The sequence below is a fragment of the Micromonospora sp. DT229 genome, from assembly GCF_049844505.1.
GTDB lineage: Bacteria > Actinomycetota > Actinomycetes > Mycobacteriales > Micromonosporaceae > Micromonospora.
In genome coordinates this window covers 50,677-106,157 of sequence record NZ_JBNCLD010000020.1, presented here as the reverse complement: position 1 = coordinate 106,157, position 55,481 = coordinate 50,677, and the positions used below count along the sequence as shown (strand labels likewise).

The 55,481-nt window shown below is 71.7% G+C and carries 53 protein-coding genes and 1 pseudogene (1 of these 54 running past the window's edge); 15 read left to right on the top strand and 39 right to left on the bottom strand.

What is annotated here, in order from left to right:
• From ACLQ2T_RS24990 to ACLQ2T_RS24980, 3 genes are all read right to left on the bottom strand, one after another.
• A protein-coding gene (locus tag ACLQ2T_RS24990) for a hypothetical protein (RefSeq protein WP_327024476.1) crosses the window boundary here: on the bottom strand, positions 1–248 show its 5' portion. The gene continues 43 nt to the left of window position 1, outside the view; the window shows 248 of its 291 coding nt (coding positions 1–248); the start codon lies at positions 246–248; the stop codon falls past the left edge of the window.
• Complete coding sequence (locus ACLQ2T_RS24985) at positions 245–604, bottom strand: hypothetical protein (RefSeq protein ID WP_425768794.1); 360 nt, start codon at positions 602–604, stop codon at positions 245–247. Before ACLQ2T_RS24985 ends, ACLQ2T_RS24990 begins: the two co-directional genes overlap by 4 nt.
• A 375-nt stretch (positions 605–979) precedes the next feature.
• Positions 980–1,519, bottom strand: coding sequence for a hypothetical protein (locus ACLQ2T_RS24980; protein WP_425768793.1), 540 nt, complete (start codon positions 1,517–1,519; stop codon positions 980–982).
• 114 nt (positions 1,520–1,633) lie between these two features.
• On the opposite strand from ACLQ2T_RS24980, the gene ACLQ2T_RS24975 reads away from it, so the two are divergent.
• Together ACLQ2T_RS24975 and ACLQ2T_RS24970 are read left to right on the top strand one after the other, a co-directional pair.
• Complete coding sequence (locus tag ACLQ2T_RS24975; protein ID WP_425768792.1) at positions 1,634–2,866, top strand: GNAT family N-acetyltransferase; 1,233 nt, start codon at positions 1,634–1,636, stop codon at positions 2,864–2,866.
• A gap of 188 nt (positions 2,867–3,054) precedes the next feature.
• On the top strand, positions 3,055–3,378 hold the full coding sequence (locus ACLQ2T_RS24970; protein ID WP_425768791.1) for a hypothetical protein: 324 nt from the start codon (positions 3,055–3,057) through the stop codon (positions 3,376–3,378).
• A 92-nt stretch (positions 3,379–3,470) separates the two neighbouring features.
• Here ACLQ2T_RS24970 and ACLQ2T_RS24965 read toward each other — a convergent pair whose 3' ends face one another.
• The 4 genes from ACLQ2T_RS24965 to ACLQ2T_RS24950 all read right to left on the bottom strand — a co-directional run bounded on the left by ACLQ2T_RS24965 (position 3,471) and on the right by ACLQ2T_RS24950 (position 6,637).
• Positions 3,471–3,938, bottom strand: a complete 468-nt coding sequence (locus tag ACLQ2T_RS24965; RefSeq protein ID WP_327024471.1) for a ribose-5-phosphate isomerase — start codon at positions 3,936–3,938, stop codon at positions 3,471–3,473.
• A 112-nt stretch (positions 3,939–4,050) separates the two neighbouring features.
• Positions 4,051–5,256 (bottom strand): DUF1015 family protein, encoded by a 1,206-nt coding sequence (locus ACLQ2T_RS24960; protein ID WP_425768790.1) that lies wholly within the window; start codon positions 5,254–5,256, stop codon positions 4,051–4,053.
• 113 nt (positions 5,257–5,369) lie between these two features.
• Positions 5,370–5,825: a hypothetical protein gene (locus ACLQ2T_RS24955; RefSeq protein WP_425768789.1), complete on the bottom strand. Its 456-nt coding sequence runs from the start codon at positions 5,823–5,825 to the stop codon at positions 5,370–5,372.
• A 188-nt stretch (positions 5,826–6,013) separates the two neighbouring features.
• Complete coding sequence (locus tag ACLQ2T_RS24950; protein WP_425768788.1) at positions 6,014–6,637, bottom strand: DsbA family protein; 624 nt, start codon at positions 6,635–6,637, stop codon at positions 6,014–6,016.
• Between the two features lie 216 nt (positions 6,638–6,853).
• Between ACLQ2T_RS24950 and pepN the strand changes: the two genes are divergently transcribed.
• Positions 6,854–9,403, top strand: coding sequence for an aminopeptidase N (gene pepN, locus ACLQ2T_RS24945; protein ID WP_425768815.1), 2,550 nt, complete (start codon positions 6,854–6,856; stop codon positions 9,401–9,403).
• Between the two features lie 120 nt (positions 9,404–9,523).
• Here pepN and ACLQ2T_RS24940 read toward each other — a convergent pair whose 3' ends face one another.
• From ACLQ2T_RS24940 to ACLQ2T_RS24880, 13 genes are all read right to left on the bottom strand, one after another.
• Positions 9,524–9,937 carry a DUF5130 family protein gene (locus ACLQ2T_RS24940; RefSeq protein WP_425768787.1) on the bottom strand — a complete coding sequence of 138 codons (414 nt, stop codon included), beginning with the start codon at positions 9,935–9,937 and terminating at the stop codon, positions 9,524–9,526.
• Positions 9,924–10,211, bottom strand: a complete 288-nt coding sequence (locus ACLQ2T_RS24935) for an aa3-type cytochrome oxidase subunit CtaJ (RefSeq protein ID WP_327027470.1) — start codon at positions 10,209–10,211, stop codon at positions 9,924–9,926. The genes ACLQ2T_RS24940 and ACLQ2T_RS24935 overlap by 14 nt, the downstream gene beginning before the upstream one ends.
• 284 nt (positions 10,212–10,495) lie before the next feature.
• Positions 10,496–11,518 (bottom strand): amidohydrolase family protein, encoded by a 1,023-nt coding sequence (locus ACLQ2T_RS24930; protein ID WP_425768786.1) that lies wholly within the window; start codon positions 11,516–11,518, stop codon positions 10,496–10,498.
• Positions 11,518–12,042, bottom strand: coding sequence for a 3-hydroxyanthranilate 3,4-dioxygenase (locus ACLQ2T_RS24925; protein WP_425768785.1), 525 nt, complete (start codon positions 12,040–12,042; stop codon positions 11,518–11,520). Before ACLQ2T_RS24925 ends, ACLQ2T_RS24930 begins: the two co-directional genes overlap by 1 nt.
• Complete coding sequence (locus tag ACLQ2T_RS24920) at positions 12,039–12,473, bottom strand: RidA family protein (protein WP_425768784.1); 435 nt, start codon at positions 12,471–12,473, stop codon at positions 12,039–12,041. Before ACLQ2T_RS24920 ends, ACLQ2T_RS24925 begins: the two co-directional genes overlap by 4 nt.
• A 141-nt stretch (positions 12,474–12,614) precedes the next feature.
• The gene (locus ACLQ2T_RS24915; RefSeq protein WP_425768783.1) at positions 12,615–13,388 is read right to left on the bottom strand and encodes a 2-keto-4-pentenoate hydratase; all 774 of its coding nucleotides are present in this window, start codon (positions 13,386–13,388) and stop codon (positions 12,615–12,617) included.
• Complete coding sequence (gene dmpG / locus ACLQ2T_RS24910) at positions 13,385–14,497, bottom strand: 4-hydroxy-2-oxovalerate aldolase (RefSeq protein ID WP_425768782.1); 1,113 nt, start codon at positions 14,495–14,497, stop codon at positions 13,385–13,387. The genes ACLQ2T_RS24915 and dmpG overlap by 4 nt, the downstream gene beginning before the upstream one ends.
• Positions 14,494–15,426, bottom strand: a complete 933-nt coding sequence (locus tag ACLQ2T_RS24905) for an acetaldehyde dehydrogenase (acetylating) (protein ID WP_425768781.1) — start codon at positions 15,424–15,426, stop codon at positions 14,494–14,496. The genes dmpG and ACLQ2T_RS24905 overlap by 4 nt, the downstream gene beginning before the upstream one ends.
• The gene (locus tag ACLQ2T_RS24900; protein ID WP_425768780.1) at positions 15,423–16,223 is read right to left on the bottom strand and encodes a 2-keto-4-pentenoate hydratase; all 801 of its coding nucleotides are present in this window, start codon (positions 16,221–16,223) and stop codon (positions 15,423–15,425) included. Before ACLQ2T_RS24900 ends, ACLQ2T_RS24905 begins: the two co-directional genes overlap by 4 nt.
• The gene (locus ACLQ2T_RS24895) at positions 16,220–17,701 is read right to left on the bottom strand and encodes a 2-hydroxymuconic semialdehyde dehydrogenase (protein ID WP_425768814.1); all 1,482 of its coding nucleotides are present in this window, start codon (positions 17,699–17,701) and stop codon (positions 16,220–16,222) included. Before ACLQ2T_RS24895 ends, ACLQ2T_RS24900 begins: the two co-directional genes overlap by 4 nt.
• A gap of 20 nt (positions 17,702–17,721) precedes the next feature.
• Positions 17,722–19,056 carry an FAD-dependent oxidoreductase gene (locus ACLQ2T_RS24890; protein WP_425768779.1) on the bottom strand — a complete coding sequence of 445 codons (1,335 nt, stop codon included), beginning with the start codon at positions 19,054–19,056 and terminating at the stop codon, positions 17,722–17,724.
• Positions 19,053–20,330 (bottom strand): kynureninase, encoded by a 1,278-nt coding sequence (gene kynU / locus ACLQ2T_RS24885; protein WP_425768813.1) that lies wholly within the window; start codon positions 20,328–20,330, stop codon positions 19,053–19,055. The genes ACLQ2T_RS24890 and kynU overlap by 4 nt, the downstream gene beginning before the upstream one ends.
• A 25-nt stretch (positions 20,331–20,355) precedes the next feature.
• The gene (locus ACLQ2T_RS24880; protein WP_425768778.1) at positions 20,356–21,255 is read right to left on the bottom strand and encodes a tryptophan 2,3-dioxygenase; all 900 of its coding nucleotides are present in this window, start codon (positions 21,253–21,255) and stop codon (positions 20,356–20,358) included.
• Positions 21,256–21,403: 148 nt separating this feature from the next.
• Here ACLQ2T_RS24880 and ACLQ2T_RS24875 point away from each other — a divergent pair, with 148 nt between their 5' ends.
• From ACLQ2T_RS24875 to ACLQ2T_RS24865, 3 genes are all read left to right on the top strand, one after another.
• Entirely contained in the window at positions 21,404–21,886 is a 483-nt protein-coding gene (locus ACLQ2T_RS24875; RefSeq protein WP_425768777.1) for an Lrp/AsnC family transcriptional regulator, read from the top strand.
• Between the two features lie 99 nt (positions 21,887–21,985).
• Complete coding sequence (locus ACLQ2T_RS24870) at positions 21,986–22,516, top strand: hypothetical protein (protein ID WP_425768776.1); 531 nt, start codon at positions 21,986–21,988, stop codon at positions 22,514–22,516.
• Positions 22,517–22,530: 14 nt separating this feature from the next.
• Entirely contained in the window at positions 22,531–23,364 is an 834-nt protein-coding gene (locus tag ACLQ2T_RS24865) for a class F sortase (protein ID WP_425768775.1), read from the top strand.
• 260 nt (positions 23,365–23,624) lie between these two features.
• Here the strand turns inward: ACLQ2T_RS24865 and ACLQ2T_RS24860 are convergent, their stop codons facing one another.
• Positions 23,625–24,158, bottom strand: a complete 534-nt coding sequence (locus tag ACLQ2T_RS24860) for an HNH endonuclease (protein WP_425768774.1) — start codon at positions 24,156–24,158, stop codon at positions 23,625–23,627.
• A 181-nt stretch (positions 24,159–24,339) separates the two neighbouring features.
• Here ACLQ2T_RS24860 and ACLQ2T_RS24855 point away from each other — a divergent pair, with 181 nt between their 5' ends.
• The 3 genes from ACLQ2T_RS24855 (at position 24,340) to ACLQ2T_RS24845 (ending at position 27,516) form a co-directional block, all read left to right on the top strand.
• Entirely contained in the window at positions 24,340–25,464 is a 1,125-nt protein-coding gene (locus tag ACLQ2T_RS24855; RefSeq protein WP_425768773.1) for a mechanosensitive ion channel family protein, read from the top strand.
• Between the two features lie 224 nt (positions 25,465–25,688).
• Positions 25,689–27,035, top strand: coding sequence for an MFS transporter (locus ACLQ2T_RS24850; RefSeq protein ID WP_425768812.1), 1,347 nt, complete (start codon positions 25,689–25,691; stop codon positions 27,033–27,035).
• 61 nt (positions 27,036–27,096) lie between these two features.
• Positions 27,097–27,516 carry a globin gene (locus tag ACLQ2T_RS24845; protein ID WP_425768772.1) on the top strand — a complete coding sequence of 140 codons (420 nt, stop codon included), beginning with the start codon at positions 27,097–27,099 and terminating at the stop codon, positions 27,514–27,516.
• Between the two features lie 106 nt (positions 27,517–27,622).
• Here ACLQ2T_RS24845 and ACLQ2T_RS24840 read toward each other — a convergent pair whose 3' ends face one another.
• The 4 genes from ACLQ2T_RS24840 to ettA all read right to left on the bottom strand — a co-directional run bounded on the left by ACLQ2T_RS24840 (position 27,623) and on the right by ettA (position 31,188).
• On the bottom strand, positions 27,623–28,207 hold the full coding sequence (locus ACLQ2T_RS24840; protein WP_425768771.1) for a YbjN domain-containing protein: 585 nt from the start codon (positions 28,205–28,207) through the stop codon (positions 27,623–27,625).
• Between the two features lie 131 nt (positions 28,208–28,338).
• On the bottom strand, positions 28,339–29,055 hold the full coding sequence (locus ACLQ2T_RS24835) for a hypothetical protein (protein ID WP_425768770.1): 717 nt from the start codon (positions 29,053–29,055) through the stop codon (positions 28,339–28,341).
• The gene (locus ACLQ2T_RS24830) at positions 29,052–29,495 is read right to left on the bottom strand and encodes an acyl-CoA thioesterase (RefSeq protein ID WP_425768769.1); all 444 of its coding nucleotides are present in this window, start codon (positions 29,493–29,495) and stop codon (positions 29,052–29,054) included. Before ACLQ2T_RS24830 ends, ACLQ2T_RS24835 begins: the two co-directional genes overlap by 4 nt.
• Positions 29,496–29,511: 16 nt before the next feature.
• Entirely contained in the window at positions 29,512–31,188 is a 1,677-nt protein-coding gene (gene ettA / locus ACLQ2T_RS24825) for an energy-dependent translational throttle protein EttA (RefSeq protein WP_425768768.1), read from the bottom strand.
• Between the two features lie 327 nt (positions 31,189–31,515).
• Between ettA and ACLQ2T_RS24820 the strand changes: the two genes are divergently transcribed.
• From ACLQ2T_RS24820 to ACLQ2T_RS24810, 3 genes are all read left to right on the top strand, one after another.
• Entirely contained in the window at positions 31,516–32,916 is a 1,401-nt protein-coding gene (locus tag ACLQ2T_RS24820; protein ID WP_119579773.1) for an alpha,alpha-trehalose-phosphate synthase (UDP-forming), read from the top strand.
• 41 nt (positions 32,917–32,957) lie between these two features.
• Positions 32,958–35,516: a trehalose-phosphatase gene (otsB, locus tag ACLQ2T_RS24815; RefSeq protein ID WP_425768811.1), complete on the top strand. Its 2,559-nt coding sequence runs from the start codon at positions 32,958–32,960 to the stop codon at positions 35,514–35,516.
• 894 nt (positions 35,517–36,410) lie between these two features.
• Positions 36,411–36,998, top strand: coding sequence for a hypothetical protein (locus ACLQ2T_RS24810; RefSeq protein ID WP_425768767.1), 588 nt, complete (start codon positions 36,411–36,413; stop codon positions 36,996–36,998).
• Positions 36,999–37,253: 255 nt separating this feature from the next.
• Here the strand turns inward: ACLQ2T_RS24810 and cobA are convergent, their stop codons facing one another.
• The 3 genes from cobA to cobC are packed head-to-tail and all read right to left on the bottom strand — an operon-like array spanning position 37,254 to position 40,740.
• A complete protein-coding gene (gene cobA / locus ACLQ2T_RS24805; protein WP_425768810.1) occupies positions 37,254–38,450 on the bottom strand; it encodes a uroporphyrinogen-III C-methyltransferase in 1,197 nt (398 codons plus the stop codon).
• 47 nt (positions 38,451–38,497) lie between these two features.
• The gene (locus ACLQ2T_RS24800; protein WP_425768809.1) at positions 38,498–39,670 is read right to left on the bottom strand and encodes a nicotinate-nucleotide--dimethylbenzimidazole phosphoribosyltransferase; all 1,173 of its coding nucleotides are present in this window, start codon (positions 39,668–39,670) and stop codon (positions 38,498–38,500) included.
• Positions 39,670–40,740, bottom strand: a complete 1,071-nt coding sequence (gene cobC / locus ACLQ2T_RS24795; protein WP_425768766.1) for an Rv2231c family pyridoxal phosphate-dependent protein CobC — start codon at positions 40,738–40,740, stop codon at positions 39,670–39,672. Before cobC ends, ACLQ2T_RS24800 begins: the two co-directional genes overlap by 1 nt.
• A gap of 121 nt (positions 40,741–40,861) precedes the next feature.
• On the opposite strand from cobC, the gene ACLQ2T_RS24790 reads away from it, so the two are divergent.
• Complete coding sequence (locus tag ACLQ2T_RS24790; protein ID WP_425768765.1) at positions 40,862–42,994, top strand: transglycosylase domain-containing protein; 2,133 nt, start codon at positions 40,862–40,864, stop codon at positions 42,992–42,994.
• On the opposite strand, the gene ACLQ2T_RS24785 is transcribed toward ACLQ2T_RS24790, so the two are convergent.
• The gene (locus ACLQ2T_RS24785) at positions 42,963–44,537 is read right to left on the bottom strand and encodes a cobyrinate a,c-diamide synthase (protein ID WP_425768764.1); all 1,575 of its coding nucleotides are present in this window, start codon (positions 44,535–44,537) and stop codon (positions 42,963–42,965) included. The genes ACLQ2T_RS24790 and ACLQ2T_RS24785 overlap by 32 nt on opposite strands.
• Before the next feature lie 199 nt (positions 44,538–44,736).
• Between ACLQ2T_RS24785 and ACLQ2T_RS24780 the strand changes: the two genes are divergently transcribed.
• The gene (locus ACLQ2T_RS24780; protein ID WP_425768763.1) at positions 44,737–45,546 is read left to right on the top strand and encodes an SURF1 family protein; all 810 of its coding nucleotides are present in this window, start codon (positions 44,737–44,739) and stop codon (positions 45,544–45,546) included.
• A 13-nt stretch (positions 45,547–45,559) separates the two neighbouring features.
• Here ACLQ2T_RS24780 and ACLQ2T_RS24775 read toward each other — a convergent pair whose 3' ends face one another.
• The 4 genes from ACLQ2T_RS24775 to ACLQ2T_RS24760 all read right to left on the bottom strand — a co-directional run bounded on the left by ACLQ2T_RS24775 (position 45,560) and on the right by ACLQ2T_RS24760 (position 49,599).
• Positions 45,560–47,140, bottom strand: a complete 1,581-nt coding sequence (locus ACLQ2T_RS24775; RefSeq protein ID WP_425768762.1) for an ATP-dependent DNA ligase — start codon at positions 47,138–47,140, stop codon at positions 45,560–45,562.
• A 126-nt stretch (positions 47,141–47,266) separates the two neighbouring features.
• Positions 47,267–47,473 carry a hypothetical protein gene (locus ACLQ2T_RS24770; RefSeq protein WP_327024436.1) on the bottom strand — a complete coding sequence of 69 codons (207 nt, stop codon included), beginning with the start codon at positions 47,471–47,473 and terminating at the stop codon, positions 47,267–47,269.
• A 62-nt stretch (positions 47,474–47,535) separates the two neighbouring features.
• A complete protein-coding gene (locus tag ACLQ2T_RS24765) occupies positions 47,536–48,906 on the bottom strand; it encodes a dipeptidase (protein WP_425768761.1) in 1,371 nt (456 codons plus the stop codon).
• A gap of 21 nt (positions 48,907–48,927) precedes the next feature.
• Positions 48,928–49,599 carry a uridine kinase family protein gene (locus ACLQ2T_RS24760; RefSeq protein ID WP_425768760.1) on the bottom strand — a complete coding sequence of 224 codons (672 nt, stop codon included), beginning with the start codon at positions 49,597–49,599 and terminating at the stop codon, positions 48,928–48,930.
• Between the two features lie 93 nt (positions 49,600–49,692).
• On the opposite strand from ACLQ2T_RS24760, the gene ACLQ2T_RS24755 reads away from it, so the two are divergent.
• The gene (locus tag ACLQ2T_RS24755; RefSeq protein ID WP_425768808.1) at positions 49,693–50,094 is read left to right on the top strand and encodes a rhodanese-like domain-containing protein; all 402 of its coding nucleotides are present in this window, start codon (positions 49,693–49,695) and stop codon (positions 50,092–50,094) included.
• On the opposite strand, the pseudogene ACLQ2T_RS24750 reads toward ACLQ2T_RS24755, so the two are convergent.
• The 6 genes and pseudogenes from ACLQ2T_RS24750 to ACLQ2T_RS24725 all read right to left on the bottom strand — a co-directional run.
• A pseudogene (locus ACLQ2T_RS24750) lies at positions 49,990–51,654 on the bottom strand (cobyric acid synthase); the annotation flags it as partial. The gene ACLQ2T_RS24755 and the pseudogene ACLQ2T_RS24750 sit on opposite strands and share 105 nt — an antisense overlap.
• Positions 51,651–52,646 (bottom strand): cobalamin biosynthesis protein, encoded by a 996-nt coding sequence (locus ACLQ2T_RS24745; RefSeq protein ID WP_425768759.1) that lies wholly within the window; start codon positions 52,644–52,646, stop codon positions 51,651–51,653. The gene ACLQ2T_RS24745 and the pseudogene ACLQ2T_RS24750, both read right to left, overlap by 4 nt.
• Positions 52,647–52,755: 109 nt before the next feature.
• Positions 52,756–52,941: a helix-turn-helix transcriptional regulator gene (locus tag ACLQ2T_RS24740; RefSeq protein ID WP_327024431.1), complete on the bottom strand. Its 186-nt coding sequence runs from the start codon at positions 52,939–52,941 to the stop codon at positions 52,756–52,758.
• A gap of 191 nt (positions 52,942–53,132) precedes the next feature.
• Entirely contained in the window at positions 53,133–53,861 is a 729-nt protein-coding gene (locus tag ACLQ2T_RS24735; RefSeq protein ID WP_425768758.1) for a single-stranded DNA-binding protein, read from the bottom strand.
• A gap of 21 nt (positions 53,862–53,882) precedes the next feature.
• On the bottom strand, positions 53,883–54,089 hold the full coding sequence (locus tag ACLQ2T_RS24730) for a hypothetical protein (protein ID WP_425768757.1): 207 nt from the start codon (positions 54,087–54,089) through the stop codon (positions 53,883–53,885).
• Between the two features lie 107 nt (positions 54,090–54,196).
• Positions 54,197–55,381 (bottom strand): hypothetical protein, encoded by a 1,185-nt coding sequence (locus tag ACLQ2T_RS24725; RefSeq protein ID WP_425768756.1) that lies wholly within the window; start codon positions 55,379–55,381, stop codon positions 54,197–54,199.
• Positions 55,382–55,481: the final 100 nt, after the last annotated feature.

The window sequence follows — 55,481 nt, the reverse complement described above, 5'->3', positions numbered from 1 at the left end:
CCGGAGGTGCGGGTCTTGGTGTAGACACCGGCGGTGATCGCGCCGTCCGGGGTGACCCAGACCTGCTGGTCGGCGTCGTAGTAGCCGAGCTCGGTCTCGGTCTCCGCCGGGGTGCCCGGCTCCCAGTTGGCGAAGAGGTAGCCGAAGGGCTGGCGGTCGTGGTCGGCGGGCAGCGGCTGGCTGAAGTCGTGCCCACTGGTCATCGACAGTGAGGTGCGCAGGGGGTTGCGGGTCAGGGTGGTCGTCACGGGTGATCTCCTTCTTCTCCGACTTTTTCGGCTGGCGGGTTGTCAGCCGAAGACAGCGGCTCGGTAAGGCCGATAATCCCGGGCACCTCAGCGGAAAATGACCAGGTCTGGTCACCCACGTCGTAGTGCCCGGCGTCAAGGATGAGATCGGATTCCAATTCGTCGTGGTCGGCGCGGTCGTAGAGGTATCCCAACGGTGCCAGGTGGTGCCTACGACGGCGTTCACGCAGTTCGACATCGACGGCCCGCACGACGAGACGGGTGCCGTCCAGCTCGGGGCGGTCCAGCCGAAGGACGGTGACCGGGACGCTGGTGCCCCCCGGAAATCCATCACCCTCGGTCTGCGCCCCGTTCACAGAGCCCATCCTTATGGACGCGCCGAGATTTGAGAAGACCTCAGTTCATGGAACTTTCACGGCGCGGGATGCTTGCGGCGACCGCATTCCGCCTGCTAGCGGCCCCATTTTCCGCTTACAGGAATAAGCGTCCGCTCGCGCGAAAGTACGGTGACGGCAGTAAATTTACCGGCAAGCCGGACAGAATCTCTCATGTCCGGACTGAGGCGGACCTGGCACCGCCCGTCTTCGCGGGGGATGAACCGGCTCCGGCCGGGTATGCAGCGGCCGTCCTGGTGGAGTGACGACCTTCCGGTCGCGATGCGCGACCGGCTCCGTCGGGCGGGTCGGCGTGACACGTCGACCCGCCCGACGACGCGACTCAGGTGCCGCGACTCAGGTGGTCAGCCAGTTCCAGGCGTCCATGATCCACTGGGTCTGCTGGAGGTAGGCGATGCCCAGGCCGGTCAGGAAGACCGCGGTGACCAGATGAGCGCCACGCGCGCTGCGCCGCACCCGGCCAAGCTGCCGCTCCAGCACCAGCCGGCCCAGCAGCCGGGTCAGCGCGAACAGGCCCGCCGCCACCAGCAGGCTCACCACGAAGATCAGAAAGGGCCCGGCCAGATCGCCACCGCCGGAGATCGCCCAGATCCCCCAGCACACGAAGGCGAACAGCAGGCCGGCCGTACTCCACTCGCCGCCCTTGCGTAGCTGGGCCACATGCCAGCTCAAGGGCCGGCGCGGCGCCGGCTCACCCGGCCAGCCGGTGCCGGTCGGCACCTGGTCCACCACCGGAAACGGTTCGGTACGCGGCGCGGTGGCACCGACTGAGGCCACCCCGCGTCGGTACGGGTCGCGCTGCGACGGAATGTCCGCACCGGCCTGCGGCGGCACCTCCACGGTCCGCTCCGCCCACGGCTGCGTCTTGTCGGCCATCTCGTCCCTCCCCCTCGGCCGGCGGTGAACTCGATCACCGTCCGGCCCTGCTTCGAGGGTAGCCAGCCCGCAAATAGGTCGCCGCACCCGTGCCCATCGGTTAGACACGAAGCCGTGACCAGCGACTCCCTGCCGATCAGCAGCGCCCGCCCGGAAGACTTCGACGAGATGGGGCGCCTCCTCAATCTCCTGTTCCATCACGGCCTCGAACCCGAGGCACATGAGACCGAGCGCATGATCTTCGAACCGGAACGTGCCCTGCTGGTACGCGACGGTCCCGAGGTGGTCGGCACCGCCGCCGCCTTCACCCGGGCGTTGGGGGTGCCCGGCGGCGAGGTGGCCGCCGCCCACGTCAGCATGGTCGGGGTGGCCCCCACCCACCGGCGGCGAGGCCTGCTCACCACGCTGATGCGCCGACAACTGACCGAGATCCACGAGGCCGGCCGGGAACCGGTGGCGGTGCTCTGGGCCAGCGAGGGCCGGATCTACCCCCGCTTCGGTTACGGCCTGGCGGCGCAGCGACTCCAGCTCAGCGGCAACACCCTTGAGCTGCGGCTACCGCCGCCGACCGCCGACGAGGGCCGACTGCGCCTGGACTCTCCGGTCGATCGCCTGCCTGACCTGAGCCGGGTGTACGACCGGGTACGCGCTACCCGGCCCGGTTGGTCCGCCCGCGACGACCGCTGGTGGCGCTACGTCCTGCTGGATCCGCAGGCCCAACGGGGCGGCGCCACGGAACGGCGGGTGGTGTTGCACGAGGGCCCCGAGGGCATCGACGGGTACGGCCTGTTCCGCACCAGGGCCGACTGGGACGGCACCGGCCCGAAGTGCCAGACCACGGTCGACGAGGTGGTGGCGACCAGTGTCGCCGGATACCGGGCGATCTGGCGGATGCTGCTCTCGATCGACCTGACCCGCCAGGTGACCTGTCTGCGGGCCGCCGTGGACGAGCCCCTGCTGCGGATGGTCGACGAACCACGCCGGCTCAGCCCGACTCTGGTCGACGCCCTGTGGGTACGCGTGGTGGATGTGCCGGGCGCCCTGTCCGCCCGGCGCTACGCCACCGACATCGACGTGGTGATCGAGGTGACCGACGACCTGCTGCCCGCCAATACCGGCCGGTGGCGGCTCAAGGGTGGCCCGACGGCGGCCAGTTGCGTACCGGTGACCGATCCGGCCGACCTGGCCTGCGACGTGAGCTGCCTGGGCGAGCTGTTCCTCGGCGGTGCCCGCCTGATCGCCCTGGCCGATGCCGGCCGGCTACGCGAACTGCGGCCCGGTGCCCTGGCCTCCGCCGATCCCGCCTTCGGTTGGCACCGCGCCCCCTCGGCCCTGGAGGTCTTCTGACCCTGCGCGCACCGACCGCCGGCCGGCTCGATTCCGGTCGGCGGTCGGCGGTCGGTGATGCAGCCATCTCGCGCCGCTGACGGTGAGTGAGGCCGGTGCGTCCGTATGTGCTTTCACTGTCAAACATCGAGGGTGCGATCCGCCGCGAGACCGTGATCGACAACCGTCATCCCAGGTAGGGTCGGGGGGTGGCGGACGAGGCACGACGGCGACGACGACACCGACACCAGGGCGCACCACCGCAGGCCACAGACACCAGCGCCGCAGCGACAACCGCAGGAGTGCACGACGGCGGGGAGCCGCCGCCCCGCGGACGACGCGGCGGGGCTGACGAAGGCGAACGAGGGCTACGCGGACTGGTCGGGTCCGGCTCCTCACAGGTGAGTGTGACCGCGGCCATGCGGGCCCGGGACGCGGCCCGCCCGACCGAGGAGGACCTGGCCACCGCCGAGGCCGAGATCGTCATCGTCCGTCGGAACTGGATCCCCCGCGACGAACTTCCCCGCCGCTGACCCGGGCCACACGGTCGATGCTCGCAGTTTCGCCGAAACGGCGGGGTACGCAGCCACGGGACACCGCCGTTTCGGCGTAACGGAGTTGATCGTCAGGGCAGGTCGGGCAGCTTGCGGGTCTGCTCGTACTCGGCGACCTGGGCGATGCGGCGGGCGTGCCGCTCGCTGCCGGAGAAGGCGGTGGTCAGGAACGCCTCGACGATCGCGGTGGCCTCGTCCAGAGTGTGCTGACGGGCCCCGACCGCGACCACGTTGGCGTCGTTGTGCTGCCGGCCCAACTGGGCGGTCTCGATACTCCAGGCCAGAGCCGCACGGACCCCGGCCACCTTGTTGGCGGCGATCTGTTCGCCGTTGCCGGAGCCACCGATGACCACACCCAGGCTGCCCGGGTCGGCCACCACCCGGGTGCCGGCGTGCAGACAGAAGGCCGGGTAGTCGTCGTCCGGGTCGAAGACGTGCGGGCCGACGTCGACCACCTCGTACCCCTGCTTGGCGAGATGGTTGGCCAGGTGCACCTTCAACTCGAAACCGGCGTGATCGGATCCCAGGTAGACGCGCATACCGGGCAGTCTGTCAGGCCCGCCGCACCGGGCACCGGCGGGGCGGTACCCAGGTGCGACTATGCCCCTTTCGGGTCGGTGCGAGCCTCACCCGGCACCGACCCGACAACCCTCACGCGGGGTCCGGCAACTCCGCGACCACCAGGCCGCCGCGCGCCTTCGGGGTGAACCAGGTGCTCTTGCGCGGCATCTTCTCCCGGGCCAGGTTCACCGCGACGAAGTCGTCCACGGTCACCGGCGCGATGAGGATGGCCAACTCGGCCCGGCCGGCCTCGACCTCACCGGCCAGCCAGCTGGCCGGGTAGTCGCCACCGACGTAGGTGATCCGCTTGTCCCCCGGGTCCAGCCCCAGGGCGTCGCGCAACAGCAGCCGCTCGACCAGGGCGTGGTCGAGGTTCTCCAACCGGCCGGCGCCGGTGTGCGGCAGGGTCACCTCGTACGCCTGGCCGGGCAGCTGAAGCACGACGGTGCCGCCGGTGGCCGGGACCTGTACCGGGCTCTCGACGGCGGCGACCTGCGCACCGGCGGCGGTCAACCGGTCGAGCAGCTCCTGCGGGGTGGTCGGCAGTTCGCTGACCAGACGGTTGTACGGCTGGATGGCCACCGAGGCGGGGGTGGTCACCACCGCCAGGAACCGGGGGAAACCGCCGGTCTGGGCGGCGAGGCTGCGGTGGTTGCCGTCGGCGACGACCAGGTCGCCGCCACCGGCCAGGGAGGTCAGCTCGTCCTGCTCCGGGCCCGGCCCGAGCAGCCAGATGGCGTGCGTACGCCCGGCCTGGTCCAGGTCGGTCGCGGCGGGCGCACCGGCCGCGTCGGTGGCCTTGGCCAGCGCGGCGTGCAGTTCGTCACCGCGCCCGGTCTGCAACAGCAGTACCGGCGAGAGCAGGTGCCCCAGCGCCTCGGCCAGGGCCACCCGCTCACGCACCTTGGCGATGAAGACGTCCTCGTTGCGGATGACCAGGCCCGGCTCGTCGGCCCGGGTGGAGATCTGATCGGTGTCGACCATGGCGAAGATGCCGTACGCCGGCTCCTCCCCGGGTGCGGTGATCCGGTACAGGACCACCACCTGCTCGGCGGGGGTGTAGCTGCCGTCGGCCTTCGCCTCGGCCAGCCGGGTCACCGCGTCCGGCAGAGCGTCGCCGAAGGACTTGCCGAGGCTGTCCGGAGCCCGGTGTGGCATCTCGATGCCGAGGGCGCTGTGCGGGTTCGCCTCGATGATCGCGGTGATCTCCGCGTCGTCGGCGAACTCGTCGTAGTTCTGCGCTCCGGTGCCGCCAGTGGTGATCCAAGCCCGGGTGATCGGGTGCACGACCGTCATGACCATGACGCTACCGTCGCCGCCTCCGGCCCCGCCGCCCGACCCACACCCTCGCCCACCAGGTGAAAGGAAGGGCCCCCGCTTAACGCCTGCGGTAGTGCAGGGGTCCCCTGTTAACAGTCCGGCTCCGCCGCCCGACGATGCCGGCCCGCGGGCGCCGGCACCACGGCGGGACGGCGTACCGGCCGGGGGCCCTGGTTGCGGATCTCCCGACCGGGCGGCGTCAGCCGGGAGGTGGCCGGAACCCGGGCCACCCCCACCACGGGGGTACGACCGAGCACCTCGGGGGCGTTCAGCGGACGCTGCTGCGGCGCCGGCCCGCCGAAGCGGTCGTACGGCGGGCCGGGCCACAGCTCGGCGAGGTCCTGTCGGGGAGCGACCCACTCGCGCCGCTCCCCGTCCCCGAAGGCCGGTCCGGCCTCGGCGAGGACCGGTCGGGGCGCCGGTCGGCTCTCCCGGTCCTGCCGGGGCACCGGCTGGCTGAGGTCCGCCACCGGGTGGATCGCCTCGTTGCCGGTCCTCTCCCGGCGAGTCCGACGGTCGGAGACCGGGGCACGGTGTTTGGCCATCTGGTGCCTCCACGAGTGGCGGCCGACGGGCACGGATGCGGCCCGCCGGCTCTCTGCGGACACCTGGTCAAACGACTCCACGAGGGCAGCGGTGACGCCGGGTACGGCGCCCGAGGCGACGCGGAGCTTGTGTTAACAAGGGACCCGGGCTATACCCGAGGCGTTAATAAGGGGCCCTTCCTTGCACCTCATTCGAAGATGGGGTCGAGGTCGCGGGTGCGCTTGAGTTCGAAGAAGCCGGGGGTGCCGGCCACCAGCAGTACCCCGTCCCAGAGCCGACCGGCGGCCTCCCCCTTGGGTGCCGGGGTGACCACCGGGCCGAAGAAGGCCACCTTCCGGCCCTCCGGTCCGGGTGCGTGGATGACCGGGGTGCCCACCTCGGTGCCGACCGGCCGCATCCCCTCCTCGTGGCTCTCCCGCAGGGCGGTGTCGAGCCCGCTGTCCTCGGCGGCCTCGGCCAGTTGGGGGTCCAGGCCGGCGTCGGTGAGGGCGGCGGCGAACAACTGGGGACCGACCTGCTCCTTGCCGAGGTGGATCCGGGTGCCCAGGGCGGTGTAGAGGGCACTCACCGCCGCCGACCCGTACCGCTGCTGCACGGCGATGCACACCCGGACCGGCCCCCAGCCGGTACGCATCGCCTCCTGGTACGGCTCGGGCAGTTCGCGGCCCTCGTTGAGCACCGACAGGCTCATCACGCGGAACCGGACCTGGACGTCGCGGACCTGTTCCACCTCCAGCAGCCAGCGGGAGGTGATCCACGCCCAGGGGCAGATCGGGTCGAACCACATGTCGACGCTGGTGCGTTCGTTCATAGCGAGGTCCCTTCGGGATGCTGGCACCGGACAGCGGTGCACCCTCCGATCCTTACTCCACAGCCGCCCGATCGCGCTGAGTACCACAGCGTGACCTCGCCCACCACCGGGTGCCCGTCCGTGGAAGACTCAGGATCGGACGGGCCGTCACAGGCGGTCCACGATGATGTGGCCGTGGGGTACGGCGAGAAACGGATGGAGACGAACGTGCCGGGAGTGCGCAACCTGACGCAGGTCGAGGCGACCGAGCGGGCCCGCCTGCTCGAGGTGACGGGGTACGACATCAATCTGGACCTGTCCAGTGCCGTCCACGCGGCGGGGGGTCGCACCTTCCGGTCGATCACGGAGGTGCGTTTCCGCTGCACCGAACCGGGCGCCAGCACCTTCATCGAGGTGGCCGCCGACTCGGTACGTTCGGCGACCCTCAACGGCACCCCGGTCGACCTGACCGACTTCTCCGCCGAGAAGGGACTGACCCTGACCGGGCTGGCCGATGAGAACCTCCTCGTAGTCGACGCCGACTTCGCGTACTCGAACTCCGGGCAGGGCCTGCATCGCAGTGTCGATCCGGTGGACGGGGAGACCTATCTGTACAGCCAGTTCGAGACGGCTGACGCCCAGCGGGTCTTCGCCTGCTTCGACCAGCCCGACCTCAAGAGCGTCTACACCTGGCACGCCACCGTTCCGGAGCACTGGAAGGTGATCTCCAACGCGACCGTGGAGCGAGTGGAGCCGGCCGGTGAGGACCTCAAGACGGTCCACTTCGCCACCTCGGCGCGGATGAGCACGTACATCACCGCGCTGTGCGCCGGGCCGTACCACGAGGTGCGGGACAGCCACGACGGGATCGACCTGGGGCTGTTCTGCCGGACCTCGATGGCGCAGTACCTCGACAGCGACGACCTGTTCCTGGTCACCAAGCAGGGCTTCGACTTCTTCCACGAGCAGTTCGGGGTGCGCTACCCGCTGCCCAAGTACGACCAGCTGTGGGTGCCGGACTTCAACGCCGGGGCGATGGAGAACTTCGGCTGTGTCACCCACGCCGAGTCGCACTACCTGTTCCGTTCGCAGGTCACCGACTTCGAGTACGAGCAGCGGGCCAACACGATCCTGCACGAGATGGCCCACATGTGGTTCGGTGACCTGGTCACCATGCGCTGGTGGAACGACCTGTGGCTGAACGAGTCCTTCGCCGAGTGGGCCAGCCACTGGTGCAACACCCACGCCACCCGGTTCCAGGAGGCGTGGACGACCTTCCTGTCCGTCCGGAAGAACTGGGGCTACCGGCAGGACCAGCTCTCCTCCACCCACCCGGTCTACTGCGAGATGCCGGACCTGGAGGCGGTCGAGGTCAACTTCGACGGCATCACGTACGCCAAGGGTGCCAGTGTGCTCAAGCAGCTGGTCGCCTACGTGGGCCTGGAGCCCTTCCTGGCCGGTCTGCGGGCCTACTTCGCCAAGTACGCCTGGGGCAACGCCACCTTCGACGACCTGCTCACCGAGCTGGAGACCGCCTCCGGCCGCAAGCTGCGCACCTTCGCCTCCCAGTGGCTGGAGACCGCGCAGGTGAACACCCTGCGGCCGGAGCTGACCATCGGCTCGGACGGCGCGTACGAGCGGGTGCTGGTGCGGCAGGAGGCCCCGCAGGGGTACCCGACCCTGCGTACCCACCGCATCGGGGTCGGGCTGTACGACCTGGCCGACGGTCGGCTGGTGTGCCGCCAGCGCCTGGAGGTCGACATCGACGGTGAGCTGACCGAGCTGACCGAGCTGGTCGGGGTGCCGGCGGCCGACGTGCTGCTGCTCAACGACGACGACCTCACCTACGCCAAGCTGCGGCTGGACGAGCGGTCGATGGCCACGGTGGTGCAGCACATCGGCGGGTTCGAGTCCTCCCTGGCGCGGGCGCTGTGCTGGACGGCGGCGTGGGACATGACCCGCGACGCCGAACTGGCCACCCGCGACTACGTGGCGCTGGTGCTGGCCGGTCTGCCCGCCGAGACGGACATCAACCTGGTCACCGCCACCCTGCGCCAGGCGAGCAGCGCCCTGACCTTCTACGCCGACCCGGCCTGGGCCCCCAGCGGCTGGGCTGAGCTGGCCCGCACCGCGCGGACCGCCCTGGCCGCGGCCGAGCCGGGCAGCGGCTTCCAGCTGGCCTGGGCCCGGACGTACGTCTCGGCGGCCCGTGCCCCGGAGGACCTGGCCGTGCTGCGCGGCTGGTTGGACGGCAGCCAGGTGACCGAGGGGCTGACCATCGACACCGAGCTGCGGTGGAGCGTGCTGCAGGCGTTGGTGGCCAACGGGGCGGCCGGCGTGCCGGAGATCGAGGCCGAGCTGGCCGGGGACCGGACCTCCAGCGGGGAACGGGAGGCCGCGTACGCCAACGCCCTGGTGCCGACCGAGGAGAACAAGGCTGCCGTCTGGGCCCAGCTGACCGGCGCCGAGGCCCTGCCGAACTGGCGCAACCGGGCCTTGTTGCAGGGCTTCACCCACCCGGCACAGGTCGAGCTGACCATGCCGTACCGGCAGCGGTACTTCGAGGCCGTGGGGCAGGTGTGGGCCAGCCGCGACAGTGAGCCGGCGCAGGAGTTCGCCATGCTCGCCTACCCGGCGTACCTGGTGGAGGAGGACACCGTCGAGGCCACGGACGCCTGGTTGGCCCAGCCCGGCTACCCGGCGCCGCTGCGTCGGCTGGTGGCCGAGGGTCGCGACGGGGTGGTCCGGGCGGTGGCCGCACGGGCCCGGGACGCCCGCACCGCCTGAGCCAGGTTTCCCGGCGCGGGTGGATCGCCCGCGCCGGGCACTCTGGGCGCACATGATTCGACACGACTGAGCCCGGCCCCCGCAGTCGCGGGAGCCGGGCTCGATCGTGCTTGGAAGGGGTCAGCCCTTGCCGGCGTACCGGGAGAGCTGGTCGAGGCCCTGGATGATGCCACCGGCCAGGTCACCGCCGCCGAAGGAGGCCACCATCGACAGCGCGGCGATCTTGGCGTACGTGTCCGGAACCCGCTTGCGGGCGTACCGGCCGGTGACGATCTCCAGCTGCCGCTGGTTCGGCGAGACGGCGATCAGCACCGAGCGGTCCGGGTCGGCCAGCTGCCCGTGCAGCCGCTCGGCGTGCTTCCGGATCGGCTCGTCGAGACCGCCGACGAAGACCGAGAAGACCAGGCCGGTCGTGCGGTCGGCCAGCCGCAGCGCCTCGTCGATGCGCAGCAGCTGGCGGGTGGAGAAGGGCCCGTCCAGCACGTCGGGCCGGGGTTCGGTCCCGGCCTCGGGCTGCATCTCACCAACGGTCACTTGCGCCTCCGGTTCCACCGGCCGGCGCCTCGGCGCCGGCCTGCTCCTGCTTGCGGCCGGTCAACGCCGGCGCCTGGGCCCCGGCGGCCAGCACGGTGCCGGCCGAGTCGGCCAGCTCGTCCGGCTTACCGAGAAACCAGACCGGCGTGAAGTTGAACGGACGGCCCGGCCGGTAGCGCTTGGCACCGCCGCCGCCCCCGTCCCGGCTACCCGCGTACACCAGGCCGGCGATCACCAGCACGACGGCTGCCGGGATGCCGACGAAGACCAGCAACGTGTCGGTTACAGACAATCCCAACGCCCCCAGGCGGAAAGAGAGACCTTCGACCGGATCGGGTGGCTGGTCACCGCGGTGACCTCCCGACTCCGCTGCCACTCACGTTAGCGGAGCCGACGCTTCACCAAAGCGCGGGGTGCCGATCCCATCCGTCACACGAGTGTTCAACCTGCGCAACTGTGGCGATCCGTGTCCCGTCGACACCGTATCGCCGAAACGGCGGTATCCCGTGCCGGCTTACCCCGCCGTTTCGGCGATACGGCGGGGTGAGGCACGGGCGTCTATATACGATCCGCGCCGAGGAAACGTCGGGCGTTGCCGCCCAGCAACAGTGCGCGCTGGTCCTCGGTGAGGAAGTCCGCCTCGTGGATCACCCGGCCGACCGGGCGTTCCCCCAGCGGGTACGGGTAGTCGCTGCCGAGCAGCACCTGACCGGGGCCCATGGTGTCCACCAGCAGGCGCAGGGCCGGTGTCGCGAACACCACCGAGTCGACGTAGAAGCGGTCGACATACGAGCTGGGTGGGGCGGCGGAGGCACCGCGTACCAGGTCGCCCCGGCGGTGCCAGGCGTTGTCGGCCCGCCCCAGCCAGAAGGGGAAGCTGCCGCCGCCGTGCGCGAAGCAGATCCGCAGGCTGGGCGGCACCTTGTCGAAGACCCCGCCGAGGATCATCGACAGCACCGACAGGTGGGTCTCGGCCGGCATCCCGGTGAGCCACCGGGCCATCCACCGGTCCAGGCGGGGGCCACCCGGCATGTCCCAGGGGTGGACGAAGACCGGGGCGCCGACCTGGGCGCAGTGGGTCAGGAAGGTCACGATCCCGGCGTCGTCCAGGTCCCGGTCACCGACATGGTTGCCGATCTCCACGCCGACGTGTCCGGCCGCCAGGCAGCGGTCCAACTCGGCGCAGGCCGCGTCCGGGTCCTGCAACGGCACCTGGCAGAAGGGCACCAGCCGGTCACCACCGGCCGCGGTCACCTCCAGGGTCAGGTCGTTGAAGATGCGAGCCACCTTCACCGCCTGGTCGGCCGGGCGTTCGTAGCCGAAGAAGACCGGGGTGGGCGAGACGACCTGCACGTCGACCCCGTCGGCGGTCATGTCGGCCAGTCGGGTGGGTGCGTCCCAGCACTGCGCGCCGATCGGGCGGAACTCGGTCTCCCCCACCATGATCATGGCGGCGCGTTCCGAGTCGATCCGCAGCCAGGGCCAACCGGACCCGCCGCAGGCCGCGGCCAGGTCCGGCCACCCCTTCGGTACGACATGCGAGTGCACGTCCACCACCGGGTGGGCAAGTGGCTGGGCCATCAGCCCTTGCCCGGGTGCAGGGTGCCACAGTTACCGCAGGTACGGGCCGCCTCGTCGGCGTAGAAGGCGCCGAACACCGGGGGCAGGTCGGCGGCGATGTCGCGGACCTGCAACTCGACCTCGTGCACCTTGTGCCCGCACTCCGGGCAGTACCACTGGAACTTCTCCAGGGTCCCCTCCGGACGGACCCGCTCCACCACCACCCCGATCGAGCCCGGCTCGGGCCGCTGCGGCGAGTGCGGGACGTTGCGCGGCAGCATCCACATCTGTCCCTCGCGCACGTGCACCGTACGCGGCCCCTCCGGGGTCATCAGGTTGATGTGCATGTTGCCCTTGACCTGGTAGAAGAACTCCTCGTACGGGTCGACGTGGAAGTCGGTGCGCTGGTTGGGCCCGCCCACCACCATCACGATGAAGTCGTCCGACCCGGGGAACATCTCCTTGTTGCCCACCGGCGGCTTGAGCAGGTGCTGGTTCTCGGCGATCCAGCCCGGAAAGCTGAACGGCTCGGCGATCTCACTCACGACTGACCTCCTTCGGGCAACACGGCCACGGCTTGCATCTCGATCAGCAGGTGCGGATGAGGTAACTGGTGCACGGCCACGGTCGTCCGGGTCGGCCCGGTGGCGTCGAAGAACTCCGCCCACACCTCGTTGTACCCACCGAAGTCGTTCATGTTGACCAGGTACGAGGTCACCTGCACCAGGTCGGACAGGTCGGCGCCGACCGAGCGCAGCAGGTCACCGATGTTCTCGATCACCGCGCGGGTCTGCACCCGGATGTCCAGGTCCGTCGTCCCGAACTCGTCGACCGACACCCCGGCGAACGTGTTGTCGGGCAGCCGCGACGAGGTACCCGACACGAAGACGAACCCACCCGCAACCTTGACGTGCGGAAACGCCCCCCGAGGAACCGCCTTCCCCTCGACCACCCGCGCCCGCGCCCCGTCAGCCATGCCACCCTCCCCGAACAACCGTGCGGACAACGCCCACATCAGGGGTTCCGGGCAGCCCGACCGGCGCAGGGATCAAGCCTGACCGCCCGGAGCCGGTCGGGCTGCCCGGAACCCCAACCCCGACCACGACGATCCGCACGCTCATGACGCCGCCTTGAGGGTGGCCGTGCCGAGCTTCTCGACCACCGCCCGCACCTGGGCCCCAGGCCGCAGCGGAACAGCGGCCGTGGCCGCGCCGGCCAGGAACACCCAGCCCTCACGCATCCGTACCCCGTGCCGCCCGGCCAGGCGGACCCCCTCGTCGAGGGCCCGGCGGGGGTCGCCGAGGATCGCCGCGGTCGAGCCGACCTGGGCCACCCGGCCGTCGATCTCCAGCAGGACCCCCAGGTTGTCCAGCCCGTCCGGCACCGGCGACCAGGGACCGACCACGAAGGCGGCGGCCGAGGTGTTGTCGGCGATCACGTCCGGCAGGGAGAAGCTGAAGTTCGCGTACCGGGAGTCGATCAGCTCGATCGCCGGGGCCACCGCGCGGACGGCGTCCGTGAAGGCCCCGACCGGCTCGCCCGGCTCGGGCAGGCGGTCCAGCAGGAAGGCCACCTCCGGCTCGACCCGGGGGTGGATGTAGGTCGACACCTCGACCGTGCCCCCGTCGGGCACCCACATCGCGTCGGTCAGCCGCCCCCAGATCACCTCGTCGACCCCGACCTGGGCCATCTTCGCCTTGCTGGTCAGCCCCATCTTCAGGCCGACCAGCCGCTCGCCCCGGTCCAGCCGACGCTGCACCAGGGCGGCCTGCACCCCGTACGCGGCATCGACGTCCAGGCCGACCTCGGCGGCCAGTTGCCCGATGGCGGTGGCGGTGGTGGCGGCCTTGTCCAACTGCTCGGCGATGCCGGCCGGGTCCAGCCCGCTCATGCTTGCTCCTCGGTTCGCGGTTGCGTGGCCGTCGGGTCCCCGGCCCGGGCCGGGTCACCGGCTCCCTCGCGGACCAGGTCCAACGCCACGTCGACGATCATGTCCTCCTGGCCGCCGACCATCCGCCGTCGACCCAGCTCCACCAGGATCGAGCGGACGTCCACCCCGTACCGGGCGGAGGCGCGTTCGGCGTGCCGCAGGAAGCTGGAGTAGACCCCGGCGTACCCCAGGGAGAGGGTCTCCCGGTCGACCTGGACCGGCCGGTCCTGCAACGGGCGGACGATGTCGTCCGCCGCGTCCATCAGCGCGAACACGTCACAGCCGTGCTTCCAGCCGTGCAGTTCGGCGACCGCGACGAAGACCTCCAGCGGGGCGTTGCCCGCCCCGGCGCCCATCCCGGCCAGCGAGGCGTCCACCCGGACGGTGCGGCCCGACGGCGATCCCAGCGGCCCGGCACCGAGGATCCGGCCGTGTTCGACCGCCAACACGCTGTTGGCCACGCCCAGGGACAGGTTGTGGTGGGCGTGGATGCCGATCTCCGTCGCCGGGTCGAGCACCTGCCGGTACGCGTCGACCCGCTGGGCCACGTCGGACATCAACAGCCGACCCCCGGAGTCGGTGACGTAGACGCAGTGCGCCCCGTAGGACTCCATCAGTTTGGCCTGCGCGGCCAGCCCGGCCGGGTCGAACATGTGCGACATCATCAGGAACCCGGACACGTCCATGTCGTTCTCCCGGGCCCAGGAGATGTGCTGGGCGGAGATGTCCGCCTCGGTGCAGTGGGTGGCGATGCGCACACTGGTAACCCCGAGGGCCTTGGCCGCCTTCAGGTCGGCGATGGTGCCGATGCCGGGCAGCAGCAGGGTGGTCAGCTTCGCGTTCGTCATCACCTCGGCCGCCGCCGCGATCCACTCGGCGTCGCTGGCCGCACCGTGGCCGTAGTTGACACTGGACCCGGCCAGCCCGTCGCCGTGCGCCACCTCGATGGCGGCCACCCCGGCGGCGTCCAGGGCGGCGGCGATGGTCTGCACCTGGTCGACCGTGTAGCGGTGGGCGATGGCGTGCATGCCGTCGCGCAGCGTCACGTCCTGGATGTAGAGGTCCGTCATGCCGGCACTCCCTTCGCGCGCAGGGCCACCAACCGTTCGGCGGTACGCAGCGCGGCGCTGGTCATGATGTCCAGGTTCCCGGCGTACGCGGGCAGGTAGTGCCCGGCACCGGAGACCTCCAGGAAGACCGAGACCTGCAGGCCGGTCACCTGCCGCCCCAGCGAGGGCACGTAGGTGTCCACCCGGTCGAACTGCACATCCTGCTTGAGCCGGTAACCCGGGACGTACTCCTGCACGCTGGCGACCATCTCGGCCACCGAGGCGGCGATGGCGGCCCGGTCGGCGTCCGGATCCGGGCAGAGGCAGTAGACCGTGTCACGCATCAGCAACGGCGGCTCGGCCGGGTTGAGCACGATGATCGCCTTGCCCCGGTCGGCGCCGCCGACCACCTCGATGGCCCGGGCGGTGGTCTCGGTGAACTCGTCGATGTTGGCGCGGGTGCCCGGACCGGCCGAACGGGAGGAGATCGAGGCGACGATCTCGCCGTACGCCACCGGGGTGACCCGGCGTACCGCGGCGACGATCGGCACGGTGGCCTGCCCACCGCAGGTGACCATGTTGACGTTCGGCTCGGCCAGGTGCTCGTCCAGGTTGACCGGCGGCACCACGTACGGGCCGATGGCGGCCGGGGTCAGGTCGACCACCCGGCGGCCGTGGGCGCGCAGCACCGCGTCGTTGTGCCGGTGCGCACCGGCGGAGGTGGCGTCGAAGACCAGCTCGACGTCGGCGAACTCCGGCATCGCGACCAGGCCCTCCACCCCCTCGGCGGTGGTCGCCACGCCGAGGCGGCGGGCCCGGGCCAGGCCGTCGGAGGCCGGGTCGATGCCGACCATGGCCACCATCCGCAGGGACTCGGACAGTCGCAGCACCTTGATCATCAGGTCGGTGCCGATGTTGCCCGACCCGATCACCGCCACACCGACGCTCATGACGAGCCACCTTTCGTTCCGGAGAAACAGGTCCGGACCGAGCCGAGGCCGGAGATCCGGGCCTCGTACGCCGCGCCGGGGGTGACCGCCACCATCGGGCCGAGGGCCCCGGAGAGCACCACGTCACCGGCGCGCAGCGGCTCACCGGCGCGGGCCATCGTGGTGGCCAGCCAGGCCACCGCGTGCAGCGGGTTGCCCAGGCAGGCCGCCCCGGCACCGACCGACACCGGCTCACCGGCCTGCTCCAGCACCATCCCGCACAGCCGCAGGTCCACCTCGGCCAGCCGGCGGGGTGCGGTACCGAGCACGAACAGCCCACTGGAGGCGTTGTCCGCCACGGTGTCCACGATGGAGATGTCCCAGCCGGCTACCCGGGAGTCGACGATCTCGATGGCCGGCAGCAGGTGGTCGACCGCACGGATCACGTCGACCGTGGTGACCCGCTCGTCGGGCAGGTCCGCGCCGAGCACGAAGGCGATCTCCGCCTCCACCCGGGGCTGGAGCAGCCGGTCGATCGGCACCTCGACCCCGTCCGGCACGGCCATGACGTCGGTGAGGACGCCGAAGTCCGGCTCGTACACCCCCAGGTTCTCCTGAACCGCCCGGGAGGTCAGCCCGATCTTCGCGCCGACCCGGCGCTGCCCGGCGGCCAGCCACTGGCGTACCTGGTGCTGCTGCACCTCGTACGCCGCGGCCACATCCCCCTCGGGCAGCAGCCGCCCACGCAGGGGCGGGCAGGGCTTGCCACTGGTCCGGGCCTCGGTCAGTTCCTCGGCCGCTCGCTGAAGGTCACTCATGACATGTCCACGCAGACGTTTGTGAGTTCGGAGTAGAAGTCGAGCGAGTGCACCCCGCCCTCCCGGCCGATGCCGGAGGCCTTCACCCCACCGAAGGGGGTACGCAGGTCCCGCAGGAACCAGGTGTTGACCCAGACGATACCGGCGTCCAACTGCGCCCCGGCCCGGTGCGCCCGGCCCACGTCCCGGGTCCAGACCGCCGCCGCCAGGCCGTACTCGGTGCCGTTGGCCAGCGCGTACGCCTCCTCCTCGGTGTCGAAGGGCGCCAGGTGCACCACCGGGCCGAAGATCTCCTCGGTGTTGGTACGGGCCTGCGGGCCGAGTCCGGCCAGCACGGTCGGCTGCACGTACGCCCCGCCGTCGCGGGCGTCACCGAAGTGCGGCACCGCCCCACCGGCCAGCACCTGGGCACCCTCGGTCCGGGCCAGGTCGTAGTGGCCGAGCACCTTGTCGCGGTGCCCGTGCGAGATCAGCGGCATGTTCACGGTCGCCTCGTCGGCCGGCCAGCCGTACGCCAGCTCCCCGGCACGCTTGGCCAACCGGGCGGCGAACTCCTCGAAGACCGGCCGCTGCACGTAGATCCGCTCGGTGCACAGGCACACCTGACCGCCGTTGGTGAAGCTGGACCGCACCGAGCCTTCGACGGCCGCGTCCAAATCGGCGTCGGCGAAGACCAGCCCGGCGTTCTTGCCGCCCAACTCGAAGCTGACCGCCTTGACCCCGTCGGCCGCGGCCCGCATGATGGCCGACCCGGTGGCGGACTCGCCGGTGAAGGTGATCGCGTCGACCCCCGGATGGCGGGTGAGGAACTCACCGGCGGAGTCCGGGCCGAAGCCGTGCACCAGGTTGAACACCCCCGCGGGCACCCCGGCGGCGGCCATCACCTCGGCCAGCAGGGTGGCCGAGGCCGGGGTCTCCTCACTGGGCTTGACCACCACGGCGTTGCCGCAGGCCAGAGCCGGGGCCACCTTCCAGGTCAGCAGCAGCAGGGGCAGATTCCAGGGCACGATGATCGCCACCACGCCGACCGGCTTGCGGACCGCGTAGTTCAGCGCCCGGCCACCGGTCGGAGTGACCGTGGTGAAGGACTCCGTCGGGGCGGTGGCCACGATCTCGGCGAAGGCCCGGAAGTTGGCCGCACCCCGCGGAATGTCCAGGGTCCGGGCCTGGGAGATGGACTTTCCGGTGTCCGCCACCTCGGCGGCCACCAGGTCGTCGAAGCGTCGCTCCAACTCCTCGGCGACCCGACGCAGCACCTCGGCGCGTTCCCGCTCCCCCATCCGGCCCCACGGCCCGCGCAGCGCCGCCCGGGCGGCGGCCACCGCGTCGTCCACGGTGGAGCGGTCGGCCTCGACCACCTCGAAGACCGGCTCGCCGGTCACCGGGCTGCGCTTGGTGAACCGGTCACCGGTCGAGACGAACTCGCCGCCGACGAAGTTGCGCAGCAGCCCGGGGCCGTCCGGCGCGTGGCCGGACATCAGCCGGGGATCCCACAGTGTCATCCACGCCTCCGGCGACCGAGAGCCAGCACCGCACCGGCCAGCACCGCGGCCGCACCGGCGGCGACCGCACCGAGCACCTGGTACTGCCGGCGGACCCGGCGACGCACCTGGGCGTACGGGACGGTGGTGAAGGAGACCAGTTCGTACTGGGAGACGTAGCGGCCCGGCAACGCCCGTTCCAGAGCGTGCTCGACCTTCTTGCGGGTCTGGAACACCGGCGAGGCGACCTTGTCGCGCATCTCCACGAAGTTGGCCAGCGCCATCCGGGCGATCGCCTCGGCGTTGTCCTGCCGACGCTGCTGGTACAGCGGCAGGGCCGCCGCCCAGTCGTCGCCGCACTCGTCGAGGCAGTTGTCCAACTCGACCACGTCCTCGAAGGCGCAGTTCGCCCCCTGGCCGTAGAAGGGCACGATGGCGTGCGCGGCGTCGCCGAGCAGGCCCACCCGCCCGTTGAACTGCCACGGGTCACACCGCACCGTGCCGAGCACCCCTACCGGGTTGTGCTGGTAGTCGTCGACCAGGTTCGGGGCCAGCGGCGGCAGGTCCGGGTAGTGCTGGGCGAAGTACCGCTCGATCGCCGCCTTGCTGCCCAACGAGGAGAAGCTGGCGGTGCCGTGGTTGGGCCAGAACAGGGTGCAGGTGAAGGAGCGGTCCGGGTTGGGCAGGGCGATCATCATCGAGGTGCCGCGCGGCCAGATGTGCAGGGCACCCGGGTCGAGGGCGAAGTCGCCGCCCAGCGGGGGGATGGTGAGTTCCTTGTAGCCGTAGTCGAGGAAGTCGACGCTCTCGGTGAGCAGGCCGTGTTCCAGCAGTTGTCCGCGTACGGCCGAACCGGCGCCGTCGGCGCCGAGCACGACCCGGGCGTTCGCGGTGACCGTGCCCTGCGGGGTTTCGAAGGTCATCTGGGCGGTGGCCGGGTCGAGCCCGACCAGCCGGTGGTCGAAGGCGACCCGCACCTGCGGCAGCTTGGCGGCGGCGTCCAGCAGGGCGTTGTTCAACGCCCCCCGGCTGATCGAGTTGATCGCCCGGCCGCCCTCGGCGCTGTACGGCTGGAAGTCCGGCTCACCGACCACCGGGTGCACCATCCGACCCCGCATCGGCAGGGCGTCGGCCATCACCTGCTCGTCCAGGCCGATGCGGCGCAGCGCGTCCAGGCCCCGCTCGGAGAGGGCCAGGTTGATCGAGCGGCCCCGCTCCGGGGTCCCTACCCGCGGGTCCGGTCGCCGCTCGTAGAGGGCCACCGCATGACCCCGCCGGGCCAGGTAGCAGGCCAGCAGGCAGCCGGCCAGTCCGGCCCCCACCACCGCGATCTCGTCGTGCCGGGTGTTCACGCGCTCACCTCCACCGTCGCGGCCAGGGCCTCGGCGACTCGCCAGCAGTCGTGGTACGTCGAGTACAGCGGCACCGGGGCGAACCGGACGATGTCCGGCTGCCGGGCGTCGGCGACCACCCCGTGCTCGTACCGCAGCCGCTTGGTCAGTTCGTTGGCGGTGCCCTCGCCGATGCGTACCGACAACTGGCAGCCGCGCCGACCGGGGTCGCGGGGGGTGACCACGGTCAACGGCCGGTCGGCGACCACCTCGTCGAGCAGCCGCTCCAGGTAGCCGGTGAGCCGCAGGCTGCGCTCGCGCAGCGCCGGCATCCCGACCGAGTCGAACAACTCCAGCGAGGTACGGACCGGGCCCATCGCGAAGATCGGCGGGTTGGAGATCTGCCAGGCCTCGACCGTGGCCGGGGGCCGACTCACCGGGGTCATCTCGAACCGGGTCTGCGCCGCCGTGCTCCACCAGCCCTCGAACCGGTGCAGGGCGGGGTCGCCGTGGTGCCGCTCGTGCACGAACACCCCGCCCAGCGCCCCGGGACCGGAGTTCAGGTACTTGTACGAGCACCAGGCCGCGAAGTCGACCTCCCAGTCGTGCAGCGACAGCGGCACGTTGCCCGCCGCGTGCGCCAGGTCCCAACCGACGACCGCACCGGCGGCCCGGGCGGCGGCGGTGATGGTGGGGATGTCCATCAGCTCGCCGGTGAGGTAGTTGACCCCGCCGAGCAGCACCAGCGCCACGGTGTGGCCCTCCGCCGCCAGGAAGGCGGTCACGTCCTCGGTACGCAGGTTCTCCTCGCCCGGACGGGGGGTCAGTCGGACCACTGTGGTGTCCGGGTCCAGCCCGTGGAACCGGGCCTGGCTGCGCACCGCGTAGCTGTCCGAGGGGAAGGCGGTGTCCTCGATGACGATCCGGGTCCGCTCGCCGGACGGCCGGTAGAAGCTGACCATCAGCAGGTGCAGGTTGACCGTCAGCGAGTTCATCACCACGGTCTCGCTGGGCAGGGCGCCGACCAGGCGGGCCGCCGGGGCGGTCAGCAACTCGTGGTACGGCAGCCAGGGGCGTTCCGCCTCCAGGTGGCCCTCGACCCCCAGCCGACTCCAGGCCTCCAGGTCGGCCAGCAGTTCCGTACGGGTGGCCTTCGGTTGCAGGCCCAGGGAGTTGCCCGCCAGGTACGCGGTCTCCGGGTAGCGCCCGCCGTCGGCCGGGGGCACGTGGAACAGGTGCCGGTGGCCCGGCTCGGCGGCGTCCAGGCGCAGCGCCTCGGCCTCACCGGCACCCATGGTCTCGTTCTGGTTCATCCTCGCCTCACATCGCCGTCCGAGCCGACCACAGCTCGGGGAAGACCACCCGGGCCATGCTGCGTTGCAGCCAGGCCAGCCCCGCCGAACCACCGCTGCCGACCTTGGCGCCCATGGTCCGCTGCACCGCCTTGACGTGGTGGTGCCGCCAGTCGCCGAACTGCTCGGCCACCTCGGTCAGCGCCTCGCCGAGCATCCGCAGGTGGTTGTCCGGGCCGTTGTCGCCGTAGATGCGGACCCAGGCCGCCTCCACCGCGGCGTGCGGCTGGTGCTCGTCGCGGACCTCCCGGTCGAGCAGCTCGGCGGGGATCTCGTGCCCGTGCCGGGCCAGCAGGGCGACCACCTCGTCCCAGACACTGGGGGTGGCCAGGGTCTCGTTGAGTTCGGCGTACACCTCGGTCTGCCGGCGGAAGGGCCGGATCAGGGTGGTGTCCCGCAGCCCCAGCAGGAACTCCAGGTGCCGGTACATGGCCGACTGGAAGCCGGAGCCCTCGCCGAGCAGGTTGCGGAAGCGGTTGAAGTCGGCCGGGGTCATCCAGCGCAGCCCGTGCCAGGAGGCGTTGAGGGCCTCCAGGTGCAGGGCGGCCCGGCGCAGCGGGGCCAGGGCCTCCCAGATCCGATCCTCGCGCAGCAGTCGGGAGGTCTCCCGCAGTTCGTGGCAGGTCAACCCGAAGTACAGCTCCATGATCTGGCTGACCATCAGGAAGGACATCTCGCCGGGGTCGTCACTCAGCGGCTGTTGCAGTTTGTGCAGGGTGCTGGCCTGCACATAGGCGTCGTACGGCACCCGCTCGGCGAACTCCAGGGTCGGCTCGCCGCCGTTGCGGGCGGCACGGGCCGCCCGCTGCTTGCCCGTCACCGGACGCACCGCCGTCCGGGTTCCCGGGCGCAGCTCGGTCTGCTCCATCCGTCCACTCCTTCCTGGCTGGCGATTCCAGTCATGATCTCTCGGTGTCACCCCCGGATGGAATGCCTCTTCAACGGCGGTACGCCGGGCAGACCTGCCGAACGTGAGGTGATAGCGGTAATTGACTTGTCAGACGTAAGGTGAGCGCGTGGACGAGATGGACTGGGCCCTGCTGCGTGAGTTGCAGGCCGACGCGCGGTTGTCCTTCAGCGAACTCTCCCGCCGGGTGCACCTGTCCCCACCTGCGGTGGCGGAGCGGGTCCGCCGACTGGAGGAGAGCGGGGTGATCACCGGCTATCACGCGCATGTCGACCTGACCCGAGCCGGACGGACGGTGGTCGCTCTGATCCGGATGTCCTGCTACGGCGCCCGGTGCATCCTGCACGACCCGGAGGTCGCCACCTGGCCGGAGATCCTGGAGATCCACCGGATCACCGGGGACGCCTGCAGCGTGCTGAAGGTCGCGGCCGGTTCGATCGGGGAGTTCGAGGGGGTCATCGACCGACTGGCCCCGTACGGCCAGCCGTCGAGCACCATGGTGCTCTCCTCCCCCCTCAACTGGCAGCCCCTGACCCGGTGCAAGGAAGGGCCCTCCGCCAACCCCGCCGGCAGAGGAAAGGCCCCCGCCTGACACCCCTGCCGCTGCGGGCCGGGTTAGTGGGCGGAGCAGAGGGAAAGCACCGCGGGTCAGCCCAGCAGGACCGGTGCGCCGGTGCCGGGAGGGAGGATCATGCGGGGTCTGCGAGCGTACGGAGGCGTGCTGCACGCACCCTCGACCATCGTCCGACTTCTCGGGGCGTTCACACTGATCGGGGCGTTCGTCCTGTTCGGTGCCGCACCGGCCCGAGCAGGTGAGAACACCTTCATCGAGGTGACCCCGAACAGTGTGCAGGCCGGTTCCCGGGTGCACCTGCGGGGCAGTTGCGACAACGCCAACAATCGGCAGGCCGAGGTCGAGTCGGAGGCCTTCAACCGGGTCTTCCTTCGACCGGACAACGGCTTCCTGACCGGTGAGGTCACCGTGCCGGGCAACAAGGCCGCCGGGGACTATCCGGTGAACCTGCGGTGCGGCAACGGCCAGACGGCCAGCACCACCCTGACCGTGCTGAACATGCAACAACCCACCAAGGGCCCGGCGACCGGAGGCGGTGGCACCGCCGGACCGGGCACCGGCACGACCCTGCTGCTCGGCGGCGTCGCGGTGGTAGCCGCAGCGGTGGTCTTCGGACTGGTCAGCAACCGACGCCGGACCGGTTCCTGATCCGGGCGGACGCCATGATCGGCCACCGCGTACCGGTGCCCGAGCCGCGTCCGGCCCCACGGCCGACCGCCACCCGCCGGAGCACGCGAGTCCGGCGCAGGGTGGCGGCCGTGGCCGGCCGGTTCAGCCGGGTCACCGCGCAGATGGGTACGGCCAGTGTCACCACACCCGACCCCTCGGCCGCCCCCGTGCCACCACGGTCTCGGCGGGCCTCGGCGGTGTCACGGCACGGGATCCGCAGCAACCCCGGACTGCCCGTGGTGCTGATCGCCGGCCTGATGCTGTTGATCGTCACGATGCTCGGGGTCGAGCGACTGACCGGGCTGAGCCTGCTACCGGACCGCTTCATCGCCGGGTTGGCGCCACCGCCCAAGAAGTTCCCGCTGCTGCCGGCGAGCCGACCGGTCGGCATCGAGATCAACAAAATCGACCTGGCCGCACCGGTACACAACGTCGGGGTAGCACCGGACGGCAGCATCGCCGCGCCGACCGCGGAACGCGCCCAGGAGGCCGGCTGGTACGACCAGGGCCCCTCGCCGGGCCAGTACGGTCCCGCCGTCATCGTCGGGCATGTCGACACCAGCACCGGGCCGGCGGTCTTCCAGGACCTGCGGCAACTGCGGACCGGTGACCAGGTCGAGGTGGCCCGCACGGACGGCAGGGTCGCGGTCTTCGAGGTCGACCGGGTCGGCCGGTACGACAAGGAGGCCCTGCCGGCCGACGAGGTCTTCGGCGACTTCAGCCGGCCGCAGCTTCGGCTGATCACCTGTGGTGGGCGCTGGGTCGGGGGGTCGACGGGGTACGCGGACAATGTGATCGTCTTTGCTTCGTTGGTGGAGGCTCGGTGAGTTGCGGTTTGGGGTTTGCGGGGGAGCCCGACCCGCTCCGGGCGGTCAGGCTTGATCCCTGCGCGGGTCGGGCTCCCCCGCAAACCCTCGGGGGACCGGCTTCGCGGTCCGGTGGCGGGTGCGTCGGGTGGGGCCGGTAGCCGGCGGGGTGAGGCAGCTGGGGCGGGAGCCGGCCGGCGGGCGGTGGCTGGCCGGTGACCAGCGGGCTAGGCGGCTGGCGGGAGTTGGGGCGGGTGCCGGTGGGGTGGGGCGGCTGGGGGTTAGGCGGCTTCGGGTTCGCGGAGGTCTAGCCAGTCGGCCCAGCGGGGGTCGGGGGCCCGGTGACCGAGCACCCGCCAGGCGATGCCCTTGGGTGCGGCGGGCAGGGAGTGCAGCCGCCACCCCAGCTCGGCGGGGGTCTTGTCGCCCTTGGTGTGGTTGCACCTGGCACAGGCGGCGACCACGTTCTCCCAGGCGTGCGGGCCGCCCCGGCTGCGCGGGAAGACATGGTCGATGGTCTCGGCCGGCCCTCGGCAGTAGGCGCACCGCCAGCCGTCCCGGGCGAAGATCGCCCGGCGGGACAATCCCACATGGGTACGGTAGGGCACCCGGACGAACCGGGTCAGCCGGACCACCGAGGGCACCGGTAACGCGCTGCGGGCGCTGTGCAGGATGCCCTCGCCGTCGGCGACACAGACCGCCTTGGCGGAGAGCACGAGGATCGCGGCGCGACGCACCGACACGACACACAGCGGCTCATAGGTGGCGTTGAGGACCAGCGCGCCGGAGCCCACCGTGGGTCGTATGTCAGGCATCGCGTCACCCTCCCGGTCAAGCGGCTATCAACTCGCCACCGCCGACCGGTGCAGGACACAGCCATACACCATGTCGACGCCGGCCGGATCACCGACGTCCGTTGCGCCAATCGTCCCTGATCGGACCGGCGAATGCACGCCCTAATCCTGGGTAGCCGGCAGAGCTTTCGCCCGGGATTCCATGTCGGCGGGGCCCGGGATCACCCGCCGGTGGGTCGGTCACCGGCCCGCCGGGAGGTTGCGGTACGAAAACAGGGTGACCGTCAGCATGCTCAGCCCCTCCCCCGGCCCCTCCACCCCGGCCCTGGAGGAGACCCCCAGCCCGGAGTGCCTGGACGAGATCGTCTGCAAGTGGGTGTGGACCAACTTCGACTCCGTGTGGTTCGCCGAGGGCAGCTACTGGATCCTGGTCAAGCCCCTGCGGATCATCCTGATCCTGTTGCTGGCGACCGCCACCCGCTGGCTGGTGCACCGGACGATCCGGCGACTGGTCCGCACCACCAGCGACGCGGGCGTACCGACCATGCTCCGGCCGCTGCGGGAGCGCATCCCGAGCGCCGCCACCGAGCCCGGCGAGTTCGTCCCGGAGCGCCGCCGGCAGCGGGCCGAGGCGATCGGCTCGGTGCTGCGCAGCCTGAGCACGGCGTTCGTCTTCGGCATCGCCGTACTGATGGTGCTCAAGGAGTTCAGCTTCGACCTGGCGCCGCTGCTGGCCAGCGCGGGCATCGCCGGGGTGGCCCTGGGCTTCGGCGCACAGAGCCTGGTCAAGGATCTGATCGCCGGGCTGTTCATGCTGATCGAGGACCAGTACGGGGTCGGCGACAACGTCGACCTGGGCGAGGCGACCGGGGTGGTCGAGGCGGTCGGCCTGCGGGTCACCACCGTTCGGGACGGGCGGGGGGTGCTCTGGTACATCCGCAACGGCGAGGTCGTCCGAGTGGGCAACAAGAGTCAGGGGTGGGCACTGGTGGTGGTCGACCTGCCGATCGGTTTCGCCGGCACCGAGGAGGCCACCGCGGTGCTGCGTACCGCCGCCGCCTCCGTCGCGGTGGACCCGGAGTTGGCGGCCTCGATCGTCGAACCGCCCGAGGTGCTCGGCGTGGAGCAGGTGACGGTGGACGGCACGGTGATCCGCACGGTGGTCAAGACCACCGCCGACGGGCAGGGCGCTGTGAGCCGCGAGTTGCGCCGTCGGCTCGCGGAGGCTCTGGAGAATTCCGGGATCACCGCCCGGATCGCTGCGGTACGGGCCCTGCCCGGGTACCTGCGGGACGACAACGAGACTGGTCAGGGCGGGGCTACCTGAGCAAATGGCGAGGGGTCGCGGCCGAGCAGCCCCTCGGGTATCGTCCGTTCGTTCAGTCAGAGATGCGACGATCCAACCGTTCGCCCTAGCCAGTTGTCAGACGATCGGGCAGAATCCGGTGCACGCGCTCCCCGAGAGCGTGGTCACGTCCTCGCTGATTCGTAGATCTGACGATGGCCTCGGGGCGGCCATCACGAGTGGCCTGCCACCGGCCGATGGAGGCGATGGTGTCGGACGAGCGGCCTCCTCCGGAAGGTCCGGCCACTTTCCGTGAGGTCTTCGCCCAGGGGGAGTACCGCGCCGTCTTCCTGGCCAGCACGCTGACCTGGATCGGTGATTACGTCGCCAAGGCGGCGGTCACCCTGCTCGTCTACCGGGAGACCGACTCCGTCGCGCTCTCCGCCGCCGCCTTCGCGGTCAGCTACCTGCCCTGGCTGATCGGCGGGCCGCTGCTGGCCACGATCGCCGAGCGGCACCGTTACCGCCAGATCATGATGGTCTGTGACCTCATCCGGATGGCCTTGATGCTGCTCATCGCCATCCCGGGGATTCCGGTGCCGCTGATTCTGGCCCTGCTGTTCGCCACCACCCTGGCCAATCCTCCGAGCCAGGCGGCCCGTTCGGCGTTGATGCCCCTGATCCTGCCCGGCGACCGACTCGTCGTCGGAATCTCCGTCAACGCCAGCGTCGGGCAGGCCGCCCAGGTGGTCGGCTATCTGCTCGGTGCCGCGGTGGCGACCGTCAACACCACCGCCGCGCTGGTGATGAACGCGACCGCCTTCGCCATCTCGGCGGCCATCGTCCGCTTCGGGGTCCGCGACCGGGCACCGGCGATGCCCAGCTCGCATCGCCGGCACCTGTTCCGGGAGACCGCCGACGGGTTCCAGCTGGTGTTCCGTACCCCGGTGCTGCGGGCGATCGCGATCCTCGTCTTCGGCGCCATGCTCTGCTCCATCGTGCCCGAGGGGTTGGCTGCCGCCTGGGCCAACGAACGCGCCGACGGCGGGATGCACGCGGGCGTGGCGCAGGCTCTGATCATGGCGTCGAGCCCGGTCGGGTTCATCCTGGGTGGGCTGTTGATGGGCCGGGCGGTGGCTCCGGCCCGGCGGATCGCGCTGCTGCGTCCACTGGCGGTCATCGCCCCCTTGGTACTGGTGCCCGCACTGCTGGACCCGCCACCGGCGGTGGTGGCGCTGCTCGCCGCCGCCTGCGGGTTCGCGGTGGCCGGCATCCTGCCGGTGGCGAACAGCCTCTTCGTCCAGGCCCTGCCGCACGGTTACCGGGCGCGGGCCTTCGGGGTGATGGCCACCGGGGTCCAGGTCATCCAGGGTGCCGCGGTCCTGGCGACCGGTCTGCTGGCCGAGCACTACCCGATTCCGATCGTGGTCGGTCTGTGGAGTGCCGCCGGGGTGGTGCTGATGGCCCTGGTCGCCCGGAGTTGGCCCGACGCGCAGACCGTGGCGGCCACGGTCGAGGCAGCTCAGCGGACCCCTGCCGGGGCGGCCACCCCACCGGAGGACCCGGATCCGGGCAGTGTCGGGCCGGGGCGGCCACGGCACGCGGTGAGCTGAACCACCCCCTCGGCACCTCCCGGCCCGGTCACCGGCGGACGATGCCTGGCAGGATGGAAGGGTGAATCCCGCAGGTGAGTCCGAGCCCCGCGGCGAGGCGGTGACGCTGTACGAAGCCGTCGGCGGCGAGCCCACGTTCCGCAAGCTGGTCGATGAGTTCTACGCCGGCATCGCCAGCGACCCCTTGCTACGCCCGATGTACCCGCAGGACCTGGAGCCGGCCGCCGACCGGATGCGGCTGTTCCTCATGCAGTACTGGGGCGGCCCGAACACCTACTCCGCCCAACGCGGCCACCCCCGACTGCGGATGCGGCACGCACCCTTCCGGATCGGCGCAGCCGAACGGGACGCCTGGCTGCGGCACATGCGCCAGGCCGTCGACAGTCTCGACCTGCCGCCGGCCACCGCCACGGAGCTCTGGAACTACCTGGAGCGGGCGGCCTACTTCATGGTCAACGCGATGGAGGACCCGGCCGGCTAGGCGGTCGCCCCGCAGCGGCGCAGCCCTCCCCGACGGCGGCTCGACGGAGCGTCGTGCTCGGCCGAGGTCCGGGCCGGGCGACCCCGTCAGAGCCGGGCGACCCCGGTCAGAGCAGGGCGCCCTCGTCGTGCAGCCAGTCGACGAAACTCGTGGCGACGGCCGCGCCGCAGTCGAGCAACTCGACCAGCAGCGCGTCGTGGGCGCCTGCGGCGAGTGGCACCTGCAACTCGGCGTAGATCGGCAACTGCCCCCGCTCGGTGGCGTCGCCGACGTACGCCTTGCAGAAGCGTCGGGTGTGGTTCCACTCATTGACCACCCGGTAGGCCCGGTCGGCCCAGTCCGGCGGCACGGTCGCGTGCGGACGGGCCCGGAGCACCAGGATCTCGTCCTCGGGGCCTTCCAGGGCGACCAGCACCGCGTGGCGCTCCCACATGGCCAGCAGGTTGCCGTCCCCGTCAGCGAGGTACCGCACGTCGAGCAGGTCCAGGGCGTCGCAGATGCGGGCCAGGGTGACCGGCTCGACAGTGGCTGACATGTCGGCGATCAAGGGATGCTCCCCGGCCGGGCAGTCATCCTCGGGTTTACGGGGCGTCGGCGGCCCGACTCTGACGGCCTCCTCCACTGTGACCCTGCTTCGAGTTTCCGGGTCGCCGCCACTGGCGGGACCGGGGCGCCATGACCACCACGGCATCGCTCGCGCACCTCACTCCCCAGCGGATCCAGTTGCATACGGTGGGTTGGATCCGAGGATGGACGGTACCCGGACAGTCGAACCGAAGCATCCCCCCAACGCCCGCCCCAAGCCAGAAGGCCGATGGGTGGTCATACTTTCGGAGGATGGGAGAGCGGTTGCAGGGCAAGATCCATAGCCTTCTGCGACCAGATGGCTCCATACGGTCCCACCAGGGCGACCCAACGGCCAGCCACGCGTACCCGAACATCATCCGGGCTCGACGAATCGTGGGCGGACCCGAGGAAGCCCATCCGGATCAACCCCTGCACCAGTCGCTGAGTGACCTCCACCGGACGGTCAGGCGCGTCGTCCGGCGTCACCACCACGGCGACATGATCCAGCAGGGCGTCGCGCAGGGTCCGCTGCCCCACCGCCCGACCGCCCACGCCATGTGTCGTGGCCGTACGCAGGGTGCCGGCGGCGGCCTCGGCCAGCCGGCGCAACTCCCGGCCGGGCAGGACCTCCACCGGTCGGCTGGCCGCCGGCGGCAGCGGCCAACGCCACTGGGAGTCACGCGGAGTGGGCAGCCCGGCCCGGCCCGCCGTCAACTCGGCCAGCAACTGCCCGGCGGATACGGTGACGTCCCCGGCACCAGGGCCGGAGACCGTCCGCACGGCCAGCACCCCCCAGGGCAGCCGGGCCCACAGGGCCGTACGCCCCGGCGTACCGGCCGGACGCAGCCGGACCAGGGCGGCCGGCTCCAGACGGACCAGACGGGCCAGGAAGGCCCCCGCGTCGGCGACCCCCTCGATCCCGTGCCGGGTCTGCGCGGCGCCGGACTCCGATGCCCCGCCGCCCGCGCTCATGCCACCTCGTCCGGGGCGTATTCGAGCAGGAGGGCGCGTTCCTGGTCGGTGAGCCGCCGGGGCAACTGCCGGACCAGGTCGAACGGCACCAGCACCGAGCGTGCCTGGCTGACCAGCAGTTCTCCGTCGTACATCTCGTAGCCGAGGATGAAGGAGGCGGCGCGGATGCGTTCCACCCACATCTCGATGCGTACCGTCGGGGCCGCCTCCGCGGTGGCCCGAGCCAGGGAGTAGTCGACCGGGCGCAGGTAGTCGACCTCGTGCCGACGGATGACCACCCCGTCGGCGAACGAGTCGATCCCCCGCGCCCGGGCGCCGACGAACATCAACGCCACCCGGGCCTCCTCGTAGAGGGTCAGGAAGCGGGCGTTGTTGACATGGCCGTACGCGTCCAGGTCGGACCAGCGCAGGGTGCAGTCGTAGATGAACCGATCAGTCAAGACGGTCGCTCGCCGGTCAGTCGCGGGTCAGCTTGCGGTAGGTCACCCGGTGCGGTCGGGCCGCCTCCGCGCCGAGGCGGTCGACCTTGTTCTTCTCGTACGCCTCGAAGTTGCCCTCGAACCAGAACCACTTGGCCGGGTTCTCCTCGTCGCCCTCCCAGGCCAGGATGTGGGTGGCGACCCGGTCCAGGAACATCCGGTCGTGGGAGATCACCACGGCACAGCCGGGGAACTCCAGCAGAGCGTTCTCCAGGCTGGACAGGGTCTCCACGTCCAGGTCGTTGGTCGGCTCGTCGAGCAGGATCACGTTCCCGCCGATCTTGAGGGTCAGCGCCAGGTTGAGCCGGTTCCGCTCGCCGCCGGAGAGCACCTTGGTCGGCTTCTGCTGATCGGGCCCCTTGAACCCGAACGCGGCGATGTACGCCCGGGACGGCATCTCGACCTTGCCCACCATGAGGTAGTCCAGCCCGTCGGAGACGACCTCCCAGACGGTCTTGTCGCCGTCCAGGCCCTGCCGGTTCTGGTCGACGTAGGACAGCGAGACCGTCTCGCCGACCCGGACCGAGCCGCTGGTCGGCTGCTCCAACCCGACGATGGTCTTGAACAGGGTGGTCTTACCGACGCCGTTCGGGCCGATGATGCCGACGATGCCGTTACGCGGCAGCGAGAACGACAGGTTGTCGATCAGCACCCGGTCGCCGAAGGCCTTGGTCAGGTTCTGCGCCTCGATGACGGTGCTGCCCAGGCGCGGGCCCGGCGGGATCTGGATCTCCTCGAAGTCCAGCTTGCGGGTCTTCTCCGCCTCGGCGGCCATCTCGTCGTACCGGTCCAGGCGGGCCTTGGACTTGGTCTGCCGGGCCTTGGCGTTGGAGCGGACCCACTCCAGTTCATCGGAGAGGCGCTTCTTCATCTTGGCGTCGCGGCGCCCCTCGACGGAGAGCCGGGCGGCCTTCTTCTCCAGGTAGGTGGAGTAGTTGCCCTCGTAGCCGATGGCCCGGCCCCGGTCCAGCTCCAGGATCCAGCCGGCCACGTTGTCCAGGAAGTACCGGTCGTGGGTGATCGCCAGCACGGTGCCGGGGTACTTGGCCAGGTGCTGCTCCAACCACTGCACGCTCTCCGCGTCCAGGTGGTTGGTGGGCTCGTCGAGCAGCAGCAGGTCCGGCGCCTCCAGCAGCAGCTTGCACAGCGCCACCCGGCGGCGCTCGCCACCGGAGAGCTGGGTGACCTCGGCGTCCGGCGGCGGGCAGCGCAGCGCGTCCATCGCCAGTTCGAGCTTGGAGTCGATGTCCCAGGCGTCGGCGTTGTCCAGTTCCTCCTGGAGCCGGCCCATCTCCTCCATCAGCTCGTCGGAGTAGTCCGTGGCCATCTGCTCGGCGATGGCATTGAACCGCTCCAGCTTGGCCTTGGTCTCCGCGACCGCCTCCTCGACATTGCCGAGGACGGTCTTGGCCTCGTTCAGGGGCGGCTCCTGGGCCAACATGCCGACGGTGTAGCCGGGCATCAACCGGGCATCACCGTTGCTCGGCTGGTCCCAACCGGCCATGATCTTGAGAAGGCTGGACTTACCGGCACCGTTCGGGCCGACCACACCGATCTTGGCCCCCGGCAGGAAGTTCAGCGTCACGTTGTCGAGCACGACCTTGTCGCCGTGCGCCTTGCGCGCCTTATCCAGGACGTAGATGAACTGGGCCACGGTGCGGGCTACCTCCGTCGGTACTTGATCGCTGATGTGCGTGACACGCGCCAACGTGCGGGACGCGGAACGCGCCGTGACTCCCCGCCTTGAGCGGGAGTCGGCCGCGCACACGCCATCGTCAATCCTGACAGGTCCGCCGGGTCCCGCCCACATCGCCCCGCCTGCCTGAGCAAAGGTCGTCACGGTGACCTGTCAACATGATCACGTACAAGGTTCGGCCGGGCTGGGACGGGTACCTCACTCCGGCACTGAGCACCAGACGCCGCAGATACGCTCAGTACGCTCATCGCGGTGGACCCGTCAGCAACCCGGAGGTGGCCGATCGTGACCGTCCGTAGCTCCTTTGTCGTTGTGGCGAACCGCCTACCGGTCGACGAGGTGAGCACACCCGAGGGCCGGCAGTGGCGACGCAGCCCTGGCGGGCTGGTCACCGCCCTGCACCCCGTCCTCGCCGAGCATCAGGGCACCTGGGTCGGGTGGGCCGGTGGCACCGGCGCCGCCCCCGAGCCGTTCGACCTGGAGGGCATCCGGCTGCACCCGGTGCCGTTGAGTGCCGAAGAACTCGAGCGCTACTACGAGGGCCAGTCCAACGCCACGATCTGGCCCCTCTACCACGACGCCGTCGAGACACCGGCCTACAAGCGTCGCTGGCGTGAGGCGTACCGGCTGGTCAACGCCCGGTTCGCGGAGGCCGCGGCGGAGGTGGCGGCCGAGGGGGCCACGGTGTGGGTGCAGGACTACCAGCTCCAACTGGTGCCCGCCATGCTCCGGGAGCTGCGCCCCGACCTGCGGATCGGCTTCTTCCTGCACATCCCCTTCCCGCCGATCGAGTTGTTCATGCAGATGCCGTTCCGCACCGAGATCCTGCGCGGGCTGCTCGGCGCCGACCTGGTCGGGTTCCAGCAGCGGCTGGCCGCCCAGAACTTCGTCCGGCTCGCGCGCCACCTGCTCGGCCTGCGCTACGAGGGGCAGATGATCCAGGTGGACGGGCGCCAGGTGAAGGCCGGGGCCTTCCCCATCTCGATCGACACCAAGGAGATGGAGCGACTGGCCGCGGACCCGGCCATCCAGGCCCGGGCCAAGGAGATCCGCGAGGAGTTGGGCAACCCGCGCACCATCATCCTGGGGGTCGACCGCCTCGACTACACCAAGGGCATCGAGTTGCGACTCAAGGCCTTCCGCGAGTTGTTGGCTGACGGAAAGTTGACAGTCCCGGACGCTGTTATGGTGCAGGTAGCCACGCCGAGCCGCGAGCGCGTCGAGCACTACCAGGCACTTCGTGTCAAGGTCGAGCGCGAGGTCGGTCGGATTAATGGCGAATTCGGCCGGGTCGGTGTGCCGGCCGTGCATTATCTGCATCAGTCGTACAGTCGGACCGAACTTGCTGCGATGTACGCCGCCGCCGACGTGATGATGGTTACCCCGCTGCGAGACGGTATGAACCTGGTGGCCAAGGAGTACGTCGCATCAAGGGCGGACCACGGGGGCGCACTCGTACTCAGTGAGTTCGCCGGCGCGGCCACCGAGCTGCGTCAGGCGTTCCTGTGCAACCCGCACGACCCGGACGCTGTCAAGGACGCCCTGCTCCGGGCCGTGCATGTGGAGAAGCCGGAGGCTCGTCGCCGTATGCGGACTATGCAACGCCACTTGCGCACCCATGATGTGGGGCATTGGGCTAAGTCTTTCCTCACCGAACTCGGTGTACCCGACATGGAGGCGGCGTGAGCGCCCCCTCCAGCGAGATCATCGTGCCCACTGCGGGCACCATGGACCGGGAAATGATCTCCGCCATCGGGCGGATCGCCCGGGTCCCCCAACTGCTGATCGCCTGCGACTACGACGGCACCCTGGCCCCGATCGTCGAGGACCCCAGCAAGGCCGTACCCCTGCCGGAGGCGGTCGCCGCGGTACGCGCCCTGGCCGCGCTGCCGCAGACCACCGTCGCGGTGGTCTCCGGGCGGGCGCTCCGTGACCTGGCCGCGCTCTCCCGGCTGCCCAGCGAGGTCCACCTGGTCGGCAGCCACGGTTCCGAGTTCGACATCGGCTTCGTCGAGCGGCTCTCCCCCGAGCTGATCGAGGTACGGACCCGACTGCGCAACGCGCTGCGGGAGATCGCCGCGGCCCACCCGGGGGTACGCCTGGAGCGCAAGCCGGCCAGTGTCGCCGTACACACCCGGGGGGTCGAACCGCAGATCGCCGCCGCCGCCATCGAGGCGGTCCGCAGCGGTCCCGCCACCTGGCCGGACGTCACCGTCACCCAGGGCAAGGAAGTCATCGAGCTGTCCGTGGTGGCCACCCACAAGGGCACCGCGGTCGACCAGTTGCGCACCCAACTCTCGGCCAGCGCGGTCCTGTTCATCGGTGACGACGTCACCGACGAGAACGCCTTCGGCAACCTGAGCGGCCCGGACGTCGGCATCAAGATCGGCCCCGGCGAGACCAAGGCCGACTACCGGGTGGCCGAGCCGATCGAGGCTGCCCGGGTACTCGGGCTGTTGCTGGAGACCCGCCGGCACTGGCTGTTCGGCGAGCGGGCGGTGCCGATCGAGCGGCACTCGATGCTGGCCAACGGGCGTACGGTCGCACTGCTCACCCCGGACGCGAAGGTGACCTGGCTGTGCAACCCCAAGCCCGACTCGGCGGCCATCTTCGCCGACCTGGTCGGGGGTAGCCCGGCCGGGCACTTCAGTGTCGCCCCGGAACGCGGCGGCATCCCCCTGGGCCAGCGCTACCGCTCCGGCACCATGACTGTGGAGACCCGCTGGTCGGGGCTGACCGTCACCGACTGGCTGGACAAGCCCGACCCGAGGACCACCCCGGACGGGCCGGCGATCATCTCCGGTGACTCCACCCTGATCCGGGTGCTCACCGGCACCGGGCGGGCCCGGCTGGAGTTCGCCCCCCGACCGGAGTTCGCGCAGGTCGCCGTGCAGCTCCAGCCGCTCGACGACGGCCTGCTGGTGCTCGGCTCCAACGAGCCGATCGCGCTCTACTCCCCCGGGGTGCGGTGGGAGGTCGGCAACGACGGCGGCTACGAGAGCGCCAAGGCGGTGGTGGACCTGTCCGCCCTCGGCGGGCAGGTGGTGCTGGAGCTGCGCTTCGGTACCCACAGCCTGGAACACCACCGGCTGTCCATCCATGAGCGGCAGGCGGCGGCGGAACGACCCTGGAAGGAGTGGGTGGCCTCGCTGCGGCTGCCCACCACCGCCCGGGACCTGGTCGCCCGCAGCGCGTTGACCCTGCGCGGCCTCTGCCACGAGGCCACCGGCTCGATCCTGGCCGCCGCCACCACCTCCCTGCCGGAGGAACTGGGCGGGGTCCGCAACTGGGACTACCGCTACTGCTGGCTGCGCGACGCCGCGATGACCGCCCGCGCCCTGGTCGACCTGGGCTCCATCGCCGAGGCCGAGGCGTTCCTGCGCTGGGTCGACGGATGTGTGGAACGCACCGGCGGGCACCCCGAGCGGCTGCACCCCCTCTACACCGTGGACGGTTACGAGCTGGGTGCCGAGGCGGTCATCGACACCCTGCCCGGCTACGCCGGCTCCCGCCCGGTCCGGGTCGGCAACCTCGCCAACCACCAGCTCCAGCTGGACGTCTTCGGCCCGATCGCCGACCTGATCGCGGCCACCGCCGACGTACGCGGCTCGGTGCGCGCCGAGGAGTGGCGGGTGCTGGAGAACATGGTCGAGGCGGTACGCCGCCGCTGGCACGAGCCCGACCACGGCATCTGGGAGGCCCGTCTGCCACCCCGGCACCACATCTTCTCCAAGGTGATGTGCTGGATGACGGTTGACCGGGCGTTGCACGTGGTCCGTCAGCACGGCGGCGAGGACCGCCCCGAGTGGGTGGAACTGCGCGACCGGATCGGCGCCAACGTGCTGGAGTACGGCTGGCACGAGCACGCCGAGGCGTACAGCGTCGCGTACGGCGACGAGGACATGGACGCCTCCTCGCTGTGGATCGGCCTGTCCGGTCTGCTGCCCGGGGACGACCCCCGGTTCCTGTCCACCGTGTTGAAGATCGAGGCGGATCTGCGCAGCGGGCCGGTCGTCTACCGCTACCACTGGGACGACGGACTACCCGGTCGGGAGGGCGGCTTCCACATCTGCACGGCGTGGCTGATCGAGGCGTACCTGCGCACCGGTCGGCGTACCGATGCCGAGGAGCTGTTCCGCCAGATGATCGACACCGCCGGTCCGACCGGTCTGCTGCCCGAGCAGTACGACCCGCTGGCCGAACGCGGCCTGGGCAACCATCCGCAGGCCTACAGCCACCTCGGGGTGATCCGCTGCGCCCTGCTGCTGGACGACATGCTCAAGTAGTAGCTCACTCCCCTTTTAAAGCGGCCGGAGACAGTCTTCTGTCTCCGGCCGCTCGCCTTGTCGGGTGCGCGGGTGTGGTCGGGTGCGCGGGCGGGTGCCCTCGCCGTTACGTCGAAGTGGCGGGATCCAGGCCGGGCGGAAACCGCCGTTACGGCGCAACGGAGTCGATCACCCGTCAAGCCAGCCCTGCCACCGCTCGCCAGCGAGGCCACCCGTCCACGCTGACCCCGGGCCCCAGCGAGGCCACTGCCAGATCGCCTGGCGGCGAGCCCGGACCGGACCTCTGGGCGACTAATCAGGAGTTCTCCGCCAGTTCGGGCGGTGCGGTCCGGGCGCCCTCACCGTTACGGCGAAACGGCGGGATCCACGCGAGCCGGAAACCGCCATAACGGCGCAACGGAGTCGATCATCTCCCAAGCAGCCCAGCGGGGAGGACCGGGGAGCCGGTGACCGCGAAGATGGCCCAGCGGCCATGGACGGACTTGCGTCCCATGAACGGACTTGCGTCCCACGGACGGACTTGCGTCGTGGAGCCGACCCGATCGCCGGGTCTACCGGGGAACGCTGGCGGCCTGCGGGGCGTTGTACTCGCCTGGACGACCGAGGAAGGCGTCGGGCTTCAACCGGCGGGTGCGGGCCGGAATGTGACTCCGCCGGATGGCGTTGTATCGGGTGGCTGACCGAGCAGGGCACCGTGACCGCTAATGGTCAGGTGTGATCCGCCCCCGGGAATCACCGCCCCCGGTCACCGGTTGTAGTTGCTTCCGACGACGCGCAGCCGCTCCCCCGGCACGGTCGCGGACTTCCCCGTTCTTCTTGAGCGCCGGACGGTGCTCGCGTACCCCGTGCCGATCCCCCTCGGCGGGTGCGCCAACCCCCGAATGGAGCTTCATCATGAACTCGATCTTCCGTAACAGCGTGCTCGGTATTGCTGGTGTGGCCCTCGCCGGCGGCGTCTTCGCCGGCCCGGTAGCCGCTCACGCGGACCCCACCCCGGTGAAGTCGAGCCCGGTGGCCACGGTGAAGGCTGACAAGCCCGACACGGGCAAGCTCATCCCGCACGGTGTGCAGGGCAAGCAGTCCCGCATCGACCTGAACGGTGAGCAGGTCGCCAACACCAAGGCGATCATCGCCGCCACCAAGAAGGCCGGCATGGACGAACGCGCCGCCGTGGTGTCGATCGCCACCGCGTTGCAGGAGTCGAAGCTGGAGAATCTGGGTCACCTCGGTGACCGCAACGACCACGACTCGCAGGGCCTGTTCCAGCAGCGCCCCTCCAGCGGCTGGGGCACCGTGGAGCAGATCACCGACCCCGAGTACTCCACCACCGCGTTCCTCAAGGGCCTCAAGCAGGTCGACGGCTGGAAGGACATGCCCCTGACCAAGGCCGCCCAGACCGTCCAGGTCTCGGCCTACCCCGACCACTACGCCCAGTGGGAGCAGATGGCAGCCGACCTGGTAGCCCAGCACTGGAACAGCTGACCGAAACACCGAACAGCCCTCGATAGACATTCCTCCACAGGGGGAGCAAGAAACCGTTGGCCGGCACCCGAACCCGGGTGCCGGCCAACGGCCGTCTCCACCCCCGCCGCACCCAAGTCCCGACGAGCGGGCGGGTCGCCGAAGGCCGACCAGGTCAGGCTGGGGCGACCGTGCCCGGCGTAGGGATCAAGCCTGACCGGCCGAAGCCGGGCACGGTCGCCCCAGCCCAAACCGCAACCACCCCAGAACAAGGCATCAAAGGAGGGGAAGGACCCCGACCACATCCCCCACCACCACGACCGCCGGCGGCCGTACCCCCGCAGCCGCCACGTCCTCCGCCACCGAACCGAGCGTCGACCGCAGGGTTCGCTGCGCCCCGGTGGTGGCTTCCTGGACCACTGCCGCCGGGGTGTCCGCCGGCCGGCCGTGGTGGAGCAGGGTGGCCGTGATCGCCGGTAGGTTCTTCAGCCCCATCAGGATGACCAGAGTGCCGCGCAGGGCGGCCAGCGCCTCCCAGCGCACCAGCGAGGCCGCCGAGTCGGGCGCGACGTGCCCGGAGACCACGGTGAACTCGTGCGCCACTCCCCGGTGGGTGACCGGGATCCCGGCCGCCGCCGGAGCGGCTACGGAACTGGTCACGCCGGGTACCACGGTCACCGGTACGCCGGCTGCCGCGCAGGCCAGCAACTCCTCCCCGCCGCGACCGAAGACGTACGGGTCACCGCCCTTGAGGCGGACCACGAAGGCACCGGCCAACGCCCGGTCGACCAGGATCCGGTTGATCTCCTCCTGGGTGCGGGCCGGGCCGTAGGGGATCTTCGAGGCGTCCACCAGTTCCACACCGGTACGCAGTTCGTCGAGGAGCAGACCGGGCACCAGCCGGTCGGCGACCACCACGTCGGCCTCGGTGAGCAACCGCCAACCCCGGAGTGTGATCAGCTCGGGGTCACCCGGCCCGGCACCCACCAGAGCAACTCGCCCGGGTGACCCGGCCCCGGTGTTAACAGGGGACCCCTGCTCTACCGAATCCGTTAACGGGGGACCCTTCCTTTCACTTTCACGCAGGAGGGGGCGGATGGCGTCGCGGATGGTCATGGCGCGGCGGGGGTCGCCGCCGCCGAGGACGGCCACGGTGACCGGGCCGTGTCGGGTCACCGCCGGGGTCCAGGCGGTGGCCGCCTCCCGGTCGTCGGCGCGTACGCAGAAGATGCGGCGCTTGGCCGCGGCGGCGCTGACGGCGGCTGCGGCCTGCGGGTCGTCGATCGCGACATGGACCAGCCAGGCGCCTTCCAGGTCCTCGGGGTCGAACCGGCGGGGGATCCAGCGCAGTCGGCCGGCATCGGCGTGGGCCCGCAGCGCCGGGGTGATCTCCGGCGCGACCAGCAGGAGCTCGGCGCCGGAGTCGAGCAGGGCCGGTACCCGCCGGGTGGCCACGGCTCCCCCGCCCACCATGACGACTCGCAGGCCGGCCAGCCGGAGCCCGAGAGGGTACGGATTGCTCACTTCTCGGTCACGCCTGCGGAGTCGAAGGTGGCCACCTCGTGCAGCACCCGCACGGCGCCGGTGACCATGGGCAGGGCCAGCAGGGCGCCGGTGCCCTCGCCGAGGCGCAGACCGAGGTCGATCAGCGGGGTGAGGCCGAGTCGCCGCAGGGCTACGGTGGCCCCCGGCTCGGCGGAGCGGTGGCCGGCGATCATCGCGCCGACCGCCTCCGGGGCGAAGGCCGCGGCGGCCAGCGCGGCGGAGACCGCGATAACCCCGTCCAACAGCACGGGTACGCGTCGCGCGGCGGCGCCGAGGAGCAGCCCGGTCAGCGCGGCGTGTTCCAGTCCACCCACGGCGGCCAGCACCCCGAGTGGGTCTGTCGGGTCGGGTGTGTGCCGCGCCAGTGCCGCCCGGACCACCTCGATCTTGTGCTGGAGGGTGGGGTCGTCGATGCCGGTGCCCCGGCCGGTGGCCTCGGCGGCGTCGACTCCGGTGAAGGCGGCGATCAAGGTGGCGGCCGGGGTGGTGTTGGCGATCCCCATGTCACCGGTGATCAACAGGGCCGCCCCGGAGTCGATCAGCTCCCCGGCGATCCGGATGCCGACCTCGACGGCGGACCGCGCCTCGTCCCGGGTGAGCGCGGCGGTGACGGTCATGTCCCGGGTACCCCGCCGAACGTTGGCCTCGACCAGTCGCGGCACCTGACGGCCGTGCTCGCTGACCCCGCCTGGCCTAGAGACGCCCTCGCCACCCGCCACCGCAGAGCCCGCACCCGCACCGCCCGCCGCCGCGCCGCCCGGGTGGTCGGGGGTGGCGTGGTCGGGGGTGGGCAGGGGGGTGGCCACTCCGACGTCGACCACGGTCACCGTGGCGTCGGCCTGCCGGGCGAAGGCGTTGACGACCGCACCGCCGGCCAGGAAGTTGCCGACCATCTGGACGGTGACCTCCTGCGGCCAGGGGGTCACCTGCTGGGCGTGCACCCCGTGGTCACCGGCGAAGATGGCCACGGCCGCCGGGCTGGGCAGCGGCGGCGGGCAGGTGCCGGCCAGGCCGGCCAGGCGTACGGACAGCTCCTCCAGGAGGCCGAGCGAGCCGGCGGGTTTGGTCAGCCGGGCCTGCAACTGCCGTGCCGTGCTCATCGCCGCCTCGTCGAGCGGACGGATCGCCGCGATCGTGGTCTCCAGCATCATGCCTCCAGAATCCTTGCCAGTACCTCGATGAACGCGTCCGTGCAGGCCCGGTCCCGCACCGCGATGCGCAGCCAGTCCGGGCCCAGCCCGGGAAAGGTGTCTCCCCGGCGTACCGCCCAACCATGATCGCGTAGGACGGCGCGGATGCGGTCCGCGCCCGGCCGGTGGATCAGTACGAAGGCGCTGGCCGGGCGCCCGACCACCCGTACCCCCGGCAGGGCCGACAGACGGGTGACCAGGTGGTCGCGGTCGGCGGCCAGTTGCGCGGCGATGGCGCGCTCGGCCTGGATCGCGGTGGGGCCGGCGCAGGCGGTCGCGGCGGCCAGGGCAGGGGTGGAGACCGCCCAGAGGGGTTGTACGGCGGCCAGTCGGCGCAGCAGTGCCGCCGCGCCGAGCAGGTAGCCGATCCGCAGCCCGGCCAGCCCCCAGGTCTTGGTGAGGCTGCGCACGACCACCAGCCCGGGAAGGTCGCGGCGGGCCGCCAGGGATTCGGGCTCACCGGGGTGTCCGGGTGCGGCGGTGGTGTCGGCGAACGCCTCGTCGACCACCAGTACCCGACCCGGCCGGGCCAGGGCGGCCAGGTCGGCGGCGGGATGCAGCACCGAGGTGGGGTTGGTGGGATTGCCGATCATGACCAGATCGGCGTCGGCGGGGATCCGGTCGGGATCCAGCCGGAAGTCGTCCGCCGGGTCGAGCAGTACCCGCTGCACCTGGTGCCCGGCGGCCCGCAGGGCGGCCTCCGGCTCGGTGAACTGGGGGTGGACCACCACCGGCCGACGGATGCCGCGCAGCGCCTGGGCGATCAGCACGAACCCCTCGGCGGCACCGGCGGTCAGCAGCACCTCCTCCGGGGGCCTACCGTGCCGGGCGGCGACCGCGGTCCGCGCCGGGCCGGGATCCGGGTACGCGGCCAGGTCGGTCAGGGTCGCCGTGATCGGTTCGGCCAGCCAGTCCGGCATCGGCGCACGCCGTACGTTGACGGCCAGGTCGACCAGCCCCGCCCCCACCTCCGCGTCACCGTGATGGGTGAGGTCCGGCTCGGTGGCCGGGGTCAACGGTGCGTGCATGTCCGCGATCCTGCCGGGAAGGCGGCACCGGGGACAGCAACCTGAGGGGTGGGCCGCATCACCACCGATCACTTCATGAGTATTTCTCATGGATGATTCGGAAATGTCATAACTTATCGGTGTGAGCAATCGACCCCTTGCTGCCGCTGGTCGTTTCGTTCCCCTCCTCCGTGCCGGGCTGATCGCCGGCCTCGTCGTCGCCGCCGTGGCGTACCCCGTGGTCGCCCTGACCGGTGTCGGGGCCAAGGCGACCGCGCACGCCGTGGAGAACAAGACCAGACTGCTGACCACCGCCCTGCCCGCCGAGACCTCCTACCTCTACGCGCCCGACGGCAAGACCGTGCTGACCATGTTCTTCGAGGAGTACCGGCAGTACACCAAGCTGTCGGACATCTCGCCGCACATGCAGCAGGCGATCGTGTCGGCCGAGGACAACCGCTTCTACCGGCACCACGGTGTCGACCCGAAGGGGGTGGCCCGCGCCTTCGTGGCCAACGCCCGCTCCAGCGGGGTGTCCCAGGGCGCCTCGACCCTGACCATGCAGTACGTCCGGATGGCGTTGCGGGACAGCGCGAGCACCCCCAAGGAGGTGCAGGAGGCCACCGCCCAGACCCCGGTCCGCAAGGTCAAGGAGATGCGGATGGCGGTCGACCTGGAGAAGGAGTTGAGCAAGGAGGACATCCTGGAGCGCTACCTCAACTCGGCGTACTTCGGGCACCGGGCGTACGGCATCTACGCCGCCAGCGAGATCTTCTTCTCCAAGACCCCGAAGGAACTCACCCCGGTCGAGGCGGCCACCCTCGCCGGCCTGGTGAAGTCCCCCTCCCAGTACGACCCGGCCAGCTCGGACCAGAAGGAGGCCACCGCACGGCGCAACTACGTGCTGGACAACATGGCCCGACTCGGCTACCTGTCCCCGGACTCGGTCCAGGCGGCGAAGACCGAGCCGATCCGGCTGCGGCTGACCTACCCGCCGAACGACTGCGCCTCCGTACCGGAGAAGTGGAACAGCTGGGGCTTCCTCTGCGACTACCTGAAGAACTGGTGGAGTGCCCAGCCGGCCTTCGGGGACAACCGGCTGGAACGGCTGGACAAGCTGCGGCGGGGCGGCTACCGGATCGTGCTCAGCATGGACCCGAAGATCCAGTCGGCGGCCGAGAAGAACGTCGGCACCGAGGGCAACACCGGCAGCCCCTTCGCCAACGGCATCGTGGTGGCCGAACCGGGCACCGGGCGGATCAAGGCGATGGCGGTGAACCGCAAATACTCGCTCCAGGTGGACGAGAACCCGCTCAGCTCCAACCCGGAGGCGGGCCCCAACGTACGGGCCAACTACCCGAACACGGTCGCCCCCCTGATGGGCGGCGGCGACCTGCCCGGCTACCAGGCCGGGTCGACCTTCAAGATGTTCCCCATGCTGGCCGCGCTGGACGCCGGCATGACCCTGAACACCGCCTTCAACGCACCCCACCGCTACCGGTCGGAGATCTACGACGGCTGGGCACCGACCAACGCCAGTGGCGCGATGAGCGGCACGCAGACCATGTGGTCCGGTTTCGGTAAGTCCGTGAACACCTACTTCGTCTGGTTGGAGGAGCAGGTCGGCGCGGAGCGGGCCGTCCGGCTGGCCGAGCAGTTGGGGCTGCGCTGGCGTACCGACGTGGACCGGGACCACGCCTCCCCCTCGAAGGCCAACAAGTGGGGGGCCTTCACCCTGGGGGTCTCCGACGCCACCCCGCTGGAGATGGCCAACGCCTACGCCGCCGTCGCCGCCGACGGGCGGTACTGCGAGGCGATGCCGGTGGCCGCGATCTACAACCGGGACGGCACCCCGGCCACCTACACGACTCCCGGTGGCATCAGCCGGGAGGTCGCCAAGCCCCGCTGCCGCCAGGTGGTCAACGCGGACGCCGCCCGGGCCGCCACCGACGCCGCCCGCTGCCCGACCGGTGACACCCCGGCCAAGGGTGGCTGTGGCGGCTGGTCGACCGCGGACAGTGTGCGGGGCACGGTGGGTCGCCCGGTGGCCGGCAAGACCGGTACCACGGACAGCACCCGGTCGGCCTGGTTCGTCGGCTACACCCCGGAACTGGCGGCGGCCAGCTTCATCTCCGACCCGGACAACCCCTTCAACGCGGTGGGCGACGGCCAGTCACAGATCCCGATCGCCGCGGTCGCCAACACCCTCCGCGACGCCCTGAAGGGCAAACCCGTCCGGCAGTTCATCCCACCGTCGGACCGGATAGTGGGCTGACCACCGGCCCGGCGTCCGACTCGGGCGCCGGGCCCTCCGCCCCTGCCCCCGACCCGCTGGACACCGGGGCCGGTCCGCCGGACACCGCAGGCGGGCCGTCGGATATCGCAGGTGAGCCAGCGGGTGGGCCGTCGGATACCGCAGGCGGGCCGGCGGGTACGGCAGGTGGGCCGGCGGGTACGGCGGGCGAGCCGGCGGCCGCGGCGGTCACCAGGCGAGTCGCCAGCTGGGGGTACCCGGCCCAGTGCGGGACCAGTTGGGAGGCGTGCACCCCTCGCCAGACGAACCCCTCCGGAGCGCCACCGGCCCAGCTCCAGGCCGGACGCGGGCCACCCCGGGGGGACAGCACCCCCCGGTGCTCCTTGTGCCCCACGACCACCTCACCCCGGTTGGTGATGATGCTGTCGCTCTGGGCGGTGGCCTCCCGGTACCCGACGACGAGCCCGTCGCGGAGGCTGCCTACGGCGTCGAGCACCCCGCACATGGGCAGCCCGTCCACCTCCCGGGCCAGCCACAGCAGGCCGGCCCCCTCGGCGACCACCGGCCGCCCGGTGCGGGCCAGCTCCGCGACCGCGATGCAGAGCCGCCGGTTGGCGGACAACTGCTCGACGTACGACTCGGGCAGGGCGCCACCGACCACCAGGGCCCCGGTACCGGCCGGCAGCGCCTCGTCGGCGAACGGGTCCACCGTCACCACCTGCGCCCCCGCCGCCCGCAGCAACTCGATCGTCTCGACCTGGCTGTAGGTGCCGCCGGGCCCGCCGACCACGGCGATGATCGGGCCGGGGGCACCCGAGGGCGGCGCCTCGGTGGGCTGGGGTGTCCAGGGGGTCAGGCCCAGGGCCGGGGCGGAACGGGCCAGCCCGAGCAGCCGTTCCAGGTCGACCGTGGCGGCCACCGCCTCGCCGAGTCGCCGGACCGCCCGGGTGGCCTCCCCGGCACCGGTGACCACCGGCCCCACCTGATGCCGCCGCGACGGCAACACCGCCGGCAGGTCCTGCCGACGCAGGGCGCCGTAGACCGGCATGCCGATGTCGTCCAGCGCCTCGCGCAGCAGCGCCTCGTGTCGGGAGGAGGCGACCCGGTTGAGGATCACCCCGCCGATCCACAACTGCTCGTCGTACGCCCGGAAGCCGTGCACCAGGGCCGCCACCGACTGACCCGTCGCGGCGACATCGACCACCAGCACCACCGGGCTGCGCAGGGCGGTGGCGACCGCGGCCGTCGACTCGGTGTCGCCCCGGCCGCTGAGACTGTCGTACAGGCCCATGCTGCCCTGCACCAGCGCCAGGTCGGTGCCGGCGGCACCGTGCAGCAGCAAGGGGGCGATCCGATCCAGGCCGACCAGCCGCGGGTCCAGACTGCGCCCGGGTCGGCCGGAGGCCAGCCCCAGGTAGGCCGCGTCGACCTGATCCGGGCCGATCTTGAAGCCGGCGACCTCGATCCCCCGGTCGGCCAGCGCGGCGAGCAGGCCGATCGCCAACGCGTTCTTGCCGTGCCCGGACGAGGGGGCGCTGAGCACCAGACGCGGCACGACAGTCATCATCGACTCCTCGCGTACGGACGGGCGTGCCGACCGTCGGCGCGCTCCGCCCGCGTGACGATAGCCGAACCGGACGACTGGCACGCACCGGCCGGTACCCCTCCCATTCCGACCTCCCGCCCCTAGCGCCCATCGCGGCACCGGTACGGTGCGTCACCGCGCAGCTTGGCGGCGATGACCGACCGGGTAGCCTCGTGGCGTGTACCGGTTCCTGCTGACCCCACGCTGGCTGGGCATTCTCGCGCTGACTCTGGTCGCCGCCACGGTGATGGTGCTGCTGGGCAACTGGCAACTGGACCGTTACCGGGGTCGTACCGCGATCAACGAGCGGATCGACGCCGGCCTGCGGATGGCGGCGGTGCCGCTGCGGGACGCCCTGCCCGCCCCCACCGGGGGTCCCGGCACGGTGGGGCCCCCGCCGGCCGAGGAACGGACCTTCACCCGGGTCACCCTGACCGGCCGGTACGACACCGACAACACCGTGTTCGTCCGGGGTCGTACGGTCGACACCAAGGTCGGCTTCGAGGTGCTCACCCCGCTGGTGCTGACCGACGGCACCGCCGTGGTGGTGAACCGGGGTTGGATCCCGCCCGCCCCGGGTGGGGCGTTGGCTCAGCCGGTGCTGCCGACCACCCCGACGGGCGAGGTCACCGTGGAGGGTCGGGTACGCGCCAGCGAGAGCGGGGACGCCAAGGTGTCCCGCCGGGAGGGCCGGTTGGAGAGCCGCCGGGTCTCGCTGCCCCAACTCGCCCCCCAACTGCCGTACCCGCTGCACGGGGGGTACGTGCTGCTCGACGAGCAGACCCCGGCCGCCGATCCGGTCTTCAAGGCGGTGCCGGTGGGGCACGCCAACAACTGGCAGAACCTGGGCTACGTGGTCCAGTGGTGGATCTTCGGGGGGATGACCGTCTTCGGTTTCGGGTGGGTCGCCCGTCGGGAGGCCCGGCGGCTGGCCGGGGTGACCGACGACCGGCCCCGCGACCGCGCCGCCGACCCCTCCCCCGCCTGACCGCCCGCACCCGCTACGGCGACCCGGTGGGCGGGCGGCCCGCCTGGATGGCGCGAACGGTGTCGATCGTGTCGGCCTCGGCGGCGGACTTGTCCTCGCGGTAGCGCACCACCCGGGCGAAGCGCAGCGCCACCCCGCCGGGGTAACGGGTGCTGGTCTGCACCCCGTCGAAGGCGATCTCCACCACCTGTTCGGGGCGGACCCGGACCACCCACTCCCCCCGCTCCACCGCCAGGGCCAGGAAGCGTTCGGTCTGCCAGCGCAGCATCTCGTCGGTCAGTCCCTTGAAGGTCTTGCCGAGCATCACGAAGCCCCCGGTACCCGGATCGCGTGCCCCCAGGTGCAGGTTGGACAACCAACCGGTACGTCGACCACTGCCCCACTCGACGGCGAGCACGACCAGGTCCAGGGTGTGCCGGGGCTTGACCTTGATCCACGCCGCACCCCGCCGACCGGCCTCGTACGGCGCCTCGGGTGCCTTGACCACGACACCCTCCTGACCGGCGGCCAGGGCGGCGGCCAGCACCTCCCCGGCCTGCTGCGGCTCGGTCACCTCCATCCGCCCCACCAGCAGGGCGGGGTCGACCGTGTCGCCCAGCGCCGCCCACCGCTCCCGCCCGGGCAGGTCGATCAGATCCGTCCCGTCCAGGTGCAGCAGATCGAAGAAGTACGGGGTGAGCACGGTCGTGCCGGTGCGGGCCGCGGCGGCGCGTACCGCCGGGGCGACTTCGGCCGGCCCGGCGGTACGCCGTGCCGCCGCACTGGAGGTCTGCTGGAAGGGCAGCGGCCGACCGGTCTCGTCCAGCCCGATGGCCTCACCGTCGAGGACCAGCTCCCGGACCGGCAGGGCCCGCACCGCCTCGACCACCGCGGGCATCCGGGTGGTGATCTCGTCCAGGCTGCGGGTGTAGACCGCGATGTCCGACCCGCTGCGATGCACCTGGATGCGGATGCCGTCGAGCTTGACATCGACCACGGCGGGCAGGCCGGTGGCGGTCAACGCCTCGTCGACCGTCGCGGCACTCTGCGCCAGCATGGGGGCCAGGGGCCGCCCGACCCGCAACCCGAACCCGGCCAGGGCGGCGGACCCACCGGCCAGCGCGGCCACCGCCACCTCCCGCAGGTCACCGGCGAGCAGCAGGGCCCGGCGTACCGCCGCCACCGGCACCTCGGCGGCCCGGGCGATCGCGTCGGCGAGCAGCCCCGCCTGGGCGCCATGGCGTAGCTCGCCGAGGAACAGCCCGGTCAGCAGACGTTGCTCGTCGGCGGTCGCCGCCGCGTAGAGGCGGTGCACCAGGGCACGGCGACGGGCCTGCGATCCGCTGCCGTGCACCCCGGCGATCTCGTCGATCGCCGCGTCGACGGCACCGACGGTCAGGGTCGGCTCCGCCGCCGGCGGGGGCAGGTCACGCAGGCCGGCCCAGCCGACTCCGGTCTGCCGTTGGCGCAGCTCACCGGCGAGCCACCCGGCTCCGGCCGGGACCTCGACCGGGTCCAGCCGACGCAACGCCTCGGCCAGCAGCTCGACCTTGGCCAGTCGGCCGGTGGTGGCGCCGACGGCTGCGGAGGTGGCGGCCAGGTCGAGGAATCGCACGACCCCGATCCTGCCAGCCACCTCCGACGACAGCCGCCGATCGCCGCGCCACCGATCCCTCGAAGGTGGCGACGAATCCGCTCTCCGCGCCACCGGCCCGCCGACCCGGTGCGGCCGACCCGCCGGTCAGGCCGCCACCGGCTCCTCGACGCGCAGGCCCCGGGCACGGACCCCCTCAGCGATGCGGGACAGCGAGGCATCCAGGGCTACCAGGGCGGCGGACAGCTCCGCGAGCTGTTCCTTGAGCGTGTCCTCGGACCACGCGGAGACGTCGATGTCTCCCAGAGCGCTGACGGCGGCCCCCAGGCGGGCCATCTCCTCGTTCGTACGCATGTTCGAGAGGCTACAACAGCCCTGCGTCCGACACACCGGAAACGGCCACCAATCATCGGAAGTTACGGGTTGCGTCGTGACCCGGCCTCAGCCACCTTGGCCAGCAACAACGCCTCGGCCAGGCAGACCCGGGCGAACTCCCCCAGGTGCAGGCTCTCGTTCGGCCCGTGCGCCCGGGCGTGCGGATCCTCCACACCGGTCACCAGGATCGCCGCCTTCGGGAACATCTCCTGGAAGGTGGCGATGAACGGGATCGAGCCGCCGACGCCGATGTCCACCGGATCGGTGCCCTCCCAGGCCGTCCGGAAGGCCGACCGCGCCGCGTCGAACATCGGACCGCTGGCCTCGATGACGCAGGGCGCGCCGTCGTGTTCGAGGGTGACCTGGACCTGGGCGCCCCACGGGGCGTACCGGTGCAGGTGTTCGCGCAGCGCCGCGTATGCCTTCTTCGGGTCGTCACCCGGCGCCAGCCGTACGCTCACCTTCGCCTTGGCCGCCGGGACCAGGGCGTTGGGCGCCTCGGCGGTGGCCGGGGCGTCGATGCCGAGCACAGCGAGGGCCGGCTTGGTCCAGAGCCGGTCGGTGATCTTGCCGGTACCCAGCAGCCGCACCCCCTCGACCAGGCTGGCCTCGGCGCGGAACCGGTCCTCGGGATAGTCGACCGTGGCGCCCTCCCGGCCGGTCAGGCCCTGCACCGCCACGTTGCCGGCGTCGTCGTGCAGGGTGGCCAGCAGCCGCACGAGGGTGGTCAGGGCGTCCGGCACCGGCCCGCCGAACATGCCGCTGTGCACGGCGTGCTCCAGGGTGCGCACCTCGACGAAGCAGTTGACGATGCCCCGCAGCGAGGTGGTCAGCGCCGGTACGCCGACATCCCAGTTGGTCGAGTCGGCGATCACGATCACGTCGGACTCAAGGGTGTCGCGGTGCTCGGCCAGCAGCCGCTCGAGGGAGTCGGAGCCGTACTCCTCCTCGCCCTCGATGAACAGCACCACCCCTACCGGCAACCGGTCGCCGAAGGCCCGCAGCGCGGCGATGTGCGCCATGATGCCGGCCTTGTCGTCGGCGGCACCCCGCCCGTACAGCCGACCCTCGCGCTCCACCGGCTCGAAGGGGTCGGATTCCCACAGGGTCCGATCACCGACCGGCTGCACGTCGTGGTGGGCGTAGAGCATCACCGTGGGGGCACCGGCCGGTGCCGCCCTGCAGCCGATCACCGCCGGCTGCCCACCGGCCCGCACGATGTCCACCTCCAGGCCGCAGTCGCGCAGCAGCTGCGCCACCGCCTCGGCGGAGCGTTCCACATGGGTGTGGTCGAACCCTTCGAAGGCGATGCCGGGGATACGCACCAGGCGTTCCAGGTCGGCCCGTACCCCGGGCAGTTCCCGCTGCACGGCAGCGTGCAGCTCGGCCTCGGTCATGATCGGTGTGGTCATGACCGGCATCGTATTCCGGGCTTACCGCACCCCGACGCCCACATCGCCGACTCCGGTCCCGTCGCCCGCAGTCGACCCCGCCACCGCCAGGTAGTAGCGGTCCGGGTCGTGCGGCAGAGCCGGTGCGCCGTCGACCACCAGGTCGGCGCGGGAGGGGGTGCGGTCGGCCCGGAAGTGCTCCTGCTCGCCGAGGTGCCACCGCCGCAGCTCGGGCAGGATGGCCGGACCGTCCCGGGCCACCGCCCGGGTCAGCCGCAAGGGCTGCGGGGCGGTGACGAAGACCGCCAGGCTGAGGTCGGGCCGCGCCTCGGCCCGGGCCGCGCTGACCCCCTCCACGATCAGCACCGGCCCCACCGGCACCGGCACCGGGTTGGGCAGAAACCCGTGCCGTACCCAGCTGTACCGCTGGTAGGCACCGGCCTGACCGGCTCGTACCGGTGCCAGCACGGAGGCCTCCAGGCGGGGCCAGAAGGTGAGTTGGTCATCCCAGCCGGCGAGCAGATCGTCGGTGTGCACCACCGGTGGGCGGCCCGCGTCGGTGCCGGCCAGGGCGTCGGCCAGCCGCGCCGCGAAGGCGGTCTTGCCCGCCCCACTGGGACCGTCGATCGCCACCAACCGGGTACCCCCCAACCGGGCCGGTCGGGCCAGCACCCGTCGAGCCAGATCGGCGTACGCCGCGAAGAGCACCACCACGGGCAGGGACGTTACCGTTCGTGTTGTCCCACACCGCTTCCGGCCGCCAACCGGCAGCCCAGGCGGCACGATCGGGTCGTGTCCCATTCCGTGATGAGTCCCGGCGTCGAGGCGTTGCTGGAGCAGGCCCGCGCGGGCATGACCCGGTTGACCCCGCAGGAGACGGTGCAGGCCGCGGCCCGCGGCGCACTCGTGATCGACACCCGTACCGACGCCCAGCGTCGGGAACAGGGCGAACTACCCGGCGTTCTCGTGATCGACCGGACGGTGCTGGAGTGGCGGCTCGACCCGGCCAGCGACTGGCGCATCCCCGAGGCCACCGGGTACGACATCGAGGTCGTCGTGGTGTGCCGCCAGGGCTACAGCTCCAGCCTCGCCGCCGCCAGCCTGCGCGCCCTCGGTCTGCACCGGGCCACCGACATGATCGGTGGAGTGGACGCCTGGCGTTCCGCCGGTCTGCCCTTCTCCGACAAACCGGCCGACATCCGCTACTGACCCCCTCGACGCCCCACCGCGTTCCGGCGGGGCGCCGGGCGGGACGAAGGGCAGGTCGGCCGGCGGGCCGGACTCGATCAGCCGCCACAGGGCGGTGGTGTCCAGGTGTTCCTCGACCAGGTCACCCAGCAGGTCGAGAGTGCGTTCCCGGGCGGTGGCGAAGGAGGTGTCCGGGGCTACCCGGAACCCGGTACGCCCGGCCAGGCGGGCCACCCGGGTGAGGAACCAGCGGCGGAACTCGTCGGACTCGAAGGCGCCGTGCCAGTGGGTGCCGTGCACGACCCCGTGCACCGCACCCTCCGCTACCCCGTCGAGGTCCCGCAGCAGCGGAGTCAGCTGCGCATCGGCGGCCGAGACGTACCCGTGGTGGATCTCGTACCCGCGTACCGGCAGGTCATCGGAGCAGGTGCCGGCCGCCGGGCGGACCGTCTTGCGCGGGTCGAAGGTGACCTCGATGGGGAGCAGACCCAGGCCGGGTACGGTGCCGCGCCGACTCTCCACCGGGTCGTGGATGGCCCGGGCGAGCATCTGGAAGCCACCGCAGATGCCCAGCAGCGGCCGACCCGCCGCCACGTGGGCGGTGACCACCTCGGCCAGGCCGGTCTGCCGCAACCAGGCCAGGTCCGCCACGGTCGACTTGGAACCGGGCAACACGATCAGATCGGCGGCGGCCAACTCGGCCGGCTCGACGGTCAACCGCACCCGTACCCCGGGCTCGGTGGCCAGCGCCTCGACGTCGGTGGCGTTGCTGATCCGGGGCAACCGCACCACGGCGACGTCGAGCCACTCGGTGCCGTACGGGGCGGCGGGTCGGCCGAGCACCCGGCCGTAGGCGAGGGAGTCCTCCGCGTCCAACCACAGGTCCACCGCCCAGGGCAGGACGCCGTAGGTCGGGCGCCCGGTGAGCTGACCCAGCATCGCCAGCCCCGGTTCCAGCAGGCCCCGATCCCCCCGGAACTTGTTGACCACGAAACCGGCGATCAGTGCCTGGTCGGCGGGATCGAGCAGAGCCAGGGTGCCGAACATGGCGGCGAACACCCCACCCCGGTCGATGTCACCGACCACGATCGTCGGCAGCCCGGCCTGCCGGGCCAGGCCCATGTTGACGTAGTCCCCGTCCCGCAGGTTGATCTCCGCCGGGCTACCGGCCCCTTCACAGATCACCACCTCGTACGCCGTCCGCAGCTCGGCCAGCGCGGCGTAGGCGGTCTCGGCAAGTCGCGGACGCAGCGCCGGGAAGGTGTCCGCGGTCATCGTGTCGACCGCCTCGCCGAGCAGCACCACCTGGCTGGACAGATCACTGCCCGGCTTGAGCAGCACCGGGTTGAACCGCAGATCCGGGGCCAGCCCACAGGCCGCCGCCTGCATCGCCTGCGCCCGGCCGATCTCACCGCCCCGGCCGTCCGGACCGACGACCACGGCCGAGTTGTTGGACATGTTCTGCGCCTTGAACGGCGCCACCTTCACGCCCTGACGGTGCAGCCAGCGACAGATGCCGGCGGTCAGTACGCTCTTGCCCGCGTCCGAGGTCGTCCCGGCGACCAGCAGACCCCCGGTCATCGCCGGTGCCCTACCCGGCCGACCCTCGATCGGACAGCCCGACGGGCAACGGCGACCGTCAGCGGGTAGACCGCCGCGAGCCCGAGTGCCGCCAACCCGACCGCGCCGGAGATCCGAGCGGCCCGGGGCAGGTGACGGGCCTCCGGACGGGGCCCGTCACCGAGGAACGGGCGCACCTCTGAACGGCCGAAGTAGACGTTGCGCCCACCGAGCCGTACGCCCAGGGCCCCGGCCATCGCCGCCTCACACTGCCCGGCGTTGGGGCTCGGATGGTCGGCGCGGTCCCGCCGCCACACCCGCCAGGCCTGCTGCCGGTCGCCGTGCCCGACCGGGGCAAGAGCGACCGTCAGCAGGCCGGTCAGTCGCGCCGGCACCAGGTTGAGCAGGTCGTCCAGGCGGGCGGCCGGGGTGCCGAAGCGGGCGTACCGGGCTGAGCGGTGACCGACCATCGCGTCCAGGGTGTTCGCCGCCCGGTAGCCGAGCAGCCCCGGCAGCCCGGCCACCGCGCCCCAGACCAGGGGGGCCACCACGGCATCCGAGGTGTTCTCCGCCACCGACTCGACGGTGGCCCGGGCCAACTCCGGCTCGTCCAGGGTCGAGGGGTCCCGCCCGCAGAGGTTGCCGAGCCGTTGCCGGGCGGCCGGCACGTCACCGGCGCGCAGTTCGCGACCCATCGCCTTCGCCTCGTGGCGCAGGCTACGCCCGCCGAGCACCGCCCAGGTGCCGGCAGCGACCAACGTGGCGCGGGCGACCGGCCGGTGTCGGGTGGCGTAGGCGGCGGCGGCACCCACCAGCACCGGCGCGCCGACGGAGAGCGCGGTGAAGACGCCACCGGCCAGCCGGTCGGGCCGGTAGAGACGGCGCTCCAGGGCGGCGGCGGCCCGGCCGAACCCGGCGACCGGATGCCCGCGTCGAGGGTCACCGAGCAGCGCGTCCAGCGCGTACCCGGCGAGAAGTCCCGCCGCGTTGGCCACCGCACCCGTGTGCCGCACCACACCACCTCCGGCCGGCAGCCTAACCGAGCCCGACACGTCGATTAGCTCGATGCCAGCTCACGACGGCACGACCGGCAGTCGACAAGAAGCGATCAGCCCGACGCAGTTACTGCGTCTCTTCGTCGGCCAGCCGCCGACCACGCCGTTCGGCGTAAGCACGCACGTCGGCAGCATCCCAGATCCGGCCAACGGTCAGGGTGTCGATAGGCGCGGGGAAGTCCGGTCGGTCGACCAGGATTGCGGCACGCTGGCGCGATACGCCGAGGTGGTCGGCGACCTCTGCTAGCGCCATGACTCGCACGGGCGGACCTTCCGGCGACACGGATAGGCAGGTTGCCACCGGAGGTGTTGACCACCCCCGCCCCGGGCCCGTGGCTTCCCCCGTTCACGGGTCCGGGGCGGGGCCCACGCGCCGAGATGCTCCGGCGCGCAGGTCGCTGGTCGCGCGGGTCGCCGGGCCATGCACCACCCGGACCAGCGCGGTCAGGCCGGCTGCGGCAACCGTCCGCGACCCCGCCGGCTTCGCCCGGCCATCGCAACGTCCGCCTCGGACTCCGTGGCCTCGGGGTGCGACGGCGCCAACTCGTCGGTGGACGCCTGCTCGCTGTCGGCAAGCTTGTCGAACGGATCGGACGGAAGCAGGTCGCCCTCGTCGGGGCCGACGCCCTCGCCATAGCTGCCGGGGCCCGACAGTCCGGCACGCGGCGAATCGAAGCCGGGCACCTCGAAGTCCTCGTCAACCGGCCTGTGATCGAAGCGGGCGGGGGCCTCCTCGTCCGGTACCGACTCGGTCGGCTCGCCGTGCACCCGCTGCTCGGCCTCGGCGTCGGAGACCGCACTGGTGCTCAGGCTGGGCCGGTTACGCAGGAAGCGACCCCGCCCCCGGGACAGGTCGTGCCCGACCGCGACGGCCTCCAACTCGTAGAGGGTGCGGTGGTTGCCGGCCTCGTCGGTCCAGTCCCGGGTGTAGAGGCGCCCGCAGACGACCACCGGATCGCCGACCATCACAGAGGAGGCCACCCCCTCGGCCAGCTTGCGCCAGCAGTTGACTCGTACGCGCAGACTGTTGCCGTCCACCCACCGGCCGCTGTCCCGGTCCAGCCGCCGGGCCGTCGAGGCGACCTTGAAGTTGGCCACCAGGGCGTTGCTCTGGGTCGTACGACGCCATTCCGGCGCGGTCAGCACGTTGCCGACGATTGTGAGGGATCGCAAACCTCCATTAACTCATCGTGCTTACTGGCCGCTGGCGAGTCGCCGCTGGATGCGGCGCACGGCGGCGGCGGTTTCGGCGTCCAGGCCGACAGGCAGCGGGATCACGTTGCCGCAGGCCGGGGCCTGTGAGCGGCGGGCGCGTCGAGCGGTGTGTACGGCGGCACCGGCGAGGATCAGTGCCACTCCGGCGGCGGTGATTCGGCGGACGGCGGTGATTCGGCGGAACATCTCTACTGGCTCCCTGGCGTCGGGCGTGCTCGGGCGGCAGAGGTCAAGGCCTCTGCGGGGCGGGGCCGCGATGCGGCCGGGGGTGTGCCCTCTCGGGGCTGCCAGGGTCAGGCGGGCCTGGGGTCGATGCGTGTCGGTCGCCCGGCGGCGCTGTCTGCTCCGGTCCGGATGGCGCCGAGGGCGGTCAGGGCGGCTGATGGCGTGCCGCTGGTGGTGTCACCGTCGGCACCCGGCGCGCTGGGGTTGGGGGTGGCGTCGACCGGCTGCCCACCAGTGCAGCCTGCACCGGGGCCGGTGTCCGTGTCAGCCTGCGCTGCGCCGCGGGGTGTGCCGCACGGGGCCACCTGCCCGGCGGGTGTGCTGCCGGCGGTCACCCAGGCGGCGGTGGCCGTGCGCGGTGCCGGGGTGGCCGGGGTGGTCGGGCCGGGCTGGGTGGTCGCCCTGGGGTCGACCGCGGCTGGCTGGTCCCCGCTGTCGGCGGGCGGCTGCCCGTCGCCGGGGCTGCCCGGTGGGCCTCCGCCGGGTGGCGGGTCGTCGCCCGGCGGCGGTGCGACCGTCGGCGGCGTCTCCCCCGGGGGTGCGGCCGGGGTATCGGGGTCGACGACGACCGGCGGGTGCAGGGGTGCGGGGAGCAGCAGCGGCGGCAGCTCGACCCGCACCAGGCCGAGGTCGAGGTCGGGCAGCGGCACCTCGGTGGGCAGTAGCGCCTCGATGAGCCGGTCGAGGTGGAGGAGGTCGAGCAGCGGCAGGTCGGTGAGCGCCGGGATGGTGATGACGGTCGGCGTCGGCTTGGCCGGTGCAGGCTTGGCCGGGGGTGCCGGTTTGGTGGGCTCGCTCGGCGGCGTTGTCGGCTTGCTCGGCGCGGTGCTCGGCGGGGCCGGCCTGGTCGGCTCTGCTGGCTTGGCCGGCGGTGGGGTGGGCCCGGTCGTGGGCTCGCGGGTCGGCTCCGGGCGCTCCGGCTGCTCGGCGGGCGGCGGCGAGGGCTTGGGTGGCCGGGTCGGCTCCGGCGCGGTCGTCGGCTGCTCGACCGGCGACGGCTTGGCCGGTGGCTTGCTCGGCGGGGCGGGCTTGGCCGGCTCAGGCTTGGCCGGCGGCGGTGTGGGTGCGGTCGGGGGCGGCCAGTCCGGGGTGAGCACGTCGACCAGGTGCTCGATCAGGTCGGCGACGGGGCGGGGCCGGTCGGGTCGCTCGGAGGCGTGGGCGGGGCTGTCGGTGGCGGCGAGGGCGGCCCAGGCGAGTCCTGCGGCGGCGCAGAGCAGCCCCGCGCGGATGGTCGCACGCCTCACCTGCAAGACAGCCTCCCCATGGCGTCTCGACGGCCCCGGGACGGGGGCCGGACAGCCATGGTCACGTATGAGAGTCGATCTCGCATCCAGCCGGGCGCTGGTCGCC

Excerpts from the sequence above, each read along its gene's own strand:
- dmpG (WP_425768782.1), bottom strand. The coding sequence starts at position 14,497 with ATGACGGACCTCTACATCCAGGACGTGACGCTGCGCGACGGCATGCAC.
- ACLQ2T_RS24905 (WP_425768781.1), bottom strand. The coding sequence starts at position 15,426 with ATGAGCGTCGGTGTGGCGGTGATCGGGTCGGGCAACATCGGCACCGAC.
- ACLQ2T_RS24800 (WP_425768809.1), bottom strand. The coding sequence starts at position 39,670 with ATGCTGGAGACCACGATCGCGGCGATCCGTCCGCTCGACGAGGCGGCG.
- ACLQ2T_RS24965 (WP_327024471.1), bottom strand. The coding sequence starts at position 3,938 with ATGCGCGTCTACCTGGGATCCGATCACGCCGGTTTCGAGTTGAAGGTG.
- ACLQ2T_RS24860 (WP_425768774.1), bottom strand. The coding sequence starts at position 24,158 with ATGCCTGACATACGACCCACGGTGGGCTCCGGCGCGCTGGTCCTCAAC.
- ACLQ2T_RS24955 (WP_425768789.1), bottom strand. The coding sequence starts at position 5,825 with ATGGCCAAACACCGTGCCCCGGTCTCCGACCGTCGGACTCGCCGGGAG.
- otsB (WP_425768811.1), top strand. The coding sequence starts at position 32,958 with ATGGACCGGGAAATGATCTCCGCCATCGGGCGGATCGCCCGGGTCCCC.
- cobC (WP_425768766.1), bottom strand. The coding sequence starts at position 40,740 with ATGCACGCACCGTTGACCCCGGCCACCGAGCCGGACCTCACCCATCAC.
- ACLQ2T_RS24930 (WP_425768786.1), bottom strand. The coding sequence starts at position 11,518 with ATGGCCCAGCCACTTGCCCACCCGGTGGTGGACGTGCACTCGCATGTC.
- ACLQ2T_RS24730 (WP_425768757.1), bottom strand. The coding sequence starts at position 54,089 with ATGTTCCGCCGAATCACCGCCGTCCGCCGAATCACCGCCGCCGGAGTG.
- ACLQ2T_RS24900 (WP_425768780.1), bottom strand. The coding sequence starts at position 16,223 with ATGAGTGACCTTCAGCGAGCGGCCGAGGAACTGACCGAGGCCCGGACC.
- ACLQ2T_RS24855 (WP_425768773.1), top strand. The coding sequence starts at position 24,340 with ATGTCGGCGGGGCCCGGGATCACCCGCCGGTGGGTCGGTCACCGGCCC.
- ACLQ2T_RS24895 (WP_425768814.1), bottom strand. The coding sequence starts at position 17,701 with ATGTCCGGCCACGCGCCGGACGGCCCCGGGCTGCTGCGCAACTTCGTC.
- cobA (WP_425768810.1), bottom strand. The coding sequence starts at position 38,450 with ATGGTGGGCGGGGGAGCCGTGGCCACCCGGCGGGTACCGGCCCTGCTC.
- ACLQ2T_RS24785 (WP_425768764.1), bottom strand. The coding sequence starts at position 44,537 with ATGACTGTCGTGCCGCGTCTGGTGCTCAGCGCCCCCTCGTCCGGGCAC.
- ACLQ2T_RS24740 (WP_327024431.1), bottom strand. The coding sequence starts at position 52,941 with ATGGCGCTAGCAGAGGTCGCCGACCACCTCGGCGTATCGCGCCAGCGT.
- ACLQ2T_RS24950 (WP_425768788.1), bottom strand. The coding sequence starts at position 6,637 with ATGAACGAACGCACCAGCGTCGACATGTGGTTCGACCCGATCTGCCCC.
- ACLQ2T_RS24880 (WP_425768778.1), bottom strand. The coding sequence starts at position 21,255 with ATGGAGCAGACCGAGCTGCGCCCGGGAACCCGGACGGCGGTGCGTCCG.
- ACLQ2T_RS24770 (WP_327024436.1), bottom strand. The coding sequence starts at position 47,473 with ATGCGTACGAACGAGGAGATGGCCCGCCTGGGGGCCGCCGTCAGCGCT.
- ACLQ2T_RS24840 (WP_425768771.1), bottom strand. The coding sequence starts at position 28,207 with ATGCCGTGGTGGTCATGGCGCCCCGGTCCCGCCAGTGGCGGCGACCCG.
- ACLQ2T_RS24765 (WP_425768761.1), bottom strand. The coding sequence starts at position 48,906 with ATGACCACACCGATCATGACCGAGGCCGAGCTGCACGCTGCCGTGCAG.
- ACLQ2T_RS24870 (WP_425768776.1), top strand. The coding sequence starts at position 21,986 with ATGCGGGGTCTGCGAGCGTACGGAGGCGTGCTGCACGCACCCTCGACC.
- ACLQ2T_RS24850 (WP_425768812.1), top strand. The coding sequence starts at position 25,689 with ATGGTGTCGGACGAGCGGCCTCCTCCGGAAGGTCCGGCCACTTTCCGT.
- ACLQ2T_RS24920 (WP_425768784.1), bottom strand. The coding sequence starts at position 12,473 with ATGGCTGACGGGGCGCGGGCGCGGGTGGTCGAGGGGAAGGCGGTTCCT.
- ACLQ2T_RS24960 (WP_425768790.1), bottom strand. The coding sequence starts at position 5,256 with ATGACGGTCGTGCACCCGATCACCCGGGCTTGGATCACCACTGGCGGC.
- ACLQ2T_RS24865 (WP_425768775.1), top strand. The coding sequence starts at position 22,531 with ATGATCGGCCACCGCGTACCGGTGCCCGAGCCGCGTCCGGCCCCACGG.
- ACLQ2T_RS24980 (WP_425768793.1), bottom strand. The coding sequence starts at position 1,519 with ATGGCCGACAAGACGCAGCCGTGGGCGGAGCGGACCGTGGAGGTGCCG.
- ACLQ2T_RS24835 (WP_425768770.1), bottom strand. The coding sequence starts at position 29,055 with ATGAGCGCGGGCGGCGGGGCATCGGAGTCCGGCGCCGCGCAGACCCGG.
- ACLQ2T_RS24915 (WP_425768783.1), bottom strand. The coding sequence starts at position 13,388 with ATGAGCGGGCTGGACCCGGCCGGCATCGCCGAGCAGTTGGACAAGGCC.
- ACLQ2T_RS24755 (WP_425768808.1), top strand. The coding sequence starts at position 49,693 with ATGAGTCCCGGCGTCGAGGCGTTGCTGGAGCAGGCCCGCGCGGGCATG.
- ACLQ2T_RS24810 (WP_425768767.1), top strand. The coding sequence starts at position 36,411 with ATGAACTCGATCTTCCGTAACAGCGTGCTCGGTATTGCTGGTGTGGCC.
- kynU (WP_425768813.1), bottom strand. The coding sequence starts at position 20,330 with ATGGGTGCCGGTGAGGCCGAGGCGCTGCGCCTGGACGCCGCCGAGCCG.